Consider the following 56670-nt stretch of genomic DNA (forward strand, 5'->3'; position numbering starts at 1 on the left):
TGGAAGATAAGTATCTTCCCATTCGACACGCCATGAAGGAGGCCTTCGAAAGCAACCATCGCTGCTACGGCTACCGTCGCCTCAAAGCCTGTATGACGCGGAATTCTATCTCGATCTCCGAGAAAGTGGTGCGGCGCCTAATGAAACAGGAAGCTTTGATCGTCCCAAAGCCTAAGCGGCGGCGTTACAGCTCATATCTTGGTGAGATTAGCCCTGCGCCGAAGAATATTATCAACCGGGAATTCCAGGCGGCCGCCCCAAATGGGAAATGGCTAACGGACATCACGGAGTTCCACATCCGAGCGGGAAAAGTTTATCTTTCCCCGATCATTGATTGCTTCGACGGCCTCGTCATAAGTTGGACCATTGGGACCAGACCGGACGCCGATCTTGTGAACACCATGCTTGATGCAGCGGTAGAAACCATCGCTGACAGCGAAGCGCGGCCCGTAGTCCATAGCGATCGCGGCGGCCACTATCGCTGGCCTGGCTGGCTGGAACGTATAGACGCGGCAAAGCTGGTTCGGTCGATGTCGCGAAAGGCGAGCTCGCAAGACAATGCCGCCTGTGAAGGCTTCTTTGGACGCCTCAAGACTGAGTTCTTCTATCCTCGTGATTGGCGGGCCTTCACCGCGGCCCAGTTTGTTGACGAGGTTGACGCCTACATCCGCTGGTATAACGAAACACGCATCAAGATGTCCCTTGGTGGCAGAAGCCCAATCGAATATCGTAAAAGCCTCGGCCTTATGCCGTGAAAACAGTCCAAGTTTTTGTCCGCACCCCCGCCGGGTCAGTTCTCGGTGACAATCAACAGCCTACGTTAACGCCGGCGTGCTTAGCGCGGTCGCAGATGTGGGCGCAATCTATGCGGGTGTGAGTTGGGGCGAGGAAATTGACGGAAAGCAAACCTCACGATGGGGGGCATCCGCATCGATCACACGCCCTGTAATGAAGCGAAAGACCACATTTTCGATTTCATATGGCAATTCGGGTGGTGGATATCATTTCGGTACTGAGCGGGAAGACGATCAATACGCTGTTAATGTAAAAAGCCAGGTTCATAAGAATGTGGCTCTGAGTGTCGGCTATTCGTGGAGTAATTCCAATATCGATTTTTATGACGATAACAGCGTATTATTTGGCGTCGATATTAGGTCTATCCAATTTTAGGTTTTGCCAATACATATTTTATGATGAAATATATGAAGCGTGGATGTAATTTGCAGAATCTTGCAATCCAATTTTAATGCCCATAGCTATGCGACGTTTAACGGTCCAGAAATCGTGACTCTATACGCCCGCTAGGGTTGCGGGGACGTGACCGCAATACGTGTCCTGGCACCGGTGGCCCGAAATCACATCGGAATGCTCGTATTCCGTTTGATCTCGCGCAGGACCACGTTGGTTTGCGCGCTTTCGACGGCGGGGAGGCGGAACAGGAAGTCTTCGAGAAAGCGATTATAGGCGGCGATGTCGCGGCAGAGGACGCGCATTTGGTAGTCGGCCTGTCCGGTGGTGGCATAGCATTCCAGCACCTCGGCGCGGTGCGCGATGGCTTTGATGAACTCGGCCAGCTTTTCCTGATTGTGACGCGCAAGCTGCACCTGCACCAGCGCCTGAAAGCTGTTGCCCGCTTTGGTCGGGGACACATCCGCACGGTAGCGTTCGATCACGCCAGCGTCCTCGAAGGCTTTCACCCGCCGCCAGCAGGCGGAGGCGGACATGCCGGCCCGCTCTGCCAGATCGGCGTTCGAGATGCGGCAGTCGCGCTGCAACAGCTCCAGTATCTTGCGGTCGCGGTCGTCAAAGCGCATTTGGTCAGACATTTCATCAATCCCCTATATGCTGAATAAAACATTCGTTTATTCCGCGTGCAGGCGCAAGAGGGGGCAGATATTTCACGGAAACGTGGTTTGATGGTCAAGACAGCCAAGGATTGCCATCATGACCAAAGAAACCCACGATTTTTACCCCTATGCCTTATCCGACCGCTACACGCGCACAGAAGGAACGGTGTTTTTGACCGGCACCCAAGCGCTGGTGCGGATCATGTTGGATCAGGCGCGGCGTGATAAGCAGCAGGGGCTGAACACCGCTGGGTTTATCTCGGGGTATCGCGGGTCGCCATTGGGCGCGGTCGATCTTGAGCTGTGGCGCGCACGGGATGTGACCAAGGACAACAACATCACCTTTATGCCCGCGGTGAACGAAGACCTCGGCGCCACGGCGGTTCTGGGGGCGCAGCAGGCTGTGCTTGATCCCCATTGCGAGGTCGAGGGTGTATTCTCCATGTGGTATGGCAAGGGGCCGGGGGTGGACCGGTCGGGGGACGCGCTACGCCACGGCAACGCCTATGGCTCTTCGCCCAAGGGGGGCGTGCTGGTTGTGGCGGGGGATGATCACGGCTGTGTGTCGTCGTCCATGCCGCATCAATCGGATGTCGCCTTTATGACCTGGATGATGCCGACGCTGAATCCCGCGAATGTGGGAGAGTTTCTTGAATTCGGGGCCTATGGGCTCGCGCTAAGCCGCTTTTCCGGCACATGGGTCGGGTTCAAAGCGATTTCCGAGACGGTGGAAAGCGGGCAATCGGTGGCGTTGCAGCCCGACCGCGCGTTTACGCTGCCCCAGATCACGCCACCGCCCGGCGGGCTGCATGTGCGCCGCTCGGACATGCCAAGCCCCGAGATCGAGACCCGGTTGCAGCATAAGCTCAGCGCCGTCGAAGCCTTTGTCGAGGCCAACCCGATCGACAGGCGTATCTATAATCTGGACAATGCCACCTTTGGCATCGTCACCACCGGCAAGGGCCATCTGGATCTGATGGAGGCGCTGCGTCTGCTGGGTCTGGACGAAGCCGCCTGCCGCCGTCTTGGCATCGATATCTACAAAGTCGGCATGGTCTGGCCCTTGGCGCGGCGTGATGCGCTGGCCTTTGTTGCCGACACGGAAGAAGTGCTGGTGATCGAGGAAAAGCGCGGCATCATCGAAAGCCAGCTCAAGGAATATTTCTACGACTGGCCGGGGCACAAGCCCGGTCGCATGGTCGGCAAACACCGCGCGGCAGGTGATCCGCTGCTGCCCTGGACCGGCGAGTTAAGCCCGCTGGCGCTGGTGCCCGTGGTGGCCGAGCGGTTGGACGCGTTCTTCCCTGATGAAAACCTGCCGCAAAAAGCGCGCGCGCTGACGGAAAAGCCTCCTGTCCTGCTGAATGTGCCGGGGGCAAAACGCACGCCATATTTCTGTTCGGGATGCCCGCATAACACCTCGACCAAGCTGCCCGAGGGGTCGCAAGCCGCATCGGGCATCGGTTGCCACGTCATGGCGGGGTGGATGGACCGCGAAACCGGTGGCTATGCGCAGATGGGCGGCGAGGGTGTGCCGCATGTGGTGGCCTCAAAGTTCAACGGCGGCAAACACCTGTTCCAGAACTTGGGCGAGGGCACGTGGTACCATTCAGGGTCGCTCGCCATTCGGCAGGCTGTCGCGGCGGGGACGAATATCACCTATAAGATCCTCTATAACGACGCGGTGGCCATGACCGGCGGGCAACCTGTAGATGGGCCGATCAGCGTGACCGGAATCGCGCAGGCCTGTCGTGCAGAAGGGGTCCAGCGCATCGCCTTGGTGTCGGATGTGATCGACAAATTCGACCGCGGCGATTTCCCCCAAGGCACCAGCTTTCACCCGCGTGAAGAGATGGACACCGTGCAGCGCGAACTGCGCGAGGTCAAAGGCGTGTCGGTGCTGATCTACGAACAGACCTGCGCCACCGAGAAACGCCGCCGCCGCAAGCGCGGGCAGATGGAGGACCCCAAACGCTTTGCCTTGATCAACCCCGCTGTATGCGAGGGCTGCGGCGATTGCTCGCTTGAAAGCAACTGTCTGAGCATCGAGCCGCTAGAGACGGATCTGGGCCGCAAGCGCAAGATCAACCTGTCTAGCTGCAATAAGGATTTCTCGTGTCTGAACGGGTTCTGCCCCAGCTTCGTCACCCTTGAAGGGGCGGTGCGGCGCAAGAAAACCGGGGCAGAGGTCGACGTGGACGCGCTGCTGGCGGGTATCTCGCGTCCCGAACTGCCCGGCCTTGATGCGCCCTTTGATCTGTTGGTCACAGGCGTGGGCGGCACCGGCGTGATCACGGTCGGCGCGCTGATCACCATGGCCGCGCATCTGGAGGGCAAGGGGGCCAGCGTGCTGGATTTCACCGGCTTCGCGCAGAAGTTCGGCACGGTGCTTAGCTTTATCCGGATCGGCGCGCGCCCTGATGCGATCCATCAGGTGCGCATTGATCACGGGGCGGCGGATGCGGTGATTGGCTGCGATATCGTCGTTTCCTCTGCCGCGCAGGCGTCGGTCTACTACGGGCCCGCGACCAAGGTGGTGCTGAACCTCGCAGAAATGCCCACGGGAGATCTGGTATTGCACCGTGACGCGCAGCTGCACACCGACCAGCGCGAGAGTGTGATCCGTGATACCGTGGGGGGTGAAAACCTTGCCGGTTTCGATGCCAATGCGATGGCAGAACGGTTTCTGGGCGATACGGTTTTTGCCAATATGATCATGCTGGGCTTCGCGTGGCAGAAAAGGCTGGTGCCCGTGTCCCACGGCGCGCTGCGGCAGGCGGTCGTGTTGAACGGCGTGGCTATCGACAAGAATCATCGCGCCTTTGATCTGGGCCGCGTGATGGCCGAAACGCCTGACGCGCTGGCCCTGCCGTCGAGCGAACAGCCAGATTTGGACTGCGCCGCGTTGATCGCGGATCGGGCCGACCGGTTGCGGGTCTATCAAAACGACAGTTACGCGCAGCGCTACCGCGACAGGCTTGCGCAGTTCAGCGCCGCCTTGCCCGCCGCCAATGCCGACGCGCTGACAGAGGTCGCGGCTAAGGCCCTGTTCAAACTGATGGCGTTCAAGGATGAATACGAGGTCGCGCGGCTGCACCGCGATCCTGCCTTTGCCGAAATGCTGGCGCAGGAGTTCGAGCCGGGGTTCAAGATCAACTACCACATGGCCCCACCGATCGTGTCCCTGCGCAAGGACGCGCGGGGGCGGCCCGTCAAGCGCGCGTTCGGTGCATGGTTCACGCCGGTATTGACCGCACTGTCAAAGCTGCGTCCGCTACGGGGCACGGCGCTGGATGTGTTTTCCTACACCCGGGAACGTCGTGAAGAGGTGGCGCTGATCCGCTGGTACGAAGCCTTGCTGGCAGAGCTGCCCGCCAAGACCGACGAGTCAACGGTTAAGACGGTACAAGAGCTGCTGGCACTGCCGATGGATATTCGGGGCTATGGTCCGGTGAAACACGCCGCTATCGAACAGGCGCGCGCAGAGGAGGCGCGGCTGCGGAAATTGCTCTGACGGCACTTCATAAATTGGTTTAAGTATGGCGTTTGTGTATTGGTTATCAGTGGTTTAGGTTAAAATCCTCACCTGATAAGTTAGCTGAATTCGCGCGTTCTACTGATCGGTAGAACGCGCGAAATCCAGCCAGATGGGCAGGTGGTCCGAGGCGCGGCGCGCATCGTCAGTCTCGCAGACGCCACCGTCAATCACATGCAGCGCGTCATCCACCGCGATGCGATCCAGTGCGGCCAAAGGCAGGCGCGCGTGATAGCTTTTACCCGGTGCATAGATGTCAAAGTGATGCGCCAGACGCCCAAGCCCGACGTTCAGCGACCATTCATTCATATCGCCCGCGATCAACGTCGGACGTTTGGACTGCGCATCCAGATGGGCGATGAGCGCGGAAAGCTGAGCGCGCCGCGACCGGCGCATCAGCCCCAGATGGGTGGCAATGATGCGCAGCGGGATATCGCGCAGGTCGAAATCCACCACCATCGCACCGCGCGGCTCCATCCCCGGCAGGTTCAGGTGTTTGACCTCGATCAGCTCTGCCTTGGGGCGCAGCAAGACGGCGTTGCCATGCCAGCCGATGCTGACCTCACTGGGGACAGGCACCGCGATCAAACCGGTCTGCGCCGTCACCTGATCCATGGGCAGCGCCGAGGGGCGGGGGCCAAGGCGCATGTCGGCCTCTTGCAGCACGACGATATCCGCCGCGAGCGTCTGGATCACGCGCAGGATGCGGGCGGGATCGCGTTTGCGGTCAGTGCCCATGGCCTTGCGCATGTTATAGCTGGCGATGCGAAGGGGGCGGTGGGTCACAAGATCGGTGCTCCTATGCGAAAGACGCCCTCGGCCAGACGGCGGGGCAAATGCGGGCTTGGCATATTCTCGTGGCAGTCCGCCTCGCGGGCCGTGAACCAGTCCGACAGGGTTGACACGCTGCGTGCATCATAAACGAACAACATCGCCTCAAAGTTCAAAAGCATACTGCGCACGTCGAAATTTGCCGTGCCCACAAGCCCCACATCGTCAATCAGCGCGGCTTTCGCGTGGATCATCGCAGGTTCAAAGTATTTGACCTTGGCCCCTGCGGTATGCGCATCGCGCAGATAGCCGCCACGGGCGAAGTCCGCGATATGCTGGTTCGACTTCTGCGGCACCAGAATACGCACATCCACGCCGCGCAGCGCCGCGATGCGCAGCGCATTGGCCAGCGGCTCGGTCGGGACGAAATAGGGGGTGGCGATCCAGATACGGGTTTTCGCCAGATGCAGCGCGCGAATGATCCCGTCGTGCAGCGGGTCTTCGATAATATCAGGGCCCGAGGGGATCAGCTGCACCGTGGCATTACCCGCGGTGGTAGGGGCGGGCGTTATGATATGATCCACGTCTTCACCACAGGCGACTTCCCAGTCCGAGCGGAAGACATCGCAGAATGTCTGTACCGATTGCCCCTCAAGGGTGAAGGCCAGATCAACCCAATGATCGCTATGGGGGTGGTCTGACATATAGTGTTCGCCAATGTTCATTCCGCCTGAAAAGACACGGGCATGATCGGCGATGATCATCTTGCGATGGTTGCGCAGGTTTAGGTGGCCACTGCTGGGCAGTTGCAGGATCGGCGAAAAGAACAGCACCTCGCCGCCGGCCTTGCGCAGCGCCTTGACCGCCTTGGAGGGGCCGCGCAAGGTGCCAAGCCGGTCCATCAGCAGGCGCACCTTGATGCCGCTGCGGGCTTTTTCGGTCAGGGCGTCAACCACGTGATTGCCGGTGTCATCGTCCGAGACGATATAGAACAGCACATCAATCGTCTGTGTCGCGCTCTCGATCACCTCCATCGCGGCGGCATAGGCGGTTTGGGGTGTGTCATGCAGGTTCAGTCGCTGTGCTTCCAGCGCGGGGGGCAGGTTGAAGCTCTGGAACATCTCGTCCAGCGCATGCACGGGCGTTTGCGGGTCTTCTTTCTGGGTAAAGATGATTGGCTCGTAGCGTTTGCCCTGTTTGCGAAAGCCAAGCGCCAAGAACAAGGGCGCGGCGACATAGGGCATCACCACCAGAAACAGGATCCAGGCGGCAGTTGATTGTGGGCTGCGGCGCTGCTGAAGCAGGATGAAGGCCACGCCGAGGGTCAAAAGGATGACGCCAACGACCTCTATATGGGTAATGAAGAATTCGATCATGGTCGTTTCGCCTCGATTATGCCGGACATGCTGTCATCCGCGCCGCATCGCTACCTAGCACATAGGGGGGTAAACGCCACTTTTTGCAGCATTTTCGCGGGATTCCTGCTGCAGCCTGCGGGCAGATTGTTCCATCTTCTTGAAAATTTAATTTCGGGTGATTTTGGCGCATCTCCGCGGAACTGCGTTTTGGCCTTGGTAAAAAGGGTTAATAGCGGCGACGGGCCGCCGAGACGCCGTGCATTTGAGCAACAATTTTCCGATCACCAACCCGTGATTGGGAAATCCCGAAACCAGATCTTAGCTGCCGTGTTGTGTCGATGAAGCGGGAAGCGCCCGCTCCGGTACAAACTGATCGAGGAGTTACGATTATGAAACGCACTATGAAACTTGCATCCGCAGCCGTTCTGGCATCCACAGCATTCGCTGGCGCAACATACGCCGGTAGCCTGGCAGAGCCAGTGGTTGAGCCCGTGATGACCGCACCTGTTCCTGCACCCGACCTGGGTGGCGACTGGACAGGCTTCTACACCGGTCTGCAACTGGGCTATTCCGACGCTGAAATCGATGGTGATATCGACGGCGACAACGGTTCCTATGGTTTCCACGCAGGTTACAACTACGACTTCGGTCGCTTCGTATTGGGCGGTGAGCTTGACTACGACAAAACCGACATCGACCTGGAAGACGGTCTGGGCGCAGACGCGGGTTCCATCGACTCCGTTGCTCGTGCGAAAATCAAAGGTGGCTACGATCTGGGCAACACTCTGATCTACGCAACCGGCGGTTACGCTCGTGCCGACACATCCTTGGGTGACGAAGACGGTGCCTTCTACGGTATCGGCATGGATTACAAAATCACCGAGCAATACAGCGTTGGCGCAGAACTGCTTGAGCACAAGTTTGACGACGTAAACGGTGTTTCCGGTGACGACGCGGACGTAACCACATTCAACATCCGTGGTTCCTACCGCTTCTAAGCTGACACGCTGACAACTGGCGGTGTATCTGCCGAGGGCGTCGCATAACGGTGCTCTCGGCAGGAAATAATAATGTGCCAGTCAAAAAGGCCGGAGGATGATCCTCCGGCCTTTTTCGTATGTTGGTAACTGCGGTCGCGCGACGCTTTCGTCAGGCGGCGAGGCTTTCCGCGAAGTCGCATACTGTCGCCAACGCTTGGGCAAAGCGCGTGTCCTCGATGGTCATCGCCACGCGGATATGGCCTGCCGCTGCCGTCCCGAAGCTTTCGCCGGGCATCACTGCGATGTGGTGTTTTTCCAGCAGCGCATAGGCGAAATCCTCGCCACTCATACCGGTGCTGCGCACATCCAGCATCAGATACATCGCGCCTTGGGCGGGTACGAGGCTGACGGCGTTCTGTCGCGCAAGAATATCCTGCGCCAGCAGACGGCGGCGCTGGAACGGGGCAGCGATCTCTGTCTCGAAACCGGTACCTTGGTTCAGCGCGAACAGCGCCGCGTCCTGGATATATCCGGGCACACCATAGGTCGTATGGGTCGCCAGATTGGTCAGATGCTCGATCGCATCCACGGGCCCGACGATCCAGCCGCAGCGCGAGCCGGTCATCGCGTGGCTTTTCGACATCGACCCCACGACCAGAGTATGCTCCGCCATCCCGTCCAATGCGCGTGGCGAGAGATGCGCGCCCTCCCAGACCTGCGTGTCATACACCTCGTCCGAGATCAGCCACATGTCGTGATCGCGACAGACCTGCGCGATGCCTTCAAGCGTCTTGCGGGAATAGACAACGCCGGTGGGGTTGTTGGGCGAATTCACCAACAGCGACGCCGCGTTGGTCTGTTTCGCAGCGGCGGCAATCACGTCCGCACGGGGCTGGAACGCATCTTCCGCACGGGCGGCGATCGCATGGGGCAGGGCGCTGACACCGCGGATCGTGCCGGGGTAGGTGGCGTAATAGGGATCGATATAAAGCGCTGTATCGCCGGGGTTACAGGTCGCCATATGCGCTGAAAACAGCGCGCTTTGACCGCCCGGCGTGATCAGCACATTGTCTCGCGTCGTCGGCACGCCGGTACGTTCCTGCAACCGCGCAGCCACGGCATCGCGCAGACCCGTGGTGCCGGGGATGGCCGCATACCCTGTGTGACCGGCCAAAGCGGCGCGGTGCATATCTTGCAGGATCGGTGCGGCGGTGCGGATGTCATGTTCGCCAATCGTCAGCTCTGTCACCTGCGTACCCTGTTCAATCATCTGGCGGGCGCGCAGGAAAACGCCCCAGCCGTCTGATCCGCCGCCAAGCAGCCCTGTGATGCGCGATGATAGTTGCATGCCGTCTCTCCCTCGTAACTTGAAGACGCAGGGGCGCAGAGCATGGTTGATTTGTCAATCAGGCTTGACCGCCAGTGGCGGGTCGGGCTACGCAGACGGCATGAAGATGATGCCACTCATTATTTGCTGTATTACCTGCTAAGACCTTCCGGCGGGCTTGCTCACATCGTTTTCTTCCCGAGATTTCAGTGCCATGCCCGCGCAATCCTTGCGTAAGGACGCGCCATGACCACGATCAAGCTGCACAACACGAAAACCCGCAAACGCGAGGATTTCACCCCGATTGATGATAAAAACGTGCGGATGTATGTCTGTGGGCCGACGGTGTACGACCGCGCCCATCTGGGCAATGCGCGCCCCGTCATCGTGTTTGACGTGCTCAACCGGTTGCTGCGCCATGTCTATGGCGACGCCCATGTGACCTATGTGCGCAACTTCACGGATGTGGATGACAAGATCAACGCGCGCGCAGCACAAAGCGGGCGGTCGATCGGAGAGATCACCGCCGAGACAACCCAGTGGTTTCTGGACGATATGGCCGAAGTCGGCGCGCTTGAGCCCGACCACATGCCACGCGCCACCGCTTATATTCCGCAGATGGTCGCGATGATTGAGGATCTGATTGCCAAGGGCCACGCCTATGCGGCCGAGGGGCATGTGCTGTTCTCTGTCGAAAGCTACAAGGCCTATGGCGCGCTATCGGGCCGGTCGGTCGACGATATGATTGCCGGCGCGCGGGTCGAGGTTGCGCCCTACAAGCGTAACCCGATGGATTTCGTACTTTGGAAGCCATCGGACGACGCGACGCCGGGGTGGGACAGCCCCTGGGGCCGTGGCCGCCCCGGCTGGCACATCGAATGTTCCGCCATGGCGGACGAGCTGCTGTGGAAAGAGCCCCTGCGTCAGGACCGTCTGTCGGATGAGGCGAAGAGCCAGCCCCATGTCTTTGACATCCATGGCGGCGGTCTGGACCTGCAATTCCCGCACCACGAGGACGAGATCGCCCAAAGCTGCTGCGCCAATGGCACCGATGAGATGGCGCGCTACTGGCTGCATAACGAGATGCTGCAGGTCGAGGGCAAGAAGATGTCCAAATCGCTTGGTAACTTCTTCACCGTACGCGATCTTCTGGATCAAGGCGTTCCGGGAGAGGTGATCCGTTTCGTCATGCTCAGCACGCATTACCGCAAGCCGATGGACTGGACGGTTGAGAAACAAGTGGAAGCAGAAGCAACCCTGTTTGGCTACATTAGTACACTCGAAGGCTACGAAGAGTTTCCAGTCAGTCTTGAGAAAGCTCGTGAACTCGATCCAAGCCCCGAAATAATTTCAGCTCTGGCGCGTGACTTGGATACCTACGGCGCGCTCGGCGTGTTGAAGACCCTCAGGGATAGAAATAACGCGAGCCAACTGGCGCGAGATCTAGTGTTTCTTGGTTTTTACTCATGGAGCGTACTTGAGACCAAGGTTGCCGAACGTTCGGATATTAAAAGGGATTTGAACAAGCTTGCTTCGAAACTGGAGGAAGTCCGGACCGTTGCAAAAGAGACCAAAGATTTTACAGAGCTCGATCATCTGAAGACGCAATTGGATTTGGCTGGTTTTTCGGTTCGAATGTCCGCGAATGAGGTAACAATCGAACCGCAAGTAGATTTTGACCGCTCGAAACTTAAGGCCATCAAATGACCCATATCACAACGCAGACCAGCCCCCGGCCGAGGGTTGGGGCGAAGCCCCCGCCCGTGGGGGCGGACGGGGGCTGGTCGTGCGAAGTGCACGACCTCAAGAGTGAGCAACTGAAAGGGCGCAGCCTATGACCCGCGAACGCCTTTATCTGTATGACACGACTTTGCGCGACGGGCAGCAGACCCAAGGGGTGCAATTCTCGACCGCCGAAAAGATCACGATTGCCAGCGCGCTCGATACGCTGGGGGTGGATTACATCGAGGGCGGCTGGCCCGGCGCGAACCCGACGGACAGTGCCTTTTTCGACGCGGCACCGACCACGCGGGCGAAGATGACGGCCTTTGGCATGACCAAGCGCAACGGCATGTCGGCGCAGAACGATGATGTGCTGGCGGCGGTGATGAATGCGGGCACGCGGACGGTCTGCTTGGTGGGAAAGACCCATGATTTTCACGTCTCGGCAGCGCTCGGGATTACGCTGGACGAGAACACGGATAATATCACGAAATCCATCGCGCATCTGGTGGCGCAGGGCCGCGAGGCGCTGTTCGATGCGGAGCATTTCTTTGACGGCTACCGCGCCAATCCCGATTATGCGCTGACCGCGATCAAGGCGGCCTATGAGGCGGGCGCGCGGTGGATCGTGCTTTGTGATACCAATGGCGGCACCATGCCCGCCGAGGTCGGGCGCATCACAGCCGAGGTGATCGCCGCAGGTATCCCCGGCGATCACCTGGGTATCCATACCCATAACGACACCGAGAACGCGGTCGCCTGTTCGCTGGCCGCCATTGATGCGGGCGCGCGGCAGATACAGGGCACGTTGAACGGCTTGGGCGAACGCTGCGGTAATGCCAACCTGACCACGCTGATCCCGATTTTGCTGCTGAAAGAGCCCTATGCCAGCCGGTTCGACACGGGAATACCGCTAGATGGTCTGGCGAACCTCACCCAGATCAGCCGTGCGCTGGACGAGATCTTGAACCGGGTGCCGACCAAACAGGCGGCCTTTGTCGGGTCGTCGGCCTTTGCGCATAAGGCGGGGCTGCATGCCAGCGCGATCCTGAAAGACCCGTCCACCTATGAACACATCGACCCCGCGCTGGTCGGCAACACGCGCATCATTCCCATGTCGAACCAGGCGGGCCAGTCAAACCTGCGCCGGCGCCTTGAAAGTGCGGGCTTGACCATCGCCAAGGGGGATCCGGCCTTGGGGCAGATCCTTGACGAGGTGAAGGCGCGCGAGGCCGAAGGTTATAGCTATGACACCGCTCAGGCCAGCTTTGAGCTGCTGGCGCGTAAAGCTCTGGGGCAGATGCCGGATCTCTTCGAGGTAAAACGCTATCGTGTGACCGTCGAGCGGCGCAAAAACAAATACGACCAGATGGTCAGCCTGTCAGAAGCGGTTGTCGTCGTGAAGGTGGATGGCGAGAAACGTCTGTCGGTGAGCGAGAGCATGGATGCCGAAGGCTGCGACCGCGGGCCGGTGAACGCGCTCAGCAAGGCGCTGGTCAAGGATCTGGGGCAGTACTCGGCGCTGCTGGAGGATATGCATCTGGTAGATTTCAAGGTGCGGATCACGCAAGGTGGCACAGAGGCGGTGACGCGGGTGATCATCGACAGCGAAGACGGGCAGGGGCGGCGCTGGTCTACTGTGGGTGTGTCGGCCAACATCGTCGATGCGTCTTTCGAAGCACTGTTGGACGCGATCCGCTGGAAGCTGATCCGCGACCGCAAGGGATAGGACCCATGGAATTTGATGCCGATCTAAGCGCCTGCGCGGCTATTATCGAGCGTGCCGATCCGCTGCGCTTTCGCGCCAGCATGGCCGCCCCTGTGGCCGCACGCCGTGTGTTGTTCCCGCTTTATGCCTTTAATATCGAGGTGGCGCGCGCGCCTTGGGTGACGCAGGAAACCATGATCGCCGAGATGCGTTTGCAGTGGTGGCGCGATGTCTGTGACGAGATCGCGAACCGTGGCGTTGTGCGGCGGCACGAGGTTGCGACGCCCCTTGCACTGGCCATCTCGCCCGAAGACGCGGTGTTGCTGGACACGCTGGCCGCCGCGCGGCGGTGGGATATCTACCGCGACGCCTTTGAAGATGCCGCCCATTTCGACGCCTATATCGACCAGACCGCGGGCCATCTGATGTGGGTGGCCGCGCGGGCTTTGGGACCAGCGGAAGAGGCCACGGTGCGCGATGCGGCCTATGGGGCGGGGGTGGCGGCTTGGCTGCACGCGATCCCGCAGCTGGTAGAGCAGGGGCGTGTGCCGTTGTTGGATGGCACCGACGCTGGCGTTGTGGCGCTGGCCCAAAAGGCGCGGGCGCGGTTGCGACAGGCGCGGGCCAACCGTGGCAAGATCTCGAAAACGGCGCGACCGGCGATGTATAGCGTCGGCGCGGCAGACAAGGTGCTGAGCGCGGCCATCGCCGCCCCCGGGCGTGTCAGCGCCGGAGAGCTGCCGCCGATGAATGATGTCGCCCTGTCGTGGCGGGCTTTGTCGGGGCGTTGGTAACGCTAGACCCGCGCGCTTCGTTGCCGCAGCATCAGCCAGATCAGCGACCCGCCTGCCAGCACCAGAAACGGGATCATCGCGATATTGACGGCGGCCCAGCCTTCGACGGGGTTGCCGCCCGAGCAGTTCATCAGCCCGCCGCTTGACAGCGACGCAAAGGTCACCCCGCCAAACACCAGCAGATCGTTCAGACCTTGCATGCGGCCACGCTCGTGCGGTTCATGGGCACCGGCCAGCATGGATGTGGCACCGATAAAGCCGAAGTTCCAGCCGATCCCCAGCAGGATCAGCGCGATGTAGAAGTTGTTCAGCTCCACCCCCTGCAGCGCGACCACACCGGCCCCCGCAAGGATCGCGATGCCAAGGCCGAGGATCTTTTCGACCCCGAATTTCGCGATCAGGTGGCCGGTGAAAAACGATGGCGCATACATCGCCAGAACGTGGCCTGTGACCACATGGGACGCATCCACGATGTCATAGCCGCAGCCCACAACCGCCAGCGGCGTCGAGGTCATGACAAGGTTCATCAGCGCATAGGATACCATGCCGCAGATCACAGCGACGGCGATGCGCGGGGTCTTCAAAAGCTCCATCCGGGTGCGGCCCTTGGGGGCATCCACGGCCGGCACGGGCGGCTTGGGGATGTTGAGGAAGGCGAAAAGCACCATGCCCACAGCGTTCAGCGCAATCGCGGCGAGGTAGACCGGGAAAAACCGCATCATCGTCGCATCGCCGTTTGCTCCGGTCAGAAACCCCACCAGCTGCGGCCCGATGATGGCGGAGATCAGCCCGCCCGCCATGACATAGGAAATCGCCTTGGGCCGGAACGCGTCAGATGCGGTGTCCGTCGCTGCAAAGCGGAAAAACCCTTGCGAGCACATGTAGATGCCGATCAGATAGCTGCCCAGCAGGAAGGTCATGAAACTCTGAATCGTCAGGGCATAGGCGCAAAGCGCGGCCCCCGTCATCCCGCCAAATGCGCCCGCCACAAAGCCCGCGCGACGGCCAAAGCGTTGCATCACCGTCGACAGCCACGGGGCCGTGGTCATCGACCCGAAGACGATCATAGAGATCGGCAATGTCGCGAGGCAGACGTTCGGCGACAGCTGTTGCCCCGCCAATCCGCCGACCACAAAATACATCGGCATCTGGCTGCCAAGAAAGGCCTGCGCGGTCACCAGCACGGCGACGTTGCGCTTGGCGCGGGTGTCATCAATCACTGTCATGGTGAATGCGTAGACCGGGCTTTGAGGGGCTGCAAGGGCCTTGCGTCCCGCGGCGGGGTCAACGATGGTCGCGCCATGAACCAGGGCCCCCATATTCTGCTGATTGCTGGCAGCGCCGAAGCGCATGAGATCGCCGCTGCGATGGCGGCCTCTGACGTCTGTGCACGGGCGGTGTTAAGGCGGGAGGAGCGCAGCTTTGGCCCGCTGGCCGTACCGTCCGAGATCTGGTCGCCGGGCACCGTGGATGAGATGGCAGCCTACCTGCGCGCCCAAGAGCTTACTGCGGTGCTGGACGCAGGGCACGGGTTTGACGCGGATATTTCGCAGATCGCTTTTGACGCCACCGCGCGGTTGGGGCTGCCTTATCTGCGTGTCCTGCGGCCCATGTGGGACATCGCGGCACCGGTTGAACGGGCCGCGTCGGTCGCGGCGGCGGCACGGATGATCCGACCCCAAGCACGGGTCTTTGCCGCGACGGGGCGCGGGACGGTGGAGGATTACGCCCCCTTCGCAGGCGCGCGGCTTTATCTGCGGCAGACCAACGCGCAGGCCCGAACCAAGCTGCCCCCCTTTGCCGAAGCCGTCTATGGCCAGCCGCCCTTCACTCAGGCGGCGGAGGAGGCGTTGTTTCGCGCCTTGCAGATCGATACGCTGGTTCTGCGCAACGTCGGTGGCGTGCCAAGCCGCCCCAAACTGGACGCAGCGTGCGCGATGGGTCTGCGGGTGATTGCCATCGACCGTCCGGCGGCCCCCGTCGGCGCGCAGGTTCTCGCCGCGCCGGATGCGGCGATCTGCTGGGTCGAGACGCTGACAACGGGGGGCACAGCCGGATGAGCATCGGACGGATTATCACTGGCGACGCGGATGTCGCCGAAGGGGCGGATTGGCTCGCTGCGCATGTGCCCCAGTTTGCTACCGCCTTGGCCGCGACTGGCCCTTTGCCTCTGCGATTGCGTGCGGACGGGTTTGACGCGTTGATCGGGGCGATCATCAGCCAGCAAGTCTCTGTCGCGTCGGCAAATGCCATGCGTGCCAAGATGGATGCGGCGGGACTGACCCATGAGACGGCGATACTCACCGCGGGCGAGGATGGCCTGCGCGCGGCGGGGCTGAGCCGCCAGAAAATCCGCTATGCGTTGGCCTTGGCCGAGGCCGGGATCGACTATACCGCCTTGAGGGGCGCACCGGATGCGGTGGTGATTGACACGCTGACCGCGGTGCCCGGTGTCGGGCTGTGGACGGCGCAGATCTATGCGATGTTTTCGCTAGGCCGCGCCGATATCCTGCCGCAGGGCGATCTGGCCTTGCAAGAGGCCGCGAAAATCCTGTTTGATCTGCCCCAGCGACCAAAGCCGAAGCAGCTTGCGGACATGGCGCAGGACTGGTCGCCCTGGCGATCGGTTGCAGCCCGCATCCTGTTTTCGTACTACCGCGTGGCAAAACAACGGGAAGGGATTTCATGACACGAGTACTAAACGCAGAGCGCCGCGAACCGGTCTCGGGGGAAACGCGGTCTGCCGTCGTGTTCCTGCATGGCTATGGCGCGAATGGTGCCGATCTGCTGGGGCTTGCCGACCCGTTGGGGGAACATCTGCCCGACACGCTGTTCGTGGCCCCCGATGCGCCCGAAGCCTGTGCCGGTGCGCCCATGGGGTTCCAGTGGTTCCCGATTCCCTGGATCGATAACTCCTCTGAGGAAGAAGCCGAACGCGGGATGATGCAGGCGGTCGACGACCTGAACGCCTTTCTCGATGCGCTGATGGTGGACGAAGATCTGCTGCCCGAACAGGTCGTGCTGTTTGGCTTTTCCCAAGGTACGATGATGGCGCTGCATGTCGCGCCGCGCCGCGAAGATGCTGTGGCCGGTGTTGTCGCGTTTTCGGGGCGTTTGCTGTCGCCCGAGAGCCTGAAAGACGAAGCGGTCGTGCGCCCTCCGGTCTTGCTGGTGCACGGCGACGCCGACGATGTTGTCCCGCCGCAATCCCTGCCACAGGCCGCCGAAACCTTGCAAGAGGCCGGATGGACGGACGTTTTCGCCCATATCATGAAGGGTACAGGCCACGGAATCGCCCCCGACGGGCTGAGCGTGGCGCTGGCCTTTATGCGCGACAAACTGGGTCTTTGATCCCATTCCCTGCGGGCGCATGCGCGACCCGCAGGAAGGCCCCGGCCGGATTGACCGTTTCCGTCACATGCCTGTTACGTAATCAGCTTACGCATTCTGCGACATCTTGTACCCGTTTGCGACTTGTCAGATGCAAACCACGAGATATAGTCGAAAGCATCAGCGGGGCTGTCCCGCTGGACCGGACGCGGAACGGCAAGGGGCTATCGAACAATGGACGGCGACTTTAGAACTGAATTCACCCGAAGCCCGGCAGGGCTGAAAAACAAACCGGCCCTTGTGCTGAACGCGGATTACAGGCCCTTGTCCTACTATCCGTTGTCGCTGTGGCCCTGGCAGGAAGCGGTGAAGGCCAAATGGCTGGATCGGGTGGATATCGTCGCTGAATATGACGACTATGTTCACAGCCCGTCGATGCAAATTCGCATCCCGTCGGTGGTCGTTCTCAAAGATTACGTCAAACCTCAAAAGCGCGTGGCCTTCACGCGCTTTAATTTATTTCTGAGGGACGAATTCTGCTGCCAGTATTGCGGTGCACGGGGGGATCTGACCTTTGACCACGTGGTGCCCCGTGCGGCGGGCGGTATCACAAGCTGGCAGAACGTCGTTGCGGCGTGTAGCCCGTGCAATCTGAAAAAAGGGTCCAAGGCGCTGCACCAGACCGGGTTTCAGCTGCGCAAACCACCGCGTCAGCCGCAAGCCGAGGATCTGCGCAATATGGGCCGGAAATTCCCGCCCAACTACCTGCATGATAGCTGGATGGATTTTCTTTATTGGGACGCCGAGCTTCAGGCGTGATCTAGGGCCGCGCTTGTGCGTCCGCGTTAGAGGTCAAGCTCCACCCAGACGGGCACGTGATCGGAGGGTTTCTCGCGTCCGCGTACATCCTTGTCGATCTGGCAGTCGCGCAGGCTGTCCGCGATGGCAGGGCTAAGCAGGAAATGGTCGATACGGATGCCGTTGTTGCGGTTCCACGCGCCTGCCTGATAATCCCAAAAGCTGTAATGCCCCGGTCCTTGGGTCCGTGCGCGGAACGCCTCTGTCAAGCCAAGGGCCAGCAGACGTCGCCAGGCGGCGCGGGATTCAGGGCGAAACAGCGCATCTTCACGCCAGGCATCCGGCGTTGCCGCGTCTTCGGCTTGGGGGATGATATTGAAGTCGCCGGTCAGCAGAAACGGTGTTTCCTCGGCCAAGAGTGTGCGCGCACGGTCTTCAAGACGCTGCATCCACGCCAGTTTGTAATCGTACTTCGGGCCCGGTGCGGGGTTGCCGTTGGGCAGATACAACCCACAAAGCCGAACCGAAGAATGATCGCCAACGACCGTTGCCTCGATATAGCGCGCCTGTTCGTCGCTGTCGTCCCCGGGCAGGCCACGGGTCACATCCTCAAGCGGAAGCTTTGACAGGATCGCGACGCCGTTAAAGGATTTCTGCCCGTGGGTCTCCACGTTATAGCCGCGATCCTCGAACAGCTCGCGCGGGAAGCCTTCGTCGACGGATTTGATCTCTTGCAGAATGGCGACGTCGGGCTGCGCTTCGTCGAGCCATTGGGGCAGGGCGTCGATCCGCGCTTTGATCCCGTTGATGTTGAACGTGGCGATTTTCATGGCGGCCCCCTGCATTGGTCCCCGCAGCTATCGCGCATACCGCAATATGGGGCAAGGGGGCTGCACCGGTTTGGGCATGTTTCGCCCGCGATTCGAAGGTGAGCCGACGGTGCCTACGCCGCCGCGGGGCGCTTTGCCAGCGTTCCGTTAAAATTGTCGCTATTGTGGAGAACACGGCATCGTCGCGTGGTTTCAACCGGATCAAAGACGCAGCGCATGTGGATGATTTACATTGTTAAAATGCGATCTTTTTGTCGCCTAGGTCAAAGCCCTGAGGTGGTGATTGATGAAAGGAGTGCAGCTTGAGGTTTAGTTGCCGATTTCAAAATCACGTCAAAAAGGAAAACTCATGACCGCTATTGCTTACGTCGAAACTGCTTTCCCGAATGTTCACGCCGCGACGGCATCGCTCCATCAGGGGGCGGGGACAGGGTTTTATACCACCGGCTGTATCCGTGCAGGGCAAGACCCCCATTGCGGCCACGGCACCGGGCTGTTCACCACAGGGCTACAGTCGGGACCGCAGGCAGGCGGCATGGCGACTGGGGAGCTTACCGGTTTGTTTACCACCGGCTGCTAATCCAAACACACCCTGCGCTGGAACCGGCGCAGGGGTTTCTTGCCGAAGGGGGGCCTATGTCGAATGTTATACCGCTGTCATCCGTGCGTGCGCGCAATAGCGGTCGCAAACACGCCGATACCGCCGCGATCAGCCGTATGTTTGCGGTGCAGCGACGCCGTGCGGGGGATGTGTTCTGGTTGAAGGAAAACGCGGAATGGCTGGGGATTCTGGCAAGCGCGGACATGCCTGTCACGCCAGACGCTCTGGTGCCCTATGCATCCTTCTATGACCACATCGAAGAGACGATCCGCTTTTTTCCGCAGTACTACCGCTTTTTCCTGTCCCTCGCGCTGGACCTTGAGGATCTGGGCTTGCCCGGCGACGCGGGGGAGCGGCTGGTGCATTGGGTCGCCCGTATGCGGCTGGCGGATGGGGAACTGTCTGACCTGCAACGCGCCGAAGCGCAGCGCCTACTAGCGCGTCGGATGTCCGTGCCGCGCGATGACGCCCTGCAATCCCGCTTGCGCCGGTTTTTCACGCGATCCGAAACCTTTGCGCTGCCCAACAAGAAAGCATCCTATGAGCTGGCACATATCGTTTTCTATCTTTCAGACTACGGTCAGCGCGCCCCCCAACTGCCGGCGACAGCGATCAGAAGCCTGAATTTTGCCGGTATTCTGGCGTATCTTGATCAGGATATGGATCTGCTGGCCGAGCTTTGTGTCGCGCTCCGGTTTGCAGGCGCTGCGGCACCTGCACTGTGGGAGGATGCGGTTCAGTCCGCTGCGCGTGCCTGCCGGATCGTACCGCAGCAGGGGGGCGGACCGGTGGACGGGTATCACGCCTATCTGGTGACCGGCTGGGCCGCGCAGATGTCCGGAGGGGCGGCATTTTGCCAACCGGTGCCACAAGGGGCTGTGGCCATCCGCTATACCCCGCCTAATGGGGCGCTGCAGGCGCTATCGGCGGCGCTTTTTGACATGGGAGAGACGCGGCATGCGCAGTGGTCGCTTATGCGTGGACGGGTCATGAGGGCGCTAGACCCTGAGGCGCAAGAGATACTGACCGAGGCAGAGGCGTCCTGCCCGCAATTTGAAGCGTTTTTCGCGCGGTTTGCGCGGGCACCGATCCCGGCCGTGGCTTCTATGGTGCAGCGACGGCACTAGAATGGCCTCATGCGGGCATGAGGCCAGCCTCCGGCGGGAGTTTACTTTGGCAAAATGAAGCGGGCGCGTGTATCGGGCGCCTGTTACATCGAGAAAGACGTGCCGCAGCCGCAGGCGCTGGTGGCATTGGGGTTTTCGATCACGAACCGCGCGCCGATCAGCTCTTCCGAGAAGTCGATGACGGCATTGGCAAGAAAGGGCAGGGAGATGCTGTCGACCACAACTTTCTGGCCGGCCCCTTCAAGGATCAGGTCATCGTCTTTGGGATCATCCAGCGCGATGTCATACTGAAATCCGGAGCAGCCGCCGCCCTCTACGGCGACGCGCAGGGCTTTGCCCTCTGCGGCGGCACCGATTTCGGCAAGGCGGTCAAAGGCGCGCGGGGTAACTTGGGGGGGCAGGTTCATTTTCGGGCTCCGGTGTGATCGGTTTCCATCTGTGTTGTCTTACAATATAGAAACCCGCAGGACAGGCCACAAGGACCACCGACTATGCGCGCTTCTTTTGCCTCTGATCCGGCATTAACCCGGGGACGGTTGATACCGGAAGAGGAAAGCACCTTTCGTTCCTGCTTTCAGCGGGACCGCGACCGGATCATCCACGCCAGCGCCTTCCGGCGGCTCAAGCACAAGACGCAGGTCTTTATCGAACATGAGGGCGATTACTATCGCACGCGGTTGACCCATTCGATCGAGGTGGCGCAGGTGGCGCGGACGATCGCCGGTGCGTTGGGTCTGAATGCCGAGCTGACAGAGGCGGTCGCCCTGGCCCATGATCTGGGGCATCCGCCCTTTGGTCATACGGGCGAGGACGCGCTGGAAGCCTTGATGGCCCCCTATGGCGGGTTTGACCACAACGCCCAAGCCATCCGCATCGTCACCCATCTGGAGCGGCACTACGCGGATTTCGACGGGCTGAACCTGACTTGGGACACGCTGGAGGGGTTGGCCAAACATAACGGGCCGGTGACGGGAAAGCTGCCGTGGGCACTTGCGGCCTATGAGCGTCAGCATGACCTTGAGCTGGAGACATTCGCCAGTGCCGAGGCGCAGGTAGCGGCGATTGCCGATGATGTGGCCTATAACCACCACGACCTGCATGACGGTTTGCGGGCCGAGCTGTTCTCGACGGACGAGCTGGCCGAACTGCCGATCCTGAAGCAGAATTTCGCCGACGTGGACAGGCTGTATCCCGGTCTGAACTACTATCGCCGCCGCCACGAAGCGCTGCGCCGTTTCTTTGGCGTACTGGTGGAGGACGTGATCAGCGTCGCGCGGCACCGTCTGGCCGAGATGAAGCCCGAAACCGCCACCGATATTCGCATGGCCGGGCGCACGTTGATCCAGTTCTCCGATCCGGTTTTCCAGGATCTCAAGGTCATCCGTGCCTTTCTTTTCGACCGCATGTATCGCGCGCCATCCGTGGTGATCATGCGCAAGCAGGTGACGCAGGTGGTCGAGGATCTGTTCCCCTATTTCTGCGCGCATACGGACCAATTGCCCAAGCAATGGCGCAAGGATGTAGAGGACGCGGACGGCGATACGGCGCTTGCGCGGATCGTCAGCGACTATATCTCGGGGATGACAGATCGCTTTGCTTTGCAGGAACATGAGCGGTTGATCGTTAAAGGCTGAACCGCCCTTGATTATGGGCGCATATTCAGGTGATACACGGGGCCAAGTCGAAGGAACCCCGTTATGAACCTATTTGCCGATATCCGCAGCCTCGTGCTGTCCACCCTTGATACGCTGGTTGCCGACGGGTTTCTGCCCGAGGGGCTGAGCTTTGACGCCATTACCGTAGAGCCGCCGCGCGATGCGGCGCATGGGGATATGGCGACCAATGCCGCGATGGTGCTGGCGAAACCGGCCCGTATGAAACCGCGCGATATCGCCGAGAAACTGGCCGAAAAGCTGGCCGAGGATCCACGGATCACGGCGGCGGATGTGGCGGGCCCGGGGTTCTTGAACCTGCGGCTGAGTGCTGCGGTCTGGCAGGGCGTTGTCGGTGCCGTTCTGGGGCAGGGCACAGACTTTGGCCGCGGCGATCTGGGGCAGGGCAAGCGGGTCAATGTCGAATATGTCTCGGCCAACCCGACGGGGCCGCTGCATGTAGGGCACACCCGCGGTGCGGTCTTTGGCGATGCGCTGGCGTCCTTGTTGGATTTCGCGGGTTTCGATGTCACGCGTGAATATTACATCAATGACGGCGGCGCGCAGGTCGATGTCTTGGCGCGCTCTGTCTATCTGCGCTATCTAGAGGCGCATGGCCAAGAGGTCGCCTTTCCCGAAGGCACATACCCCGGCGACTATCTGATCGATGTGGGGGCCGCGCTGAAAGACAAGGTGGGCGACGCCTATATCGACGCCGATGAATCCGTCTGGCTTGAAGAGGTGCGCAACTTTGCCACCGACGAGATGATGAAGCTGATCCGCGATGATCTCGCCTCTCTCGGGGTGGAGATGGATGTGTTTTATTCCGAAAAGTCGCTTTATGGCACGGGCCGGATCGAATCCGCGATTGATGACTTGAAAGCCAAAGGGCTGATCTATGAGGGCGTGCTTGAGCCGCCAAAAGGCAAGAAGCCCGAGGACTGGGAGCCGCGCGAGCAGACCCTGTTCAAATCCACCGCCCATGGTGATGACGTTGACCGTCCGGTGATGAAGTCCGACGGCGGCTGGACCTATTTCGCGCCCGATATCGCGTATCACTACGACAAGGTGCAGCGTGGCTTTGACATGCTGATCGACGTCTTTGGCGCGGATCACGGCGGCTATGTCAAACGGATGAAAGCCGCTGTTTCGGCGCTGTCCGAGGGGGCGGTGCCGCTCGACATCAAGCTGACGCAGCTGGTCAAGCTGTTCAAGAACGGCAAGGAATTCAAGATGTCCAAACGGGCAGGGACATTCGTCACCCTGCGCGATGTGGTTGATCAGGTGGGCCCTGACGTGACGCGTTTTGTCATGCTGACCCGCAAGAATGACGCGATGCTGGACTTTGACTTTGCCAAGGTGCTGGAACAGTCGCGCGAGAATCCGGTGTTCTACGTGCAATATGCGCATGCGCGTGTGCATTCTGTCCTGCGCAAGGCGGCAGAGGCGGGTGTCGACACGGATATGGAAACCTTGCAGCGTGCCGACCTGAGCCAGCTTGACCACGAAGCAGAGCTGAAACTGGCGCAAAAGCTGGCCGAATGGCCCCGGATGGTAGAGACCGCGGCGCGCAGCAACGAACCGCACCGGATCGCCTTTTATCTCTACGAGCTGGCGGGCGATTTCCACGGGCTGTGGAACCGCGGCAACGACGTGCCTGAACTGCGTTTCCTGCAGGATGATGCGGCCCTGTCCCAGTCAAAAATCGCGCTGGCCCAAGCCGCAGCGATTGTAATTGCGTCAGGTCTTGGTATTCTTGGGGTCAAGCCAGCGGAAGAGATGCGATAACGCACCATTGCTGGTCAGGCAGGTTCAAAAAACAGACCCGCGCGGGTGATATCTGACGCGGGCAGTGAGGCAGAAATGGCAGATTACACGTCCTCCTCCCAGGGTGGGGGGTACTCCTTTGAACATGACGCAGGGTTGGCACCGCAAGTTGCGGCCAAGCCCTTGACCAAGTTTGCAAATTTCGCGGGCGCGGCGCTTTCCATCACCTTGATCGTCGGCATCGGGGTCTGGGGCTACAAGCTGCTGGTGCGCGATGTTACCGGCATTCCGGTGGTGCGTGCGGCCCAGGGCGATATGCGCGTGCGGCCCGAAAATCCGGGCGGCCAACTGGCGGATAATCAGGGTCTGTCGGTCAATGCTGTGGCCTCTGAAGGGACGGCGAACCAATTCGCGGAACAGCTGATTTTGGCCCCGAAGCCACTGGATTTGGAAGAAGAAGACCAGCCCATCCCCGTCGCGATGGTTGCACCTGCGCAACAGGCACCAACGCAATCTTCGCCTGCGGCTGACGTGGCAGAGGCGTTGAAAAACGGCGATGTGGACGATCTTGTCGCCTCTCTCACCGATGGGGTGGAACCACTGGAAGACGAAGAAGACGGCACCGCCCTGCCAGAGCCGATGAACGCAAGTGCCACGATGGATGTCGATCCGCTTGAGATGGCGGTGTCGAACGCGGTGGCCGTTGCCATGGGCGAAGAGCCGGGCGTGCGCGCCTCCTTGCGCCCTCAAACGCGCCCCGGTGGCCGTGCCGTTGCGACCAAAGCGTCGTTTGAACCTGCACCGGTCGCCGCCGCCGAAGTGAAAGAGCTTTCGCCCGACAGCCTGCCCACCGGTACGCGTCTGGTGCAGCTTGGCGCATTTGATTCACCGCAGATCGCACGGGCGCAATGGGTCCGTCTGAACGCGCGTTTCGGGGCCTATATGGAAGGCAAGGACCGCATCATCCAAGAGGCCAGCAGCGGCGGGCGCACCTTCTACCGTTTGCGCGCGCATGGGTTCTCGGATATCGCGGATGCGCGACGCTTCTGTTCGGCGTTGGTTGCTGAAAACACCGACTGCATTCCCGTCGTTACACGCTGATGCGATACGGGGCGACGATACTGGACGCGTCGGGGCTTCGGCTGACGGCGCAGGAAAAGGCGTTGTTTCGCGCCGTAAAGCCCTTTGGGTTCATTCTCTTTGCGCGCAATATCGACACGCCGGATCAGGTCCGCGCGCTGTGTGATGAGCTGCGCGAGGCGGCGGGCCACGAGGCTGTGATCACCGTGGATCAAGAAGGCGGGCGGGTGCAGCGTTTGCGCGCACCACATTGGCGCGACTGGACGGCACCGCTGGACTTCGTGCAGGCGGCAGGCCCCAACGCGGCAGAGGCGATGTATCTGCGCTTTCGACTGATCGCGGACGAGCTGCACCGCGTGGGCATCGACAGCAATTGCGCGCCCATGGTCGATGTCGCCGGGGCGCAAACCCACGCATTTTTACGCAACCGCTGTTACGGCACGACGCCCGATACGGTGGCAGCATTGGGCCGTGCGGCGGCAAACGGCATGCTGGCGGGGGGCGTCTTGCCCGTGGTCAAACATATGCCCGGACATGGGCGCGCCACGATGGATAGTCATTTTGACTTGCCGCAGGTTGATGCGCCGCGCGCCGCGTTGGACACGCATGATTTCGCCCCGTTCAAGGTGTTGAACGACCTGCCGATGGGAATGACGGCGCATTTGGTCTATGACGCGATTGATCCGCGCCCTGCCACGCTGTCGCCCGTGATGATGCGGTTGATCCGCGAGGATATCGGCTTTGATAACCTGATCATGACGGATGACATCTCGATGAAAGCACTGTCGGGCGAGGTGGATGACATCGCCGCCGGTGCCTTGGCCGCAGGCTGTGATGTGGTGCTGTATTGCAACGCCACGCTTGAGGATCGCACCCGGGTTGCCGATGCTGCCGGAGAGATGTCCGAGGCTGCGCAAACACGGGCCGCGCACGCCCTTGCCATGCGCCGGATGCCTGATGATGTTGACATTCCTGCCCTGACTGCGAAGCTCGACAGGCTTTTGGGCGGGACGGTATATGGCTGAAACGCAGTTGGACGACGGGCAAACGAAAGTTGCTGAACGGCTCGCGGCCGAGGCGCTGATCGTGGATGTCGACGGGTTCGAGGGCCCGTTGGACCTGTTGCTGACCCTCAGCCGCACCCAGAAGGTCGACCTGCGCAAAATCTCGGTGCTGCAACTGGCACGCCAATATCTGATGTTCGTGGACAAGGCCAAGGCGCTGCGGCTTGAGCTTGCGGCGGATTATCTGGTCATGGCTGCGTGGCTCGCGTTTTTGAAATCCCGTCTGCTGCTGCCGCCTGATCCGCAGGACGATGGCCCCTCGGGCGAGGAACTGGCCGCGCATCTGGCGTTCCAGCTGGAACGTCTGCAAGCGATGCGCGACGTGGCGGCCCAGTTGATGGCCCGTGACCAGTTGGGGCGCGATTTCTTTGCCCGCGGCCAGACGCAGGAAATGCGCCAGACCCGCCGCGTGACCTATACCGCGACCTTGCTGGACCTGATGCAGGGCTACGCGCGTATCCGCACGCGCGACGATTTCCGCCCCTTCGTGATGGACCGTGACAAGGTCTTTACGATGGAGCAGGCGCTGGAACGCATGCGCGGCTTGATTGGCTTTTCTGGCGACTGGTCTGACCTGACCAGCTACATGCCCGACGGATGGGGCGAAGAACCGGCAATGCGCCGCTCGGCCACGGCATCGACGTTTGCGGCATCGCTTGAATTGGTAAAGGAAGGGCATCTGGAAATTCGCCAAGAGGGCGTGTTTGCCCCGATCCAGTTGCGCAAGAAGGATATCTGACGTGGCCGAACCCGTTGAACAAACAGAAGAAAGCCTGTTCGAGGCCCCGCCATTGGCCGAACAGGAGCGCATGATCGAAGCGATCCTTTTCGCCACCGCAGAGCCGATGACCCTGCGCGAGATCGCGGCGCGTCTGCCGCATGGCTGTGACCCTGCCGAAGCGATGGTGCATCTGCGCAAACGCTACACCGGCCGCGGTGTGGAGCTGTGCCGCATCGGGGATGCCTACGCCATGCGCACGGCGGCGGATCTGGGGTATCTCATGCAACACGAAACGGTCGAGACGCGCAAACTGTCGCGCGCCGCGATCGAGACCTTGGCGATCATCGCCTACCACCAGCCCGCCACCCGCGCCGAGATCGAAGAGATCCGCGGCGTATCCGTATCGCGCGGCACGCTGGATCAGCTGCTTGAGCTGGACTGGATTCGCTTTGGCCGCCGCAAAATGACCCCCGGTCGTCCGGTGACCTTTGTCGTAACACAGGAATTTCTAGCCCACTTCGGTCTGGAAAGCCCCCGCGACCTGCCGGGCCTGAAAGAGCTCCGCTCTGCCGGATTGCTGGAAAGCCGCCCCGCCTTTGGCGAGATGCCCGGTGTCGACAGCGAAGAAGAGCCAGAAGCGACCGAAGGCCAGAGCGAGCTGTTCGAGGATTAATCCCGCAGGTGGCCTGAAAATCGCCGCAATAGGTGCTATATTGGCCTCAGACACAGTTTAACGCGCGGTAAGGAGGTCAGGACATGAACCAGATAATTAATATGATTATGCGTCGCGTGATGGGGCGTTTGATCAACAAAGGCGTTGATATCGGCTTTGATCAGGCGTCAAAGCTGGGCAAGGGGCGTCGGGCGTCAGTGGACCGTGACGGCAATCCTGTCCAACCAAGCGCCGAGGAAATGGCCCGTCGTGACAAAAGCAGCCGCGAGCAGGGCAAACAGGCGCGCAATATGGTCAAGAACATGCGCAAGCTGACGCGTTTCTAACGCGCGTGATCAGACGCTGCGAAGCTTAGCGCGGCGCGCTGAAATGCTTGCTGAGCTTGAGACCCTGACCCTGATAGTTCGACGCGATGCCCGACCCGTAAAGCTGGGTCGGTACGTCGGTCATTTTCTCATAGACCAACCGTCCGACGACCTGACCATGTTCCAGCACAAAAGGGGCCTCGTGGCAGCGCACTTCAAGCACGCCCCGTGATCCCGCACCCCCTGCGGAGGCATGGCCGAAACCGGGGTCAAAGAAACCTGCGTAATGCACCCGGAATTCGCCCACCATCGCCAGATAGGGGGCCATCTCTGCGGCGTATTCGGGCGGGATGGTTACAGCTTCGCGGCTGACCAGAATGTAGAACGCACCGGGGTCGAGGATGATCTGACCGTTGTCGCTGTGCACCTCTTCCCAGTATTGCGCGGGATCATAATGGCCGATCTTGTCCAGATCGATCACACCCGTATGCGGCTTGGCGCGGTAGCCGACCAGCGTGGTGTCAGGCAGGCGCAGATCAACCGAGAATCCCAGACCATCATCGATCACGGCCTCGCCATCCACCAGCGGGCTGTCGGCGTGCAATGCGCGCAGCGCGGCATCGTCAAGCGTGGCGGCACCGGCGGAAAAACGGATCTGGTTCAGCCGCATGCCCGGACGCACGAGCACCGAAAAAGACCGCGGACAAATCTCTGCGTAAAGCGGGCCGGTATAGCCCGGCGCGATGCGATCAAATTCGGTCCCGCCGTCGGTGATGGTGCGCGTGAGCAGGTCCAGCCGCCCGGTGGAGCTTTTGGCATTGGCCGCCGCAGAGGTGCCTTGGGGCAGGGCGAGGCTTTCCATCAGCGGGACAACGTAGACGCAGCCCTTTTCCAGCACCGCCCCATTCGTCAGGTCGACGCGGTGCATCTCGAACTCTTCCAGACGGTCGGCGACCTTGGCCCCATGCCCGGCAAGAAATGACGCACGCACGCGGTAAGCCATTGTTCCGAGACGAAGATCTAGGCTCGCAGGCTGGATCTGGGCGCTGTCGACAGGCGGTGTGCCGATGATCTGACCCGAAGCGATCATGTCGGTGATATGCTGGTTGGGAACTACGCCGATCATATCCGGGCCTTTCAAATGCAAACACCCGCACCCATTAGGGTACGGGCGTTTGTTGTATGTCGGTTGGTCGGGCTAGCAGGACTCGAACCTGCGACCTTCCGTCCCCCAGACGGACGCGCTACCAGGCTGCGCCATAGCCCGACATGAGGCGTTTCATACCTGATAAAACCGTGCGTGCAAGGGGGAATTGTCGCAAATCGCACGCGCGGCTTAGACTTTTGTGCCGCGGACCACATCGGCCCGAATGGAATCGCGCAGTTCGCCCAAACGGTTAAGCAAAGGCGCGATATCGCGGGCCGAATCCTCGGGCAGATCGCGGCACAGCAATGCCGCAGAAAGCACAGAGGGTTTGGCGGGGAAGTCTTCTTCTGCCGTCAGAGCCGGCAGATCAATGATACGCGGCTTGGGGCCTGAAACAACAGGGGCTTCCGGTGCCACGTTGACCTCTGGCGCTTCGACGTCTCGCGTTTCGGCGGTGCTGTCTTCCGGCGCTGCCTCTGGCGTGCTGTCGATGGTCGGCGCGGGCGCGTCCTGATCCGGGGCGCGTGTTTGCACTGCGGCAGGGGCGTCGTCCGGTGTGTTATCGCTTGGCGGCACCGGTGCGTCGGTCATCGGGTGGCGCAGGAAGCCGGGCAGGGTTGCTTCGTCCTCCGCAGGGGTATCGGCGGGGGCGACGGTTGTCTCCTCCGGCTCCGGCTCTGTCGCGTCGAGGGTCGGTTCGTCGACAGATAGTGGCGTGGTATCCTCGGCCGACACCTCGGGCTTCGAAGCGGCTTCTGCGTGTGTTTCGGGCGCTTCGACAGGGGCTGGCTTAGCCGCTTTGCTCGCGCGTTGCTCGAACGGGAGGACAACACCCTCGTGGGTCTGTTCTGCGTCTTCTTGCATCGGCGCGGGGGTCATGTCGATGGTGTCGCCACCGGCATCCAGATCATCCTGCGTGACCCCGTCAAGAGTCGCGGACAGGGCTGCGACATGGCCCATGCCTTCTTCACGCAATACCTTCTGGACACCTTTGATCGTCAGCCCGTCTTCATGCAGCAAGCGTTTGATACCGCCAAGCAGCAGCATATCGTTGGGGCGATAATATCGCCGCCCGCCTGCGCGTTTGATCGGTTTGACTTGCGTGAACTTGCTTTCCCAGAAACGCAGCACATGCGCCTGAATTTCAAGCCATTCTGCAACTTCGGAGATGGTTCTGAATGCGTCCGGAGACTTGGGCATTAGGTTATCGCTTGTTCCCGTCTGCAACCCGGTCCTTCATCAGATGGGACGGGCGGAATGTGAGCACGCGGCGCGGGTTAATCGGGACCTCTTCGCCGGTTTTGGGGTTCCGGCCAACGCGGGCCGACTTGTCGCGCACCGAGAAAGTGCCGAAAGATGAAATCTTGACCTGTTCGCCTTTGACCAGCGCATCGGACATATGTTCAAGCACCGCTTCGACCAGCTGTGCGCTTTCATTGCGGGAAAGACCTACTTCACGAAAGACTGCTTCACTCAAATCCATCCGGGTCAACGTTTTGTCGGCCATATCTTCCCCCCATGTGTTTTAAGCAGCATAGGCTGTGATTTTTCCGCAAGTCAACAACTATGGGGCGTAACGTGCTGTTCGCGCGAAGAAAAGCCGCTTACCAGCGCAGAACGATCGCGCCCCAGGCCAGCCCGCCGCCGATCGCCTCGGTGACCAGCAGGTCGCCTTTCTTGATCTGGCCACGCTCTTGCCCGACGGAAAGGGCCAGCGGAATCGACGCGGCAGAGGTGTTGCCGTGGTCTTGAACCGTCACGACGACGTTATCCATCGACAGGTTCAGCTTTTTGGCAGTGCCTTGAATAATACGGATATTCGCCTGATGCGGGACGATCCAGTCGACGTCCTCGGCGCTGACGCCGGCACGGTCCATCGCTGTGTTTGCCGACGCGGCGAGCTTTTCAACCGCGTGACGGAAGACCTGATTCCCCTGCATGCGCAGATAGCCGGTCGTGCCCGTGCTGATGCCACCGTCGACATAGAGCAAGTCTTTGTAGCGCCCGTCCGAATTCAGATCGGTGGACAGGATACCGCGGTCGGCTGCGGTGCCGTCGCCGTCTTGCGCTTCAAGCAGGATCGCGCCCGCACCGTCACCGAACAACACGCTGGTGCTGCGGTCGGTCCAGTCCATGATTTTCGAGAAGGTTTCGGAGCCGATGACCAGCACGCGGTCAGCCTGACCCGAGACGATCAGCGCGTTGGCATTGGCCAGCGCATAGACAAAGCCCGCGCACACAGCCTGTACATCAAAGGCAAAGCCGCGCTCCATCTCAAGCTGCGCCTGCACCATCGTTGCGGCAGAGGGGAAAGTCAGATCGGGGGTAGAGGTGGCGACAATCACCGCATCCACATCGGCGGCTGTCTTGCCCGCGTCGGCCAATGCGGCCTTGGCGGCAGCGGTGGCCATGGTCGACGTGGTTTCGCCTTCGCCGACAAAGTGACGCCGTTCAATGCCAGAGCGTGACCGGATCCATTCGTCACTGGTGTCGATCTTGCCTTCAAACTCTGCGTTTTCGACAATGCGTTCCGGAAGGTAGTGTCCGGCACCAATTACGACGGCTCTTTTTGTCATTCTTCGGTCTCTTTCGTCGGCTTTGCTGCGGCAACACGCGCAGCCAACCGATTTGTAAATTCACTTTCCGCTAATCGCGCGGCCAGTTTGATCGCCGAGGAAACCCCCGTCGCGTCAGCGGCACCGTGGGATTTAACGACCGTGCCGTTCAACCCCAAAAACACACCACCGTTCACACGGCGCGGGTCAAACCGTTTGCTGACGCGGCGCAGCGAGGTATAGGCCAGCAGCGATGCCGCGCGGGACCAGATCGAATTCTTGAACGCTTGGCGCAGGCCATTGCCGATCAGCGTCGCGGTGCCTTCACCGGTCTTGATCGCAATATTACCTGTAAATCCATCGGTGACGATCACATCTGCGACATCACCCGAGATATCGCCGCCTTCGACGAAACCGACAAATTCAAAGCCCGCGTCATCCGCGGCGTCGCGAATCAACTCGTGCGCTTCTTTCAGCTCGGTCCGGCCCTTGTGTTCTTCGGTGCCGACATTCAGCAACCCGATGCGCGGGCGTTCGATGTCCATGCCGTTGCGGGCGTAGGATTTGCCCATCAGCGCATAGCGCAACAGGTCATCGGCATCCGCACGCACATCCGCACCCACATCCAGCAGAACGTTAAAGCCCTGAGGGTTGGTAGAGGGATAGAGCACAGCGATGGCAGGGCGGTTCACACCCGGCAGCTTTTTCAGGCGGATCATCGACAGCGCCATCAGCGCGCCGGTGTTCCCGCAGCTGACCGCGACCGAGGCTTCGTTATCGCGCACGGATTCGATGGCGGACCACATCGATGTGTCCTTGCCATTGCGCACGACATTACTGGGCTTGTCATCCATTGTGACAACCCCTTGGGCATCCCGAATGGTGCAGCGCCCTTTCAGTTCGGGCCGCTTTGCCACCAGCGGTTCCAGCGTTTCGGCAGGGCCGTGCAGGATAAAGCTGATATCGGGATTTTTTAGCGCGGACGCAGAGCACCCGGCAACAACGATTGCCGGGCCCTGATCGCCCCCCATCGCATCAACTGAGATAAGGGTGCGCTGAGTTCTCGCGCTAGGCTGATCGGACGTGGCCGTCATCTGGTGCGATGCCTCTTATGAACTGCGGTTGACGTGACGAGCTTACGCCGCGTCTTCGTCGAGGTCGATCTCTTCGTTCAGAGAAACAACTTCGTTGTCGTCATAGTGACCGCATGCTGCGCAAACGTGGTGCGGGCGCTTCAGCTCACCACAGTTGGAGCATTCGTTCGGGTTCGCTGCAGTCAGCGAATCGTGTGCGCGGCGGTTGTTGCGACGCGATTTGGAAACTTTATTCTGTTGGACAGCCATGTCTGGTGCCTTTGCCTTCGGGGTCGTTCATCGGCTTCCTGCCAAAGACGACCGTGTTTCAGATCAACTCCCGGTTTGGGCGTGACGTGCGTTTAGGCCGAAGCCTATCCGATGTCCAACCTTAATTGGGGTGAAGGGCGCAAAATACTGCGAAAACCCGCCGAAGCAACCCTTTTTTCACCCAAACCGGCAGGGTTATTCGGTGGTATCGTCCTTAAGCTGGTTCTTGAGGCCGGCCAGCCCCGCAAAGGGGCGGGCGTCTTCGTCGGTCATCGGGGTGTCGCCGGGTTTGGTATAGACCGCTTGCCCCAGTTCGGCCCCATCGGCGCGGGGATATTCGGGAATCTCAAGCGCCAGCGCTTCGATCATGATGGCCGCGGGATCGATCCACGCGCCAAGCGGTTCGGTGCGATCATCCTCCGGCATCTCGACCTCGGCTTCTTCGGGTTCTTCGTAATCCTGCACGAAAAGCCGTGTGACATCGACGTCGATCCGCGTCTGTACCGGCTCCAGCGTCACCACGCAGGGCTGCACCACAGTGGCCCCCAGACGCGCCTTGAGTTCCCAATCGCTGCGACCAAGCGCTTTGAGACGCCCCTCGAATGAAAGTTTACGTAATGCTGAAAGATCAAGTTCTTCTGCGATCATCCGCAAGCTGTCGGCGTCGGGACGCAGGGAGAAAGGGGTTTGCGCATTCTGCGACAGCTCTGCGACGCGCAATGCTGTGGGGCTTGGGGGCGTGCGAGACATGTTAGGGGTACTTTCGTTTCTTGAACCATGGGGCGTGCTTAGTGTATGCGAGATAAAAGCCATGATCCCCAAGGGCAAGAGGGCACCAAGAATGCGTATCGACCGCCATGTCAAAAAGACACTGCTGACCGCCACAGTTCTCGCTGCTGGTCTGACGCTTGGGGCCTGCTCCCCGCAATACTCCAACCACGGCTATATCCCGCCGCAAGAGGATCTTGAGAAGATCACCGTGGGCCAAGACACACGCGACACCGTGGCCGAAACCGTGGGCGTGCCCGCGTCGGCAGGGTTGCTGACCAATTCGGGGTATTACTATGTGCGGTCGCGCCGTCAGGCGATGTGGTTCATGGCCCCGCGCGAGACAGAGCGCGAAGTTGTCGCTGTCAGCTTTGACAGCAACGGGGTGGTGCAGAACGTCGAACGTTTCGGGCTGGAGCGTGGCAATGTCGTCACCCTTGACCGCCGCGTCACCAGTTCGCCGATCTCGGATAAATCCTTTATCCGCCAGCTTCTGGGCAACATTGGCCGCTTGAACCCTGCGGCGCTAGCTGGCTAGGGCAGGCCCGTGACGGTGCCGGAGGGTGCTGTGATCAAGCCGCTTTTACGCGGTCCGTACCGCGCCTATTGTGCCACCACAGCCGAGGATATCGAGGCCGCGCAAGCCTTGCGCGCGCGGGCCTTTGGGCTGGTTCAGCCGCGCGATATCGATGGGTTTGATGCGCAAAAACATCATATACTCGTGCGGCATCAAGGCAGCGGTGACCTGCTGTGCTGCTATCGGATCGGGCTGATGGAGGGCGCGTCGCTGGATCAAAGCTATGCCGCGCAATTCTACGATCTGACCAAGCTTACATGTTTCCCCGGCGCGATGATGGAACTGGGGCGGTTCTGTCTGGCCCCGGGAGTCACAGACCCGGATGTCGTGCGCATGGCCTGGGCCGCGCTGGCGCAGTTTGTGGACGCCCATAGGGTCGCGTTGCTCTTTGGGTGCACCTCCTTCAAGGGCACAAATCCGGCACCCTATAGCGATGTCATGGCGCTTTTGCACAGCCGCCACCTTGCGCCACTGCAATGGCAGCCGCAGGTCAAGGCCCCCGATACGGTGGGCTTTGTGGAACGGACGTTGGACAAACCGGCCGAGAAAGCAGCGCTACAAATGCTGCCGCCGCTGCTGCGAAGCTATCTGATGATGGGGGGCTGGGTGAGCGATCATGCGGTGATCGACCATCAGATGAACACGCTGCATGTGTTTACCGGCCTTGAAATCGCGGCGATCCCCGAGGGGCGTAAGCGCCTGCTGCGCGGTGCCGCCTAAGAGTTTCATGCCTTCGGCGAGGATTTTAGCCCATTTGGAAGAGGGGTCATTGACGCTGACGCGGCGCGGCGCTAGCTGGCTGTCATGGCACGCGCACCCCTTTTACAAGTTAACGAGATCTCGCTGACATTCGGCGGAGATCCCGTATTCGAAGACATGTCCCTTGTGGTTCAATCCGGCGACCGACTGGCGCTGGTGGGCCGGAACGGGTCAGGTAAATCCACTTTGATGAAGGTCATGGCCGGATTGGTCGAGGCCGACAGCGGCGATGTGATCGTCGGGCCCGGCGTTTCGGTAGGCTATATGGAGCAGGACCCGGATCTGACCGGATTCGAGACTTTGGGCGACTTCGCGGCCCATGGCCTGGACCCGTCCGAGATGTACAAGGTCGAACGCGCCGGAGAAGGGTTGAAATTTGACCCCGCGCGCCCTGTCAGCACCGCGTCGGGTGGGGAACGTCGCCGCGCGGCATTGGCGCGTCTGATGGCCTCCGAGCCCGAGCTGATGTTGCTGGACGAGCCGACGAACCACCTGGATATCGAAGCGATCCGCTGGCTTGAATACGAGCTGAAAGCGACGCGGGCCGCTTTTGTGATTATCTCTCACGATAGGGCGTTCCTGCGCGAATTGACCCGTGCGACGCTCTGGGTCGACCGCGGTGTTGTGCGCAGGCAGGACATCGGCTTTGGCGGGTTTGAAGCCTGGCGCGACCAGATGTGGGAAGAAGAGGACATGCAGCGCCACAAGCTGAACCGCAAGATCAAGGCGGAGGCACGGTGGGCTGTCGAAGGCATTTCGGCGCGGCGCAAGCGCAACCAGGGCCGCGTGCGCGCCCTGCAAGACCTGCGGGCCGAACGCGCCAGCCAGATCAAACGTCAGGGCACCGCTGCCATGGCGCTGGAAGCGGGGCCAAAATCCGGCCGCAAGGTGGTCGAGGCTATGGGCATCACCAAGGCCTTTGGCGACAAGACGATTCTACGCCCCTTCGACATCACGATCCAGCGCGGTGATCGGATCGCCCTGGTCGGGCCGAATGGTGTGGGCAAGACGACGTTGCTGAATATGCTGATCGGGAAAGAACAGCCCGACGGGGGCGAGATCAAACAGGGTACCAATCTTGAGATCGCGCTGTTCGACCAGGCGCGCGCGCAGCTTGATGGCGATATGTCGCTGTGGGACAGTCTGACCGGCGATCCGGAAATGCGTGTATCGGGCAAGGCGGACCAGATTCTGGTGCGCGGGCAGCCGAAACACGTGGTTGGGTACCTGAAAGAATTCCTGTTCGACGAGGGGCAGGCCCGTGCGCCCGTGCGGTCCTTGTCGGGGGGTGAAAAGGCGCGATTGCTGCTGGCCAAGATTATGGCGCGCTCCAGCAACCTCTTGGTGCTTGATGAACCGACCAACGATCTGGATGTCGAAACCCTTGATCTGATGCAGGAGCTGCTGTCGACCTATGACGGCACTGTGCTGCTGGTCAGCCACGACCGTGACTTCCTTGACCGTGTTGCCGCGACCACCATCGCGATGGAAGGCGACGGCAAGGCCACCGTCTATGCGGGCGGGTGGACGGATTATCTGGCGCAGCGCCAGCAGGATGATTTTGACCAAAGCGTCGTCGCCAAATCAAAGCCCGGCGCGAAATCCGAAAAGCCCAAAGCGGCGCAGCAATCGGGCCTGAGCTTTACCGAAAAGCACCGGCTTGAGGCGCTGCCCGCCGAGATTGCGCGACTGGAAGCCGAAATTGCGAAACTGGAAGAGTTGATGAGCGATCCGACGCTCTATTCCGACAATCCGGTGAAATTCCAGAAAGCGACCGATGCCTTGGTCGAGCGGAATGAAAAGCTGCAGGATGCAGAGGCCGAGTGGCTGATGCTGGAAGAAAAAGCCGAAAGCTGAAGGGGGCAGGGCGACCCGCCCCCCCCCCTCATACGGCGGGAGACTTAGCCCAGTTGTACCAGCGCGTGGCGTTTCTTGCCCGCGCTAAGCTTGATCGGTGTGGCCAGCGTGGCAGCATCGACCATCAGGCCTGCGTCTGTCAGCGGTTCGTCATTATAGCGGGCACCGTTTTCGGTGATCAGACGCTTTGCCTCTTTGCCCGAACCGGCCAGACCGGATTTCACGATCAACTGCACGATAGAGATGCCGTCGCCGATATCCGCCGCGGTCAGCGTCAGGGTGGGTAGGTCATCGCCGACGCCGCCTTTTTCGAACACTTCGCGTGCCGTGGCTTCGGCATTCTTTGCGGCTTCGGCACCGTGCAGCAGGGTCGTGACCTCGTTCGCCAGAATGATCTTGGCCGCGTTGATATCGGAGCCTTCCAGCGCGCCCAGACGGTCGCATTCCTCGACCGGTAGTTCGGTGAAGATCTTGAGAAACTTGCCCGTATCCGCATCGGTGGTGTTGCGCCAGAACTGCCAGAACTCGTAAGGCGACAGCATGTCCCCGTTCAGCCAGATCGCGCCGCCCTGGGATTTGCCCATTTTGCGGCCGTCGCTGGTGGTGAGCAAAGGCGTGGTGAGGCCGAAAATCTCTTGATCCAGCACGCGGCGGGTCAGGTCGATCCCGTTGACGATATTACCCCATTGATCCGAGCCGCCCATCTGCAGCAGGCAGCCATAGCGGCGGTTGAGTTCAAGGAAGTCATAGGCCTGCAAGATCATGTAGTTGAATTCGAGGAAGGACAGCGACTGTTCCCGATCAAGACGGGATTTGACGCTTTCGAACGACAGCATCCGGTTCACGCTGAAATGCCGCCCGATGTCGCGCAGGAATGCGAGGTAGTTCAGATTGTCTAGCCATTCGGCGTTGTTCAGCATGATCGCGTCGCTGTCGCCGTCACCGTAGGACAGGTATTTCTCGAACACCTGCTGCATGCCGGCGATATTGGCGTCGATGGCGGCATTGTCGAGCAGGGGGCGTTCATCCGACCGGAAGGACGGGTCGCCCACTTTGGTGGTGCCGCCGCCCATTAGGGTGATCGGTTTGCCGCCGCATTTCTGCAACCAGCGCAGCACCATGATATTCATCAGATGCCCCACATGAAGGGATTTCGCTGTCGCGTCATAGCCGATATAGGCAGGCACAGCCCCGTTCATCAGCGCGTCATCAAGGCCCTGATAGTCCGTACAATCGGCGAGAAAGCCGCGCTCCATCATGATGCGGATGAAATCGGATTTGGGGTGGTATGTCATGGTGCTTGCCCTCAGCTTGGGTGGTGGTGCACTCTATAGGTGCTGAGCAGACAAAGGAAAAGGCCATGAATAAGGCCCAAGGGGCAAGAACCCCGACACGGATCGCGAAAACAGGCCCGTTGCGGGCCGCAGGCGCGATGAGCGGCACCTCGCTCGACGGTGTGGACGTTGCGGTGATCGAGACGGACGGCCGCGATATCATGGGCTTCGGCACGTCGAGCTACCGCAGCTATTCAGCCGAGGAACGCCGCACCATCGCGGCCGGTTTCGGCAAATGGTCAGGGCCAGAGGTGGCGGCGGCGACGCAGGTGGTTGAGGCCGCGCATATAGATGCCCTTGGCGCGTATACCGATGTCGATCTGATAGGCTTTCACGGACAGACGCTGGCCCATGCGCCGCGCATGCAGGGGACGTTGCAGGTGGGCGACGGTGCCGCGCTGGCAGATCATCTGGGGCTGCCCGTCGTGTGGGATTTCCGCAGCGCCGATGTGCATCTGGGCGGAGAGGGCGCACCGCTCGCGCCGTTTTTTCACCACGCCTGCGCCCGCTATGCCGGGCTGACGGGGCCGGTGGCCTTTTTGAATCTTGGCGGGGTGGGGAACCTGACCTGGGTGGATCCGGCGATCCCCTTGCCCGAGGCGGAGGGGGCGCTGCTGGCCTTTGACACGGGGCCTGCCAATGCGCCCATCAACGATCTGATGCAGGCGCGTCTGGGGCTGCCTTTTGACGAGGGCGGCAAGACCGCGTCGCGCGGGCAGGTAGAGACCGGCGCGCTTGAGCTGTTTCTGGCCGAGCCCTATTTCGCACGGATGCCCCCCAAGTCGCTGGACCGGAATGATTTTGACGAGATGGTCGCGCTGGTGACCGAACTGTCGGACGCAGATGCCGCCGCGACGCTGACGGCGATGTGTGCCGCTGGCGTGGCCGAAGCAATGCAGCATTGTCCGCGTTTGCCCGATCGTGTGCTGGTAACCGGGGGCGGGCGGCACAACCCTGTGTTGATGAAGATGCTCAGCGTCAGTCTGGATTGTCCGGTCATGCCGATAGAAGAGATCGGGCTGGACGGTGATATGCTGGAGGCGCAGGCCTTCGGATATCTTGCCGTGCGGGTGGCGCGCGGGCTGCCGACCTCTTGCCCCGGCACCACGGGGGTGCGGGCTGCGGTCGGGGGCGGCACCGTGAGCATGCCGACAGAGGCGATCAGCGTTTAGAATAAGGCCCTTTGATGGGTTTTGCGCCAGCGTATCGTCACCCCTGTGACCTGCGTTTTTCGCTGGACAGGACGTGTCGTGGCCTGAGTCGCCCGTTGGCTTTTCGCGCTATGGTCGTGGGTATTCTTCGTTTTCCCGGAATAAGTTAGCTATGCGCTGCGGGTTTCTGGCGCGGCAAAGGGCTGTTGCCCGCTTGCACAGTGGTATTCCGTAAACAGTCTGTTTCCTTGCTTGGAATCTGGGTGGTTCTACCTTGAATTGTACTACCTCAGAACGGTGGCGCAGAAAGTGGGGGCTTTGCTTGCGCCGTTCCTTTTCAAAAGGAGAATGACCATGACGAGTATGTTTCTTAAAAACGCCGCAACTTCGGTTGCAACGGTATTCATCGCCACGTCGGCGTTTGCGCTGGATGTCGGCGTCGGTGCCAGCGTGGGCGGTATTGGCGCGGGCGTAGGGGCCAGCGTCGGCCACGGGTCCGCCGCGGATGTCGGTGTTGGTGTGGGCGCAGGCAGCGTCGGCGCGGGGGCGGGTGCCTCTGTCGGTGGCGGTTCGGTTGCTGATGCGGGCGCTGGTGCCTCTGTCGGCGGCGTTGGCGCTGGTGTCGGGGCCTCGGTTGGCGGGGGTTCTGTCGCGGGCGTTGGCGTGGGTGTCGGCAGCACCGGCGGGTCCAACAGCGGCGGCGGCACGACGACCGACAACAGCGGAACGACCGGCAGCACGACTGCCGCGGTATCGCGCAGTGTCAGCGGCGATGTGACCCGCGCCGCGGCCTCTGTCCCGATCACGGCGGCATTGGGCGCTACGGTCATGACCACCGACCGCGAAGTCGTCGGTATGATCGAAGACGTGCGCCCGTCGACGCAAGGCAAATTCGTGGCCACCATCCGGATGAACGTCGCCTTTGGCGCACAGCCGCGGACGATCCAGATCAAGATGCCGATGCTGAAAAGTGACACGGATATGATCCGTGTGGGCTTTACCAAGTCGGGCCTGTTGCGTCAGATCCAAAGCTGACACTGGACGCGACACCGCAAGCACAAAAAAAGCGCGCCTTGATCGGGCGCGCTTTCGTATCTTCGGGCGGGGCGAACTGCCCCCCGCGATCAACCTTTCAGGATCGAACGACCGGCGTATTCCGCTGTCACACCAAGCGATTCCTCGATGCGGATCAGCTGGTTGTATTTCGCCAACCGGTCGGACCGCGCGAGCGAGCCGGTCTTGATCTGACCGCAGTTCGTCGCAACAGCAAGATCCGCAATCGTCGCGTCTTCAGTCTCGCCCGAGCGGTGGGACATCACGTTGGTAAAGCCCGCACGATGCGCCATGTCGACCGCTTGCAGCGTCTCGGACAGGGTGCCGATCTGGTTGACCTTCACCAGCATGGAGTTGGCAGAACCCCGTTTGATGCCTTCGGCCAGACGTTCGGGGTTCGTCACGAACAGATCGTCGCCCACCAGCTGGATCTTGTCGCCAAGACGGTCGGTCAGCAGTTTCCAGCCATCCCAATCGTCTTCGGACATGCCATCTTCGATAGAGATGATGGGGTAATCGGCGCATAGGGCCGCCAGATAATCCACATTCTCGGCGCTGGTCAGGGTTTTCCCTTCTCCAGAAAGGACATAGCTGCCGTCCTTGAAGTATTCCGTTGCCGCGCAATCCAGCGCGAGGTAGATTTCCTCGCCCGGTTTGTAGCCTGCTTTTTCGATGGATTTCAGAATAAAATCAAGTGCATCGCGGGTGGAGCTGATGTTGGGTGCGAAGCCGCCTTCGTCGCCGATACCGGTGGACAGACCTGCGGCCGAAAGCTCTTTCTTCAGCGTGTGGAACACCTCGGAGCCCATGCGCACCGCGTCGCGGATATTCTCTGCCGCGACGGGCATGATCATGAATTCCTGAATGTCGATCGGGTTATCCGCGTGCTCGCCTCCGTTGATGATGTTCATCATCGGCACGGGTAGCATGCGCGCAGAGGTGCCGCCCACATAGCGGTAGAGCGGCTGCGAGCAATAATCAGCCGCGGCCTTCGCCGTCGCGAGGGAGACGCCCAGAATGGCATTGGCCCCCAGACGCGACTTGTTGTCGGTGCCGTCCAGCTCGATCATCGTGCCGTCAATCTCGACCTGCTCTGTCGCGTCGATGCCGACCAGCGCATCCGCGATCTCGCCATTGACCGAGGCGCAGGCTTCCAGAACGCCCTTGCCCATATAGCGCTTTTGGTCGCCATCGCGACGCTCTACCGCCTCATAGGCACCGGTGGATGCGCCAGAGGGAACGGCCGCGCGGCCCATGGTGCCGTCTTCAAGCGTCACATCGACTTCGACCGTGGGGTTGCCCCGGCTGTCAATGATTTCGCGGGCGTGGATGTCGATGATCGTGCTCATAAGGGGCTATCCTTTTGCAGATGACAATTGCGCAGCGGTTTAGCGCGCCGGGGGGAGGATGGAAAGTGTTCAGGCCTGTTCTTTGACCTTTCGCTCACGCCATACCGTATAGATGCCCGAGGCAACAATGATGGTTGCGCCAACATAGGTCAGCAGATCGGGGCGTTCGCCAAAGATCGTGATGCCCACAACCATCGCGAACAGCAGGCGCGCATAGCGGAACGGTGTGACAAAGCTGATTTCGCCGATACGCATGGCCGCGACGATGCCGTAATAGGCGACCATGCCGGTCGTCAGCGCGGCCCCCATGAACAGCCATTGCACCCCCGACATCGGCGCAAAAGCCGTGCCCGTGCCCAGCATGAAAAGCAGGCTTGCAGGGACCAACGCCAGAAACGCAAGAAACGACAGCTGGAACGTAGAGGTCGATTTCGGCACCCGCCGCGTCGCCAGATCGCGCAACGACAGCCCCAGCACCCCAAGCACCGCTAGCAGGGACAGCGCCTGAAAGCTGTCCATCCCGGGGCGGATCACCAGCAAGACGCCCAGCATACCAACCAAAATAGCGCTCCACCGGCGCCAGCCGACGGGATCGCCCAGAAACAGCGCCGCGCCTAGGGTCACCACCAGCGGTGTCGCCTGCAAGATGGCCGAGGCAGAAGAAATCGGTGTCAGCACAATGGCCGATACAAACCCCAAGGTGCCGACGATCTCGCCCAAGGCGCGCAGCAGGATCGGGCGGGTCAGCATCGCGCGATCCATCAAGGGCTCGCCCTTCATCACCACCATCGCACCATAGCAAAGCGCGCCACCGGTCCCGAGCATAAAGATAATCTGCCCGATCGGGATATCCGTCCCGATCAGCTTGATGAACATGTCCTCAATGGCAAAGCCCAACATCGACAGCACCATGATCAAAGCGCCGCGCAGATTGTCCATATCCTATTCCTTCATACAATCGTTCTAAAATTCCGTCAGTGGATGCATGTCCCTTTGTCGGGGGATGTGCAAGCCTCGCGGCGCATCCCGTGACGGGGCTGGTGGCGGAAGGGACCAACTGATAGCACAAGTGTATGAAATGGCCGCGCCCCCCGTCTGATACGCATACGACCGTTTTCACCGTCTGTATCGGCGCGGTGGGGGCCGGTATCGGCTGGCTGCTGAACGCGCCGATCTACATGCTGTTGGGGCCTGCGGTGCTGGTGTCGCTGGCCGGTCTGGCGGGCGCGCGCATGGGGGTGTCGCTGCCGCTGCGCAACATCTGCTTTGTCGTCATTGGCCTGTCGGTGGGGGCGGGGTTTGACCAGAATGCGGTCGATGCCATGCTGCGCTGGCCGCTGGCTTTTGTCGTGATGGCCGTGCTGGTCTGGGCGATGCTGGTGCTCAGCCGGTGGCTGCTGGCGCGGTTCTTTGGCTTTGACCGTCGTGCAGCACTGCTGGCTTCGGCCCCCGGACACCTCAGCTTTGTGCTGGCGATGGCGGCCGATGGCGGGGATAATGTGGTGCGTATCTCGACCACGCAGTCGGTGCGGCTGTTGTCGCTCACGCTGGTGGTGCCCTTTGTCGCGCTGGCGATGGGTGTTGATCTGGGCGGGTCCATCGTGCCCGACGGCCCCGTTATGGGCGGCGTGACATTGCTGGTGATGGCGGTGCTCTCCTTCGGGGCAGGGGTGCTTCTGGGGCGCATCCGGGTGCCCGCGCCGATGTTGATCGGGCCGATGCTGGTGTCATCGCTTGCGCATGTGACAGGGCTCGCCCCCGGTGTGCTGCCCCTGTGGCTGGTGATGCCCGCCTATGTGGTGCTCGGCGCCTTGATCGGCACGCGGTTCTCTGGCGTGCGGCTTGATGATCTGACCAAGGGGCTTGCCGCGGGGCTGGCTGTGACCTGCCTTGCCGTGGGGTTGGCCCTGCTGGGGGCGATCCCGGTCGCGATGGCGCTTGGCATGCCGCTGGCGCATATCCTGGTGGCCTTTGCGCCCGGTGGGTTCGAGACCATGATCGCCATGGGCAGCGTGCTGGGGATCAGCCCGGGTTTCGTCGCCGCCTGCCACATGATGCGCCTGTTCATCCTCAGCGCTGTGCTGCCCCTGATGCTGGCGCGGAGCACCCCGCGCTAGGCTATCTTTCACAGCACCGTTGACTTTGCCGCCCAAACAGCCCATCTGGGGCGCAAGCGATGCCTTCTGCCGCGTGAGCAGACCAGCCCTTGACCTGTCGACCTAAAATCGTCGCGTCTTATGAGAGCTGAACAAAAGGCCGCCGATGTTCCCAAAATCACGCGTGGGGCCAAGCGCAACAGACAGGGTGTTGGCACTAGGCTGCCCCCTGCGATCTGCTTTGCGTCCCTCGCGGTTTTCCTGCATCGACAGGGCCCGCGTGATTGCTATGGCGGGAAGGGGCTTTGCCCCGCATCCCGCGGAAAGACGACAAAACGATGAGCGATTTTGAAATGATGGGCCTGCCGCGCCGTCTGGTCAAAGCCTTGACCAACATGGGTATGACCGATCCGACCCCGATCCAGAAACAGGCGATCCCCCACGGGATGAATGGCCGCGACGTGATGGGGCTGGCACAGACCGGCACCGGCAAGACCGCCGCCTTCGGTATCCCGCTGGTGGCCCAGATGCTGGAACGCGAAGCCCGCCCCCAGCCGCGCACCGTGCGCGGGCTGGTGCTGGCCCCGACCCGCGAGCTGGCAAACCAGATCATGGAGAACCTCAAGGGGTTCTGCGAAGGCACCCAGCTGAAAACCATGATGATTGTCGGCGGCCAGTCCATCAACCCGCAGATCAAACGGATGGAGCGCGGCGTCGACCTGCTGGTGGCCACACCCGGGCGCTTGCTGGACCTGATGGACCGCCGCGCGGTGCTTTTGCACAAGACCACTTTCCTTGTGCTTGATGAAGCGGACCAGATGCTCGACATGGGCTTTATCCACGATCTGCGCAAGATTGCGGCGGTGCTGCCGAAAGAGCGTCAGACGATGCTCTTTTCGGCAACCATGCCGAAACTGATGAACGAGATCGCCAACAGCTACCTCAGCAGCCCGATCCGCATCGAAGTCTCGCCTCCGGGCAAGGCGGCGGACAAGATCACCCAAGAGGTGCATTTCATCGCCAAGGCGGAAAAGAAATCCCTGCTGATCGAACTGCTTGGCAAACACACCGAGGAACGCGCCCTGGTGTTCGGGCGGACCAAACACGGCTGTGAAAAGCTGATGAAAGATCTGGTCAAAGCCGGTTTCAAAGCGGCATCGATCCATGGCAACAAAAGCCAGGGTCAGCGGGACCGCGCCATCGAATCCTTCAAGAAAGGCGAGGTCACTGTGCTGGTGGCAACGGATGTCGCCGCCCGCGGTCTGGATATTCCCGACGTGAAGCACGTCTACAACTACGAGCTGCCCAATGTGCCCGACAATTATGTCCACCGTATCGGCCGGACCGCGCGCGCGGGCAAAGACGGGGCGGCGATCGCTTTCTGCGCGCCGGATGAGATGGGCGAGCTGAAAGATATCCAGAAGACGATGAAAATCTCGATCCCCGTGGCCTCCGGCCGTCCGTGGGAAGCGATTGACGAACCCGCCAAGCCAAAGGGTCGCGGGGGACGCGGTCGTGGTCGCGGTGGTCGCCCCGGTGGCGGTGGCGGCAACGGGGGCGGTGGCAATGGCGGCGGTGCGGGCAAACCCGCCGGTGCCGCGCGGCGTCGTCGCAAGCCAGCCGGGCAGCGCGCCGCATAAGCGCGCAGGTATCAACGCACGATCAAAAGGGGCACCGCCATCAGCGGTGCCCCTTTTTGTTACCTCTCTCTAAAGCGCCTTGGTCCGCGCTTCCAAATGGCTCTAAATCCTCGCCCGAAGGGCGAAACCGGCACCACCAGCCACCACGTGGTGGCTCAGCCCTATTCCGCGGGGTCTGCTGCCGCCTGCCGGTTGACCCGCGCCAGAAGCAGCATCAGCGCAAAGGCGAGTGTCGCCAGCGTCAGTACCGCGCCGATCAGCGGGGTGATCGTGCCGTTGAACATCAACCCGATGGGCGAAGCGAGCATGGCTGCCATCACCGTCGACACCGCCCCGATGACCGACGCCGCCATGCCGGCGATATGACCCAAAGGCTCCATCGCCAGCGCGTTGAGGTTGCCCATCACCAGCCCCACCTGAAAGAACAGCGACGCCTGCCACATCAGGAAAAAGACAAAGCCATAGGGCTCTGGCAGATCGCCCAAACCAAGACCCAGCATCAGGCCCGACAGTACGATCTGCAGCCCAAGCGCAAGGATCACGATCCGCTGCATCCCCAGCCGGACGACCAGCAGCGCGTTCAGCAAGCTCGACGTCCCCGAGATAAGCGCCGCGACGCCAAACCAGAAGGGGAAGCTCTCGGCGCGGTCATAGACTTGGTCGTAAATGGGTTGCACCAGCATCAGCGTCGAGAACAAGAACCCCATCACCAGCGTCTGCACCGTGATCGACAAACACACCATCGGGTTGCTGAAAATCTCTTTCACCGCGTTCCACAGCAGGCCGATCTGCAAAGGTCGACGCTTGGGCTTGGGCAGGGTTTCGGGCAGGCGGAGCATGGCCCAGACCACACAGGTTGCCGAGAAAACGATGAATGACAAGAATACGCCACGCCAATCGGACAGGGCGATGATCACAGCCCCCATCGCAGGGGCAAAGGCGGGCACGACGACAAAGATCATCATCACGAAAGACATGATCTTGGCCATCTGCCGGCCCGAATAAAGGTCGCGGATCACCGCAAGCGCCACAACCCGAGGGCCCGCAGCCCCCACGCCCTGCACGACCCGCGCGATCAGCATCACCTCAAGCGATTGGCTTAGCCACGCCACCACAGCCCCCGAGATATAGATCGCAGACCCGAGGTAGATGATATTCTTGCGCCCGAAAGCGTCCGACAGCGGGCCGGTGACAAAAGTGCCCATCCCCATCCCCAGAATAAAGGCGGTCACAATCAGCGGGACTTTGGTCATATCCAAGGGCGACAGCTCTGCGCCGATCTCGGGCAGGGCAGGCAGCATTGCATCGGTCGAGAAAGCAATGATTGCAAACATCATCGCAATCAGCGCCACAAACTCGGGGCGGCTCATGTTGATGTCGGGGCGGTCGTCGGTCATCCATCGGCTCCATCGTGACGGTGGGCCGCAGGGCGCAGCCTATGGTGTTCATAAGGCTGCCTTACAGATAGTGCAATCGGCGTCGCGCCGTCAGCTGGCTCGGGCGCGCTGGCGCGGCTCTGTCTCGCGGGTGGTCACCGGCAAACGCAATACCTGAACGATCTCGTCTAGTCCCGACACCGGCAGGGGAAGATGCGCGGGCAGGGCCAATACCGAGACGTTGTAATTCACGATATCGCTGCGCACCTGATCCCATGTCTCAAGCGGAATGACCCGCGAGACATAGCGGCACCGCTCCAGCACCGCACGGCGGGCGGCAAAGCCGAGATGCGCCGGACGCCCCGCTCGTTGACAGAACTGTTCGCTCTGGCAGCCGACGACCAGATCGCTGCCCATACGGGCCAACTGCCGTAGCCAGTCGGCGTGACCGGTGTGGAATCCGTCGAACCCGCCATAGGTCAGGATCGTCCGCGTCATTGGCGTGGAGGGTGTGAAGCTGGACGGGCGCGCCGCCGGTGTCACCACCGTCGCCCGCCCGCGTCCCATAAAGGGAAAGGGGATATCGTATTTCATGCTGCCCGCTCGATCTGGATAGGGGTCTTTGCCCCTTTATCTGATTGATTCTAGGCGGGTTTCAGCACAAAGGCAAAGCCTTTCTGCCGCATATTGCCAGTGCGGGCGCGTGGCCTCAGCCTTCGTTGCGCAGCTCGGCCAGTACTTTCTTCCAAAGCTCGGGCGGCTGCGCGCCCGGCACCGCATGACGCCCGCCCACAATAAAGGTCGGGACGGAGTTGATGCCCATCTCGCGGCTGTGCGCGTCGCGTTTGCGGATGTCTTCCATATCCTCATCCGTCGCCAATAGACGCGTCACAACAGATGCATCCATCTCGATCCCGTCGGCAATATCGGCGAGCACCTCGGCATCGCCAATATCGCGCGCATCAACAAAATAGGCTTTGAACAACGCCGATACCGCAGCGGTTTGGCGCCCTTCGATCCCGGCCCAGTGGATCAACCGATGGGCGTTCAGCGTGTTGGGGGTGCGCTGCATCGCCTCGAAGTTGATCTTGAGACCGGCTTTCTCGGCATGTTCCACCACAGGGGCATAGGCCCGCACCGCACCTTCCTTGCCGCCGAATTTGCCTTCCAGATAGGCACGGCGGTCCATCCCTTCGGCAGGCATGTCGGGGTTCAGCTGGAACGGGTGCCATTCGATCGCGAAAGGGTGGTCCGGCTCGCTTTCCAGTGCGCGGTCCAGATGGGCCTTGCCGATATAGCACCAAGGGCAAATCGGGTCGGACATGATATCAAGCTTGATCGTCTGGGTCATCGTTGTGCCTCATAGGCTGCACGCAAGGACCGGCGCAGCAGTTTGCCATTCGCGCCCATCGGCAGCTCTGGCAGGTGGATGAAAAGGCGCGGCTGCTTGTAGCGCGCCATGTTGTCTTGTGCATAAAGCGCCAGCGCGGCCTCGTCCAGCGGGCTATCGGCGGTATAGAAGGCCGCGATCACGGTCACGTCGGGTTTAACCTCGACCTCCGCCGCGCCGACAGCATGGACGCCGGGGAATTTGGCGAGGGTTTGTTCCACCTCGATCGGCGAGACGCGGAACCCGCCTGCGTTCATCATATCGTCATTGCGCCCCAGATAGGTGATCTGCCCATCCGTCCCCATGACGCCCTGATCGCCGGTCAGGAACCAGTCACCCTGATATTTCTGGGCCGTTTGATCCGGCGCGCCAAGATAGCCAAGCATCAGCCCCGGGTCGCTCTTGTGGATCGCGATGGTGCCCTCTTGGCCGATCTCTACCGGGCCTTCCGTCCCGATCAACGCGATGCGCCGCCCGTCCTGAGGCTGGCCCAATGTGCCGGCCCGCGCCGGACGGGCGGGAGAGGCGGAGAGAAAGGTCGAACACTCCGACATACCGTAGGCCTCGAAGATCGGCGTGCCGCTGGCAGCCTGCCATGCGCGGGCAACGGCCGAGGGAAGCTTTTCCCCCGCGCTCAACCCGTGGCGCAGGCTTGGCACGTTGATCCGGTCGTGGTGTTTCAGAATCTGACGGTACACCCCCGGAGCGGCTGCAAAAAGACTCGCCTCATGCCGCGCCATCAAGGCAGGTAAATCCGCAGGCACCACGCCCGCAGCCGGGATCAAGGCGGTGGCACCGGCGGTCCAAGGGTCCATGAGGCCGGTCCCCAGCGTATAGGTCCAATTGAACGCGCCTGCATGCATGACCCGATCCTCGGGCTTCAGATCATACCAGCCGCGCACCATCATCTGCCGTGCCCAGATGGCGCGATGTGCGTGCATCACCGCGCTCGGCCGGCCCGACGTGCCAGAGGTATAGATGATATAGCCCAGCCGGTCGGGGTCTCCCATATGCCAGGGGGCCGCGGGCAAATCGCGCATGGACCTGAGCTGGGCCAGATCCACGGTGGTGTCATTCGGCGGGCAGGGCACGGCGGGATCGCGCAAGACCGCCTTGGGCGCGAGGGTGGCGATGATCGCGGCAACCTCCGGCTCTGTCAACGCGGCGGCGGTGGGGACAGGCACCAAGCCTGCGGCCAGCGCGCCCAGATAGGCCAGCGGGAAATTCACAGTATTGCCAAGGCGCATCAGCACGATGTCCCCCGGGCGCAGCCCGATGCCCAGCAACCCCGTCGCGGTGCCGCGCACGGCGGCCTCAAGCTGGTCGAAACGCCACGCCTCAACGCGATCGGGCCCGACAATGGCAAGCGCGGTCTTGTCGCCCAGATCGGCGGCGCGGCCCAGGACATGGGCGGCAAGATTGAACGGGGCGGGGCAAGGCGCAAAGCCGGTGGACGCAGAGACGGACAGCATGCGCAATCGCTACCCCGCGCGCAGCAGCGTTGCAAGCGCTCCGGCGCGGCGCTATAGCCAGAGCATGACGCAAGACGGCCCGAAATCCATGATCCAGATCGCCCGCGAAAGCGGCGAGACGGAAACCGCCCCGCCTGTTGATCTGGGCGCGCGCGTGCGCGAGTTGCGCAAAGCGCGCAACTGGACGCTGGAGCAAGCCGCCAATCAGGCCGGATTGGCCCGTTCCACGCTCAGCAAGATCGAGAACGGCCAGATGTCGCCCACCTATGAGGCGCTGAAAAAGCTCGCCGTGGGGTTGGAAATCTCGGTGCCACAGCTCTTCACGCCCCCCTCGGCGGGGCAGATAAACGGGCGGATGGCGGTCACCAAATCGGGCGAGGGGGCGGCCAAGGCGACGACCACCTACGAGCACATGATGCTGGCCGATACGCTGCGCAAAAAGCAGATGCTGCCCTACCGCGCGCGTATCCGTGCCCGCCGGATGGATGAGTTCGACGGCTGGGTGCGCCACGACGGGGAGGAGTTCCTTTACGTGCTGACCGGCGTCATCACCCTATACACCGAATTCTACGAACCCGTCGAAATGCGCCGCGGCGACAGCGCCTATTATGATGCGACGATGGGGCATAACGTCGTCTCTATCAGCGATGAGGACGCCACCATCCTTTGGGTCACATCGCTCACCTAACCGACGGGCCCGCGCTTCATTTTGCCAAATAAACTCTCCCCGAAGGGCCGCTACGCCGCAGGCACCGCCGCCTGATACCTACACGCGTCGCTTACTGGGCCGGTTCAATCCACCAGACCTCGGGCATATAATTCGGCCCGTCGCCATACAGCGGCACGTGGGAGGGGTATTTCAACGCTGCGACATGGGCGATGCGGTCTTCGGTGAACTGCCAGAACGGGATGACATAGCGCCCGGCGGTCAGCACGCGATCCAGCGCGCGGGTGGCGGCGGTGAAATCCTCGGCGCTGCTGGCCCCGACCATCGTATCGATCATCGCGTCAATGGCAGGGGATTTCACCCCCATCAGGTTGCGGCTGCCTTCCTGATCGGCTGCCTCCGACCCCCAGTAATAGCGTTGTTCGTTGCCCGGGCTCAGCGAGAGGGCGCGGCGGAAGATGGCCATGTCAAAGTCGAAGGCCGCGTTACGCGCGACGAATTGCGCATCATCCACAGCGTCCACGCGCGCGGTGATGCCCAGACGGGCCAGCGCCTGGATATAAAGCTCGGCAATGGCGATATTCTCGCTGCTGCCTTTGGACAGCAGGATGTTGAACGACAAGGGTTGCCCGTCAGGCCCCCGCATGGTGCCGCCGTCGGCGCTGAATCCCGCGTCGGCCAACGCGCCCATGGCACGGCGGATGCCCGCGCGGTTGCGGGCGGATCCGTCGGACACGGGCAGCGCATAGCCGTCAAGCGCGCCGGCAGGCAGGTCATCAGCAAAGGGGGTCAACAACTCGGCCACGCGGCCGGTGGCGGGGCCGTCTTGCATCGCCAGCGGAGAGTTCGAGAAATAAGAGGTAATGCGCGGTTGCGCCCCGCCGGTCAGCGTCTCGTTGATATACTCAAAGTTAAAGGCCGCGATCAGCGCCTCACGCACACGGATGTCGTCAAAGGGCGCGCGGCGGGTGTTCATGACCAATCCGGTCATGCCCGAGGGTTTGCTATGGGCGAAGGTGGATTTGACCACATCACCGCGCTGCACGGCGGGGAAGTCATATTGCGTCGCCCAGCTTTCGGCGTTGAATTCGCGCAGCGCGGAAATCTCTCCGGCCTTGAACGCCTCGAACAACACATTCGCGTCGCCATAAAAGTCGAGCTTTATCTCGTCGATGTTATGGGTGCCTTTGCGAAACGGCACATCCTTGCCCCAGTAGTTAGGGTTGCGCGTCAGGGTGACCTGTTTGCCCGCCTTATAATCGCTGACCACATAGGGGCCGGAGCCGAGCGGTATCTCCGCCAACGGGGCGTTGGCGAAATCGCGGCCCTCCCATTGCGCCTTGCTCAGGATCGGGCGCATCCCTGCCAGCAGGGCCAGCTCTCGGTTGTCGGTGTTGAACACCATTTTGACGCTGCGTGGACCGGTCTGGGCGATGCTGTCGATCTGGGCATAAAGCCCGTGGTAGCGCGGGTGCCCCTTTGTGCCGAGCATGTCGTAGCTAAAGATCACATCTTCGGGGGTGACCGGACTGCCATCAGAGAAGCGCGCGTCGGGTCGCAGGGTGAATTCGACCCAGGACCGGTCCTCCGGGACCTCAATCGATTCGGCCAAAAGCCCGTAAAGCGCGAAAGGTTCATCCCACGAACGGCCCATCAGGCTTTCATGGGTAAAGAACGGCAACTGCCACGGAGAGGTGCCCTTGCGCACGAAGGGATTGAGGCTGTCAAACCCGCCGGTGTTGCCCAGAACGATCGCACCGCCTTGGGGTGCGTCCGGGTTGGCATAGGGCAGCGACACAAAATCAGGTGGGAGAGCAGGGTCCCCATACATAGATATACCATGTGCGGGCTCGGCGCGGGCGAATCCACTGAGAAGAATCAGTGAAGAAACAGCTGCAACTGCCCGACAGCTTTGGAAAAATTTAAACGCCATTTTAGCAACAATCCCGCTCTGCCCTTGTTTTATTAGCGTATTCCTTAGCGATGCGGCGGCTACAGTTCAAACTTTAAGCTTGGATTACGGCGGCGAATTGCGTATAACGAACTCACTGCTCGATAGGTTTCTTGCCTGTATGAAACCTGCCTCAATAACTTAACGTCCGCTTCGTGCGGACGTTTTTTTTTGCCCGTGATCCGGCATATGTCCGGGCAGCAGGGGCATTCCGCCGGGGTGCGGAATTAGCCGTTTCCATTCGTTTCGCAGCCCGCCATGATGCACCTGCAGAAACGCTAGGAGATTTTCATGGCTTACAGCATCGATCTTTCAGGAAAAACAGCAGTCATCACGGGGTCCAATTCCGGTATCGGGCTTGGCATCGCTTGGGCATTGGCGCGGGCGGGGGCGGATGTTGTGCTGAACTCCTTTACCGACCGCGACGAAGACCACGCTATTGCGAAAGACATCGCCAACGAAACCGGCGTAACCGCGCGCTATATCAAGGCGGATATGTCGAAAGCCGAAGAATGCCGCCAGTTGATCACCGATGCAGGGCGCTGCGATATTCTGGTGAACAACGCGGGCATCCAGCATGTCGCGCCGATCCCCAGCTTCCCGACCGAGAAATGGGACGCGATCATCGCCATCAACCTCAGCTCTGCGTTTCATACCACCGCGGTGGCTCTGCCAATGATGCGCGAGGCGGGCTGGGGCCGCGTGATCAACGTCGCTTCGGCCCACGGGCTGACGGCCTCGCCCTATAAATCCGCCTATATTGCGGCCAAGCACGGGATCGTCGGGCTGTCCAAAACCACCGCGCTGGAAACGGCCGAAGACCCGATCACCTGCAATGCCATCTGTCCGGGATATGTGTTGACCGATATCGTGGAAAAGCAGATCCCCGACACGATGAAAGAATACGACATGTCGCGCGAAGAGGTGATCAAGAACGTCATGCTCAAGCGCCAACCGTCGAAAGAATTCGCCACGGTCGAACAACTGGGCGGCACCGCGACCTTCCTGTGTTCCGAGGCAGGGGACCAGATCACCGGTACAACGATCAGCGTCGATGGTGGCTGGACCGCCCTGTAATATAGCACGCGCGCGCGGGATTCCTCGCGCGCGCCGATTGGCGGAGCGTCTAGATGCAGAAAAAACAGATCAACCTTGCCCTACAGGGCGGCGGCGCGCATGGGGCCTATACCTGGGGCGTGCTTGACCGGCTACTGGAAGAGCCAGAGCTTGAGATCAGCGGCATTTCCGGCACATCGGCTGGCGCGCTGAACGGCGCTGCGTTGAAGGCGGGGCTGATCAAGGGCGGGCATCAGGCCGCGCGCGATAATCTGGATTGGCTGTGGGACAGGGTCGCCGGTGTCGGGAACCTGCATCTGAACGGCTGGATGGCCCCCTTTGGCGTCGGTGCGCTTAGTCAGGCGATGGCCTATAGCTGGCCGGTCATGCTCAGCACGGCGATGACGCAGATCGTGTCGCCCTATGTCTACGGCCCGCTCTATCGCAACCCGCTGCGCGATATCGTCGAGACGTTTGATTACGAACATATCTGCGAGGCGGCGGGACCACGGCTGTTTGTCAGCGCGACCAAAGTGCGCGACGGCAAGATCCGCGTCTTCGAGAAAGAAGAGATCACGCCGGATGCGATCCTCGCCTCGGCCTGTCTGCCGACGCTGTTTCAGGCGATCGAGATGGAGGATCCGAAATCGGGCCGGCGCGAGGCGTTCTGGGACGGGGGCTATACCGGCAATCCGGCGCTTTTCCCGCTGTATTCCTCGGACCTGCCGGGGGACATCGTCATCATCAATATCAACCCGCTTGAACGGGACGAACTGCCCACCACGCCGCAGATGATCCACAATCGAGTGAATGAAATCAGCTTTAATTCCAGCTTGTTACGTGAACTTCGTGCGATCCACTTTGTGCAGAACCTGCTGGATCAGGGACGTGTCGAGGAAGGTCAGATGCAGCGGTTGCGGATTCACATGATCGCTGACGACGATCTGATGTCGCAGCTGTCCACCGCTACCAAAAGCGTGCCGAACGGGGCGGTGATCACCGCGCTTAAATCCGCGGGCCGCACCTCGGCCGAGCGGTTTCTGCAAACGGATATCGACAGTATAGGCAAACGCAGTTCAGTCGATCTGCGCAAGATGTTCAGCTAGGGGAAATGCGGTCGGGCCGCGGGGTCGCGGATGGGTCCACAGGCACCGGTTTCTTTGGCGGATAGACCAGCCCGGCAGAGATCACCAGCTTGGCCGCGTCCTCGACCGACATGTCGAGCTCGGTCACATCCTTTTGCGGCACGAACAACAAAAAGCCCGAGGTGGGGTTGGGCGTGGTCGGCACAAACACCCCCACAAGGTTCGATCCTTCACCCCCTGCTGCGGCGACCTCTCCCTTTGCGGGGATAGAGATAAAACCAAGCGCCCACATACCTTTACGCGGGTATTCTATCATGCAGGCGGTTTCAAAGCTGCGCTCTGACTGGGCGAAAATCGTCTCCGAAATCTGCTTGATGCCGGAATAGATGGTCCGCACCACAGGTGTACGCTCTACCAGACTTTCGGCGAAACGGATGAACGACCGGCCGATGATGCCCTTGGCCAGCCAACCTACGATGACCGTAAACAGCAAGAAGATGATCACACCGATGCCGCGCACGTTGATCTGGGCAGACGGGTCCAACCCGAAATACGTCTGGATCAGCCGATCAGGGTGATAGGCCAGCGGCACCATCGGCAGCACGATCCCGTCGATCCAGCCGATCACGGTCCAGATCAGCCAGATCGTGAGGCCGACCGGCGCAATCACCACCAGCCCCGTCAGGAACGAAGCCCTGATCCGCGCGAACAAAGTCCGGCGCGGTGCGGGAGGAAGGGGCGGCGTAAACGGTGTGTTCATGAATGAAGGTTATCCCACTGCAGCAATGCGTTAGAGCTAGGGCGTTTCACGCGTTGCTACAATGGAGGACGCATAATAATTAAGCTTTATGCGTCTTTTGACATAAGTGCAGCCGCAATTTTGGACGCAAAACGGGCGTTGTTGCGCACCAATGCGATGTTCGCGGTCAGCGACCGGCCTTCGGTCAGTTCGAAGATGCGCTGCAACAGATAGGGGGTCACGGCCTTACCGCTGATGCCGTGGGTATTGGCATCGGCTTGGGCGGCCTTGATGATCGGTGCCAGATCAGCGGCGGCGATTTCATCCTCTTTCGGGATCGGGTTGGCGACCAGCTGCCCCCCGGGCAAACCCATATGACCGCGCATTTTATGGGCGGCGGCGATATCTGCCGCGTTATCCATGCGCAGGGGCGATTTCAGCGGGGAGGTGCTGCTCCAGAACGCGGGGAAGCTGTCTTGGCCGACGGTGATCACCGGCACACCTTGTGTTTCCAGCACCTCGAGCGTTTTGGCCACATCCAGAATGGCCTTGGCCCCCGCGGCGACAACGGTCACCGGCGTTTGGGCAAGCTCCATCAGGTCGGCAGAGATATCAAAGCTGTCTTCTGCGCCCTTATGCACGCCGCCGATACCGCCGGTGGCGAAAACCGCGATCTCGGCCAGATGGGCGGCGATCATTGTCGCGGCAACCGTGGTGGCACCGGTGCCGCCCGTGGCGATGCAGGCCGCCATATCGGCGCGCGACAGTTTCGCGACATTCTTGGCCTGCGCCAATGCCGTCAGCTCGTCGTCCTCAAGCCCGATGTGCAACCGCCCGTCGATCACAGCGATGGTGGCGGGGATGGCACCGGCCTCACGCACATCCGCCTCGACCTGACGCGCGACCTCGAGGTTTTGCGGATAGGGCATCCCGTGGGTGATGATCGTGCTTTCCAGCGCAACAACGGGGGTGCCATTCGCATGGGCTTTGGCGACTTCAGCAGAGCGGTGCAGGGGAATCATATTTTGGTCTCTCCAGAAACATATTGGGCAGCGGCACTAAGCGCTTGGGTCAGGGCCGCGTCTGGTGCCGCCCCTTTGATTTCAGCCGCGATATGGGCAGCCATGAACGTATCACCGGCACCGGTGACGCGGGTAACAGAGACGGGGGGTGGGTTCTGGGTGATCAGACCGCTTGGCGCACCCACCGTCGCGGGATTGCCGCCATCGGTGACCACCGCGCGAACCGCACCGCGCGACAGCAGCGCCGTGGCCGCATCGCGCGAATTGTCGAATGTCGCCTGACACAGCAGACC

At 61.1% G+C, this 56670-nt stretch carries 54 protein-coding genes and 1 tRNA gene (1 of these 55 running past the window's edge); 29 read left to right on the plus strand and 26 right to left on the minus strand.

Annotation, left to right across the window (positions count from 1 at the left end; genetic code table 11):
* On the plus strand, positions 1-755 hold a 755-nt coding region (locus ACNQ62_RS03385), incomplete at its 5' end, for an IS3 family transposase (RefSeq protein ID WP_418094212.1).
* A 600-nt stretch (positions 756-1355) separates the two neighbouring features.
* On the opposite strand, the gene ACNQ62_RS03390 is transcribed toward ACNQ62_RS03385, so the two are convergent.
* Entirely contained in the window at positions 1356-1826 is a 471-nt protein-coding gene (locus ACNQ62_RS03390) for an Lrp/AsnC family transcriptional regulator (protein ID WP_005853822.1), read from the minus strand.
* Positions 1827-1944: 118 nt separating this feature from the next.
* On the opposite strand from ACNQ62_RS03390, the gene ACNQ62_RS03395 reads away from it, so the two are divergent.
* Positions 1945-5361, plus strand: coding sequence for an indolepyruvate ferredoxin oxidoreductase family protein (locus tag ACNQ62_RS03395; protein WP_418094213.1), 3417 nt, complete (start codon positions 1945-1947; stop codon positions 5359-5361).
* 99 nt (positions 5362-5460) lie between these two features.
* Here the strand turns inward: ACNQ62_RS03395 and ACNQ62_RS03400 are convergent, their stop codons facing one another.
* Together ACNQ62_RS03400 and ACNQ62_RS03405 are read right to left on the minus strand one after the other, a co-directional pair.
* Positions 5461-6168, minus strand: a complete 708-nt coding sequence (locus ACNQ62_RS03400; protein ID WP_418094214.1) for an endonuclease/exonuclease/phosphatase family protein — start codon at positions 6166-6168, stop codon at positions 5461-5463.
* Positions 6165-7529 (minus strand): phospholipase D-like domain-containing protein, encoded by a 1365-nt coding sequence (locus tag ACNQ62_RS03405; RefSeq protein ID WP_418094215.1) that lies wholly within the window; start codon positions 7527-7529, stop codon positions 6165-6167. The genes ACNQ62_RS03400 and ACNQ62_RS03405 overlap by 4 nt, the downstream gene beginning before the upstream one ends.
* A gap of 371 nt (positions 7530-7900) precedes the next feature.
* Between ACNQ62_RS03405 and ACNQ62_RS03410 the strand changes: the two genes are divergently transcribed.
* Positions 7901-8509, plus strand: a complete 609-nt coding sequence (locus tag ACNQ62_RS03410; RefSeq protein WP_064216837.1) for an outer membrane protein — start codon at positions 7901-7903, stop codon at positions 8507-8509.
* 151 nt (positions 8510-8660) lie between these two features.
* On the opposite strand, the gene ACNQ62_RS03415 is transcribed toward ACNQ62_RS03410, so the two are convergent.
* Entirely contained in the window at positions 8661-9839 is a 1179-nt protein-coding gene (locus ACNQ62_RS03415) for a pyridoxal phosphate-dependent aminotransferase (RefSeq protein WP_132996504.1), read from the minus strand.
* A 225-nt stretch (positions 9840-10064) separates the two neighbouring features.
* Here ACNQ62_RS03415 and cysS point away from each other — a divergent pair, with 225 nt between their 5' ends.
* The 3 genes from cysS to ACNQ62_RS03430 all read left to right on the plus strand — a co-directional run bounded on the left by cysS (position 10065) and on the right by ACNQ62_RS03430 (position 14042).
* Positions 10065-11525 (plus strand): cysteine--tRNA ligase, encoded by a 1461-nt coding sequence (gene cysS / locus ACNQ62_RS03420; RefSeq protein ID WP_418094216.1) that lies wholly within the window; start codon positions 10065-10067, stop codon positions 11523-11525.
* Between the two features lie 127 nt (positions 11526-11652).
* Complete coding sequence (cimA, locus tag ACNQ62_RS03425) at positions 11653-13269, plus strand: citramalate synthase (protein WP_243250344.1); 1617 nt, start codon at positions 11653-11655, stop codon at positions 13267-13269.
* Between the two features lie 5 nt (positions 13270-13274).
* Positions 13275-14042, plus strand: a complete 768-nt coding sequence (locus ACNQ62_RS03430; RefSeq protein WP_418094217.1) for a squalene/phytoene synthase family protein — start codon at positions 13275-13277, stop codon at positions 14040-14042.
* Between the two features lie 2 nt (positions 14043-14044).
* Here ACNQ62_RS03430 and ACNQ62_RS03435 read toward each other — a convergent pair whose 3' ends face one another.
* Entirely contained in the window at positions 14045-15268 is a 1224-nt protein-coding gene (locus tag ACNQ62_RS03435) for an MFS transporter (protein WP_009824766.1), read from the minus strand.
* A 75-nt stretch (positions 15269-15343) separates the two neighbouring features.
* Here ACNQ62_RS03435 and ACNQ62_RS03440 point away from each other — a divergent pair, with 75 nt between their 5' ends.
* The 4 genes from ACNQ62_RS03440 to ACNQ62_RS03455 all read left to right on the plus strand — a co-directional run bounded on the left by ACNQ62_RS03440 (position 15344) and on the right by ACNQ62_RS03455 (position 18191).
* On the plus strand, positions 15344-16102 hold the full coding sequence (locus tag ACNQ62_RS03440; protein ID WP_418094218.1) for a precorrin-6A/cobalt-precorrin-6A reductase: 759 nt from the start codon (positions 15344-15346) through the stop codon (positions 16100-16102).
* The gene (locus ACNQ62_RS03445) at positions 16099-16731 is read left to right on the plus strand and encodes a DNA-3-methyladenine glycosylase family protein (protein WP_289081035.1); all 633 of its coding nucleotides are present in this window, start codon (positions 16099-16101) and stop codon (positions 16729-16731) included. Before ACNQ62_RS03440 ends, ACNQ62_RS03445 begins: the two co-directional genes overlap by 4 nt.
* On the plus strand, positions 16728-17393 hold the full coding sequence (locus tag ACNQ62_RS03450) for an alpha/beta hydrolase (RefSeq protein ID WP_005853810.1): 666 nt from the start codon (positions 16728-16730) through the stop codon (positions 17391-17393). The genes ACNQ62_RS03445 and ACNQ62_RS03450 overlap by 4 nt, the downstream gene beginning before the upstream one ends.
* Before the next feature lie 213 nt (positions 17394-17606).
* On the plus strand, positions 17607-18191 hold the full coding sequence (locus ACNQ62_RS03455; protein WP_005853809.1) for an HNH endonuclease: 585 nt from the start codon (positions 17607-17609) through the stop codon (positions 18189-18191).
* Between the two features lie 26 nt (positions 18192-18217).
* Here ACNQ62_RS03455 and xth read toward each other — a convergent pair whose 3' ends face one another.
* Positions 18218-19000: an exodeoxyribonuclease III gene (gene xth / locus ACNQ62_RS03460; protein WP_243250331.1), complete on the minus strand. Its 783-nt coding sequence runs from the start codon at positions 18998-19000 to the stop codon at positions 18218-18220.
* Between the two features lie 349 nt (positions 19001-19349).
* Here xth and ACNQ62_RS03465 point away from each other — a divergent pair, with 349 nt between their 5' ends.
* Together ACNQ62_RS03465 and ACNQ62_RS03470 are read left to right on the plus strand one after the other, a co-directional pair.
* Entirely contained in the window at positions 19350-19580 is a 231-nt protein-coding gene (locus ACNQ62_RS03465) for a hypothetical protein (RefSeq protein WP_418094219.1), read from the plus strand.
* A gap of 56 nt (positions 19581-19636) precedes the next feature.
* Complete coding sequence (locus tag ACNQ62_RS03470) at positions 19637-20728, plus strand: DUF6902 family protein (RefSeq protein ID WP_418094220.1); 1092 nt, start codon at positions 19637-19639, stop codon at positions 20726-20728.
* Between the two features lie 83 nt (positions 20729-20811).
* On the opposite strand, the gene ACNQ62_RS03475 is transcribed toward ACNQ62_RS03470, so the two are convergent.
* Complete coding sequence (locus tag ACNQ62_RS03475; RefSeq protein WP_009824761.1) at positions 20812-21135, minus strand: HesB/IscA family protein; 324 nt, start codon at positions 21133-21135, stop codon at positions 20812-20814.
* An 84-nt stretch (positions 21136-21219) separates the two neighbouring features.
* Between ACNQ62_RS03475 and ACNQ62_RS03480 the strand changes: the two genes are divergently transcribed.
* The 7 genes from ACNQ62_RS03480 (at position 21220) to ACNQ62_RS03510 (ending at position 28011) form a co-directional block, all read left to right on the plus strand.
* The gene (locus ACNQ62_RS03480) at positions 21220-22362 is read left to right on the plus strand and encodes a deoxyguanosinetriphosphate triphosphohydrolase (RefSeq protein WP_418094221.1); all 1143 of its coding nucleotides are present in this window, start codon (positions 21220-21222) and stop codon (positions 22360-22362) included.
* Positions 22363-22425: 63 nt separating this feature from the next.
* Positions 22426-24168: an arginine--tRNA ligase gene (gene argS, locus ACNQ62_RS03485; protein WP_418094222.1), complete on the plus strand. Its 1743-nt coding sequence runs from the start codon at positions 22426-22428 to the stop codon at positions 24166-24168.
* Positions 24169-24243: 75 nt separating this feature from the next.
* Complete coding sequence (locus tag ACNQ62_RS03490; RefSeq protein ID WP_081858804.1) at positions 24244-25248, plus strand: SPOR domain-containing protein; 1005 nt, start codon at positions 24244-24246, stop codon at positions 25246-25248.
* The gene (gene nagZ, locus ACNQ62_RS03495) at positions 25248-26252 is read left to right on the plus strand and encodes a beta-N-acetylhexosaminidase (protein ID WP_418094223.1); all 1005 of its coding nucleotides are present in this window, start codon (positions 25248-25250) and stop codon (positions 26250-26252) included. The genes ACNQ62_RS03490 and nagZ overlap by 1 nt, the downstream gene beginning before the upstream one ends.
* Positions 26245-27030 (plus strand): segregation and condensation protein A, encoded by a 786-nt coding sequence (locus ACNQ62_RS03500; RefSeq protein WP_418094224.1) that lies wholly within the window; start codon positions 26245-26247, stop codon positions 27028-27030. Before nagZ ends, ACNQ62_RS03500 begins: the two co-directional genes overlap by 8 nt.
* Before the next feature lies 1 nt (position 27031).
* Positions 27032-27685, plus strand: coding sequence for an SMC-Scp complex subunit ScpB (gene scpB, locus ACNQ62_RS03505; protein ID WP_005853798.1), 654 nt, complete (start codon positions 27032-27034; stop codon positions 27683-27685).
* 83 nt (positions 27686-27768) lie between these two features.
* Positions 27769-28011: a hypothetical protein gene (locus ACNQ62_RS03510; protein WP_005853797.1), complete on the plus strand. Its 243-nt coding sequence runs from the start codon at positions 27769-27771 to the stop codon at positions 28009-28011.
* Positions 28012-28036: 25 nt separating this feature from the next.
* On the opposite strand, the gene ACNQ62_RS03515 is transcribed toward ACNQ62_RS03510, so the two are convergent.
* The 8 genes from ACNQ62_RS03515 to ACNQ62_RS03550 all read right to left on the minus strand — a co-directional run bounded on the left by ACNQ62_RS03515 (position 28037) and on the right by ACNQ62_RS03550 (position 33785).
* Positions 28037-29116 carry a 2'-deoxycytidine 5'-triphosphate deaminase gene (locus ACNQ62_RS03515; RefSeq protein ID WP_418094225.1) on the minus strand — a complete coding sequence of 360 codons (1080 nt, stop codon included), beginning with the start codon at positions 29114-29116 and terminating at the stop codon, positions 28037-28039.
* A 64-nt stretch (positions 29117-29180) separates the two neighbouring features.
* Positions 29181-29257: transfer RNA gene (locus tag ACNQ62_RS03520), tRNA-Pro, on the minus strand.
* Positions 29258-29326: 69 nt separating this feature from the next.
* On the minus strand, positions 29327-30337 hold the full coding sequence (locus tag ACNQ62_RS03525) for a MerR family transcriptional regulator (RefSeq protein ID WP_418094226.1): 1011 nt from the start codon (positions 30335-30337) through the stop codon (positions 29327-29329).
* 4 nt (positions 30338-30341) lie between these two features.
* The gene (gene ihfA, locus ACNQ62_RS03530) at positions 30342-30644 is read right to left on the minus strand and encodes an integration host factor subunit alpha (RefSeq protein WP_005853794.1); all 303 of its coding nucleotides are present in this window, start codon (positions 30642-30644) and stop codon (positions 30342-30344) included.
* Between the two features lie 97 nt (positions 30645-30741).
* Complete coding sequence (locus tag ACNQ62_RS03535) at positions 30742-31713, minus strand: beta-ketoacyl-ACP synthase III (protein WP_037944395.1); 972 nt, start codon at positions 31711-31713, stop codon at positions 30742-30744.
* Positions 31710-32786 (minus strand): phosphate acyltransferase PlsX, encoded by a 1077-nt coding sequence (plsX, locus tag ACNQ62_RS03540; protein WP_037944394.1) that lies wholly within the window; start codon positions 32784-32786, stop codon positions 31710-31712. Before plsX ends, ACNQ62_RS03535 begins: the two co-directional genes overlap by 4 nt.
* 42 nt (positions 32787-32828) lie before the next feature.
* Positions 32829-33035 carry a 50S ribosomal protein L32 gene (rpmF, locus tag ACNQ62_RS03545; RefSeq protein ID WP_005853791.1) on the minus strand — a complete coding sequence of 69 codons (207 nt, stop codon included), beginning with the start codon at positions 33033-33035 and terminating at the stop codon, positions 32829-32831.
* Positions 33036-33230: 195 nt separating this feature from the next.
* A complete protein-coding gene (locus ACNQ62_RS03550) occupies positions 33231-33785 on the minus strand; it encodes a YceD family protein (protein WP_074634824.1) in 555 nt (184 codons plus the stop codon).
* A 91-nt stretch (positions 33786-33876) separates the two neighbouring features.
* Between ACNQ62_RS03550 and ACNQ62_RS03555 the strand changes: the two genes are divergently transcribed.
* From ACNQ62_RS03555 to ACNQ62_RS03565, 3 genes are all read left to right on the plus strand, one after another.
* Positions 33877-34341 carry an outer membrane protein assembly factor BamE gene (locus ACNQ62_RS03555; RefSeq protein WP_037944392.1) on the plus strand — a complete coding sequence of 155 codons (465 nt, stop codon included), beginning with the start codon at positions 33877-33879 and terminating at the stop codon, positions 34339-34341.
* Positions 34342-34371: 30 nt separating this feature from the next.
* Positions 34372-35100 (plus strand): GNAT family N-acetyltransferase, encoded by a 729-nt coding sequence (locus tag ACNQ62_RS03560; protein ID WP_418094227.1) that lies wholly within the window; start codon positions 34372-34374, stop codon positions 35098-35100.
* A gap of 84 nt (positions 35101-35184) precedes the next feature.
* Positions 35185-36996 (plus strand): ABC-F family ATP-binding cassette domain-containing protein, encoded by a 1812-nt coding sequence (locus ACNQ62_RS03565; RefSeq protein WP_418094228.1) that lies wholly within the window; start codon positions 35185-35187, stop codon positions 36994-36996.
* A 44-nt stretch (positions 36997-37040) separates the two neighbouring features.
* Here the strand turns inward: ACNQ62_RS03565 and tyrS are convergent, their stop codons facing one another.
* A complete protein-coding gene (gene tyrS / locus ACNQ62_RS03570) occupies positions 37041-38291 on the minus strand; it encodes a tyrosine--tRNA ligase (protein WP_418094229.1) in 1251 nt (416 codons plus the stop codon).
* A 65-nt stretch (positions 38292-38356) separates the two neighbouring features.
* On the opposite strand from tyrS, the gene ACNQ62_RS03575 reads away from it, so the two are divergent.
* The gene (locus tag ACNQ62_RS03575; RefSeq protein ID WP_288959963.1) at positions 38357-39502 is read left to right on the plus strand and encodes an anhydro-N-acetylmuramic acid kinase; all 1146 of its coding nucleotides are present in this window, start codon (positions 38357-38359) and stop codon (positions 39500-39502) included.
* Positions 39503-39835: 333 nt separating this feature from the next.
* Positions 39836-40516, plus strand: coding sequence for a hypothetical protein (locus ACNQ62_RS03580; protein ID WP_418094230.1), 681 nt, complete (start codon positions 39836-39838; stop codon positions 40514-40516).
* An 89-nt stretch (positions 40517-40605) separates the two neighbouring features.
* Here the strand turns inward: ACNQ62_RS03580 and eno are convergent, their stop codons facing one another.
* Positions 40606-41883, minus strand: coding sequence for a phosphopyruvate hydratase (gene eno, locus ACNQ62_RS03585; RefSeq protein WP_009824746.1), 1278 nt, complete (start codon positions 41881-41883; stop codon positions 40606-40608).
* Between the two features lie 69 nt (positions 41884-41952).
* A complete protein-coding gene (locus ACNQ62_RS03590) occupies positions 41953-42822 on the minus strand; it encodes a DMT family transporter (protein WP_037944386.1) in 870 nt (289 codons plus the stop codon).
* A gap of 134 nt (positions 42823-42956) precedes the next feature.
* Between ACNQ62_RS03590 and ACNQ62_RS03595 the strand changes: the two genes are divergently transcribed.
* Complete coding sequence (locus ACNQ62_RS03595; RefSeq protein ID WP_418094231.1) at positions 42957-44000, plus strand: AbrB family transcriptional regulator; 1044 nt, start codon at positions 42957-42959, stop codon at positions 43998-44000.
* A gap of 317 nt (positions 44001-44317) precedes the next feature.
* Positions 44318-45619 (plus strand): DEAD/DEAH box helicase, encoded by a 1302-nt coding sequence (locus tag ACNQ62_RS03600; protein ID WP_418094232.1) that lies wholly within the window; start codon positions 44318-44320, stop codon positions 45617-45619.
* 161 nt (positions 45620-45780) lie between these two features.
* Here ACNQ62_RS03600 and ACNQ62_RS03605 read toward each other — a convergent pair whose 3' ends face one another.
* From ACNQ62_RS03605 to ACNQ62_RS03620, 4 genes are all read right to left on the minus strand, one after another.
* The gene (locus tag ACNQ62_RS03605; protein WP_005853775.1) at positions 45781-47016 is read right to left on the minus strand and encodes a multidrug effflux MFS transporter; all 1236 of its coding nucleotides are present in this window, start codon (positions 47014-47016) and stop codon (positions 45781-45783) included.
* Positions 47017-47106: 90 nt separating this feature from the next.
* Positions 47107-47589 (minus strand): adenylyltransferase/cytidyltransferase family protein, encoded by a 483-nt coding sequence (locus tag ACNQ62_RS03610; protein ID WP_418094233.1) that lies wholly within the window; start codon positions 47587-47589, stop codon positions 47107-47109.
* A gap of 115 nt (positions 47590-47704) precedes the next feature.
* Complete coding sequence (locus tag ACNQ62_RS03615; protein ID WP_009824740.1) at positions 47705-48346, minus strand: DsbA family oxidoreductase; 642 nt, start codon at positions 48344-48346, stop codon at positions 47705-47707.
* Positions 48343-49857, minus strand: a complete 1515-nt coding sequence (locus ACNQ62_RS03620) for a class I adenylate-forming enzyme family protein (RefSeq protein ID WP_418094234.1) — start codon at positions 49855-49857, stop codon at positions 48343-48345. The genes ACNQ62_RS03615 and ACNQ62_RS03620 overlap by 4 nt, the downstream gene beginning before the upstream one ends.
* Before the next feature lie 64 nt (positions 49858-49921).
* Between ACNQ62_RS03620 and ACNQ62_RS03625 the strand changes: the two genes are divergently transcribed.
* Positions 49922-50545: a helix-turn-helix domain-containing protein gene (locus ACNQ62_RS03625; RefSeq protein ID WP_418094690.1), complete on the plus strand. Its 624-nt coding sequence runs from the start codon at positions 49922-49924 to the stop codon at positions 50543-50545.
* 91 nt (positions 50546-50636) lie between these two features.
* On the opposite strand, the gene ACNQ62_RS03630 is transcribed toward ACNQ62_RS03625, so the two are convergent.
* On the minus strand, positions 50637-52355 hold the full coding sequence (locus ACNQ62_RS03630) for an extracellular solute-binding protein (protein ID WP_418094235.1): 1719 nt from the start codon (positions 52353-52355) through the stop codon (positions 50637-50639).
* Between the two features lie 423 nt (positions 52356-52778).
* Here ACNQ62_RS03630 and ACNQ62_RS03635 point away from each other — a divergent pair, with 423 nt between their 5' ends.
* Positions 52779-53552 (plus strand): 3-hydroxybutyrate dehydrogenase, encoded by a 774-nt coding sequence (locus ACNQ62_RS03635; protein WP_201035783.1) that lies wholly within the window; start codon positions 52779-52781, stop codon positions 53550-53552.
* A 53-nt stretch (positions 53553-53605) separates the two neighbouring features.
* Positions 53606-54637: a patatin-like phospholipase family protein gene (locus ACNQ62_RS03640; protein WP_064216440.1), complete on the plus strand. Its 1032-nt coding sequence runs from the start codon at positions 53606-53608 to the stop codon at positions 54635-54637.
* On the opposite strand, the gene ACNQ62_RS03645 is transcribed toward ACNQ62_RS03640, so the two are convergent.
* The 3 genes from ACNQ62_RS03645 to ACNQ62_RS03655 form a co-directional block, all read right to left on the minus strand.
* Positions 54630-55376 (minus strand): DUF502 domain-containing protein, encoded by a 747-nt coding sequence (locus tag ACNQ62_RS03645; protein WP_051577588.1) that lies wholly within the window; start codon positions 55374-55376, stop codon positions 54630-54632. The genes ACNQ62_RS03640 and ACNQ62_RS03645 overlap by 8 nt on opposite strands.
* Before the next feature lie 86 nt (positions 55377-55462).
* Positions 55463-56377, minus strand: a complete 915-nt coding sequence (locus ACNQ62_RS03650; protein ID WP_168592010.1) for a pseudouridine-5'-phosphate glycosidase — start codon at positions 56375-56377, stop codon at positions 55463-55465.
* Positions 56374-56670: the end of a PfkB family carbohydrate kinase gene (locus ACNQ62_RS03655; RefSeq protein WP_037944378.1), read on the minus strand. Its footprint extends 588 nt past the window's final position; only the last 297 of its 885 coding nucleotides appear in the window; its start codon lies off the right edge, out of view; the stop codon is at positions 56374-56376. Before ACNQ62_RS03655 ends, ACNQ62_RS03650 begins: the two co-directional genes overlap by 4 nt.

It is taken from the genome of Sulfitobacter sp. SBS6, assembly GCF_048285585.1.
Classification (GTDB): Bacteria; Pseudomonadota; Alphaproteobacteria; order Rhodobacterales; family Rhodobacteraceae; genus Sulfitobacter; species Sulfitobacter pontiacus.

Bases quoted from the DNA above. Each gene is read 5' to 3' on its own strand.
- ACNQ62_RS03455 (WP_005853809.1), top strand. From the start codon at position 17,607: ATGGACGGCGACTTTAGAACTGAATTCACCCGAAGCCCGGCAGGGCTG.
- plsX (WP_037944394.1), bottom strand. From the start codon at position 32,786: ATGACGGCCACGTCCGATCAGCCTAGCGCGAGAACTCAGCGCACCCTT.
- ACNQ62_RS03555 (WP_037944392.1), top strand. From the start codon at position 33,877: ATGCGTATCGACCGCCATGTCAAAAAGACACTGCTGACCGCCACAGTT.
- ACNQ62_RS03445 (WP_289081035.1), top strand. From the start codon at position 16,099: ATGAGCATCGGACGGATTATCACTGGCGACGCGGATGTCGCCGAAGGG.
- ACNQ62_RS03450 (WP_005853810.1), top strand. From the start codon at position 16,728: ATGACACGAGTACTAAACGCAGAGCGCCGCGAACCGGTCTCGGGGGAA.
- ACNQ62_RS03475 (WP_009824761.1), bottom strand. From the start codon at position 21,135: ATGAACCTGCCCCCCCAAGTTACCCCGCGCGCCTTTGACCGCCTTGCC.
- ACNQ62_RS03415 (WP_132996504.1), bottom strand. From the start codon at position 9,839: ATGCAACTATCATCGCGCATCACAGGGCTGCTTGGCGGCGGATCAGAC.
- ACNQ62_RS03595 (WP_418094231.1), top strand. From the start codon at position 42,957: ATGAAATGGCCGCGCCCCCCGTCTGATACGCATACGACCGTTTTCACC.
- ACNQ62_RS03565 (WP_418094228.1), top strand. From the start codon at position 35,185: ATGGCACGCGCACCCCTTTTACAAGTTAACGAGATCTCGCTGACATTC.
- ACNQ62_RS03500 (WP_418094224.1), top strand. From the start codon at position 26,245: ATGGCTGAAACGCAGTTGGACGACGGGCAAACGAAAGTTGCTGAACGG.
- ACNQ62_RS03410 (WP_064216837.1), top strand. From the start codon at position 7,901: ATGAAACGCACTATGAAACTTGCATCCGCAGCCGTTCTGGCATCCACA.
- ACNQ62_RS03615 (WP_009824740.1), bottom strand. From the start codon at position 48,346: ATGACCCAGACGATCAAGCTTGATATCATGTCCGACCCGATTTGCCCT.
- ACNQ62_RS03590 (WP_037944386.1), bottom strand. From the start codon at position 42,822: ATGGACAATCTGCGCGGCGCTTTGATCATGGTGCTGTCGATGTTGGGC.
- ACNQ62_RS03605 (WP_005853775.1), bottom strand. From the start codon at position 47,016: ATGACCGACGACCGCCCCGACATCAACATGAGCCGCCCCGAGTTTGTG.
- cysS (WP_418094216.1), top strand. From the start codon at position 10,065: ATGACCACGATCAAGCTGCACAACACGAAAACCCGCAAACGCGAGGAT.
- ACNQ62_RS03640 (WP_064216440.1), top strand. From the start codon at position 53,606: ATGCAGAAAAAACAGATCAACCTTGCCCTACAGGGCGGCGGCGCGCAT.
- ACNQ62_RS03575 (WP_288959963.1), top strand. From the start codon at position 38,357: ATGAATAAGGCCCAAGGGGCAAGAACCCCGACACGGATCGCGAAAACA.
- ACNQ62_RS03620 (WP_418094234.1), bottom strand. From the start codon at position 49,857: ATGCTGTCCGTCTCTGCGTCCACCGGCTTTGCGCCTTGCCCCGCCCCG.
- ACNQ62_RS03440 (WP_418094218.1), top strand. From the start codon at position 15,344: ATGAACCAGGGCCCCCATATTCTGCTGATTGCTGGCAGCGCCGAAGCG.
- ACNQ62_RS03430 (WP_418094217.1), top strand. From the start codon at position 13,275: ATGGAATTTGATGCCGATCTAAGCGCCTGCGCGGCTATTATCGAGCGT.
- ACNQ62_RS03580 (WP_418094230.1), top strand. From the start codon at position 39,836: ATGACGAGTATGTTTCTTAAAAACGCCGCAACTTCGGTTGCAACGGTA.
- ACNQ62_RS03435 (WP_009824766.1), bottom strand. From the start codon at position 15,268: ATGACAGTGATTGATGACACCCGCGCCAAGCGCAACGTCGCCGTGCTG.
- rpmF (WP_005853791.1), bottom strand. From the start codon at position 33,035: ATGGCTGTCCAACAGAATAAAGTTTCCAAATCGCGTCGCAACAACCGC.
- ACNQ62_RS03480 (WP_418094221.1), top strand. From the start codon at position 21,220: ATGCGCGCTTCTTTTGCCTCTGATCCGGCATTAACCCGGGGACGGTTG.
- xth (WP_243250331.1), bottom strand. From the start codon at position 19,000: ATGAAAATCGCCACGTTCAACATCAACGGGATCAAAGCGCGGATCGAC.
- argS (WP_418094222.1), top strand. From the start codon at position 22,426: ATGAACCTATTTGCCGATATCCGCAGCCTCGTGCTGTCCACCCTTGAT.
- ACNQ62_RS03550 (WP_074634824.1), bottom strand. From the start codon at position 33,785: ATGTCTCGCACGCCCCCAAGCCCCACAGCATTGCGCGTCGCAGAGCTG.
- ACNQ62_RS03465 (WP_418094219.1), top strand. From the start codon at position 19,350: ATGACCGCTATTGCTTACGTCGAAACTGCTTTCCCGAATGTTCACGCC.
- ACNQ62_RS03610 (WP_418094233.1), bottom strand. From the start codon at position 47,589: ATGAAATACGATATCCCCTTTCCCTTTATGGGACGCGGGCGGGCGACG.
- ACNQ62_RS03535 (WP_037944395.1), bottom strand. From the start codon at position 31,713: ATGACAAAAAGAGCCGTCGTAATTGGTGCCGGACACTACCTTCCGGAA.
- ACNQ62_RS03395 (WP_418094213.1), top strand. From the start codon at position 1,945: ATGACCAAAGAAACCCACGATTTTTACCCCTATGCCTTATCCGACCGC.
- ACNQ62_RS03650 (WP_168592010.1), bottom strand. From the start codon at position 56,377: ATGATTCCCCTGCACCGCTCTGCTGAAGTCGCCAAAGCCCATGCGAAT.
- ACNQ62_RS03525 (WP_418094226.1), bottom strand. From the start codon at position 30,337: ATGCCCAAGTCTCCGGACGCATTCAGAACCATCTCCGAAGTTGCAGAA.
- ACNQ62_RS03630 (WP_418094235.1), bottom strand. From the start codon at position 52,355: ATGTATGGGGACCCTGCTCTCCCACCTGATTTTGTGTCGCTGCCCTAT.
- ACNQ62_RS03510 (WP_005853797.1), top strand. From the start codon at position 27,769: ATGAACCAGATAATTAATATGATTATGCGTCGCGTGATGGGGCGTTTG.
- nagZ (WP_418094223.1), top strand. From the start codon at position 25,248: ATGCGATACGGGGCGACGATACTGGACGCGTCGGGGCTTCGGCTGACG.
- ACNQ62_RS03470 (WP_418094220.1), top strand. From the start codon at position 19,637: ATGTCGAATGTTATACCGCTGTCATCCGTGCGTGCGCGCAATAGCGGT.
- ACNQ62_RS03390 (WP_005853822.1), bottom strand. From the start codon at position 1,826: ATGTCTGACCAAATGCGCTTTGACGACCGCGACCGCAAGATACTGGAG.
- ACNQ62_RS03625 (WP_418094690.1), top strand. From the start codon at position 49,922: ATGACGCAAGACGGCCCGAAATCCATGATCCAGATCGCCCGCGAAAGC.
- ACNQ62_RS03600 (WP_418094232.1), top strand. From the start codon at position 44,318: ATGAGCGATTTTGAAATGATGGGCCTGCCGCGCCGTCTGGTCAAAGCC.
- ACNQ62_RS03405 (WP_418094215.1), bottom strand. From the start codon at position 7,529: ATGATCGAATTCTTCATTACCCATATAGAGGTCGTTGGCGTCATCCTT.
- ACNQ62_RS03490 (WP_081858804.1), top strand. From the start codon at position 24,244: ATGGCAGATTACACGTCCTCCTCCCAGGGTGGGGGGTACTCCTTTGAA.
- cimA (WP_243250344.1), top strand. From the start codon at position 11,653: ATGACCCGCGAACGCCTTTATCTGTATGACACGACTTTGCGCGACGGG.
- tyrS (WP_418094229.1), bottom strand. From the start codon at position 38,291: ATGACATACCACCCCAAATCCGATTTCATCCGCATCATGATGGAGCGC.
- eno (WP_009824746.1), bottom strand. From the start codon at position 41,883: ATGAGCACGATCATCGACATCCACGCCCGCGAAATCATTGACAGCCGG.
- ACNQ62_RS03515 (WP_418094225.1), bottom strand. From the start codon at position 29,116: ATGATCGGCGTAGTTCCCAACCAGCATATCACCGACATGATCGCTTCG.
- ACNQ62_RS03645 (WP_051577588.1), bottom strand. From the start codon at position 55,376: ATGAACACACCGTTTACGCCGCCCCTTCCTCCCGCACCGCGCCGGACT.
- ihfA (WP_005853794.1), bottom strand. From the start codon at position 30,644: ATGGCCGACAAAACGTTGACCCGGATGGATTTGAGTGAAGCAGTCTTT.